Source organism: Bacillus sp. V5-8f (genome assembly GCF_002863565.1).
Taxonomy (GTDB): Bacteria; Bacillota; Bacilli; order Bacillales; family DSM-1321; genus Peribacillus.
Map to the genome: position 1 here is coordinate 461,372 of NZ_PGUW01000005.1, position 41,373 is coordinate 502,744.

The following is a 41,373-nucleotide window of genomic DNA, read 5'->3' on the forward strand; positions in this document are numbered from 1 at the left end:
AATTCCCTGGCAATCGCCACTCCTTCTGCCCTTGCCTTTACCGGATCACTCCCTGCAGCAGCCATCGCCTTCCTAATGTCATCCGGCAGCTTGATCCCGGGAACCTCATTATGGATGAACTCCGCATTGCGGGAGCTTGTAAGCGGCATTATCCCAATAAATATAGGAGTGTCAAGATGCTTGGTAGATTCATATAAATCTTCAATTTGGCTGACAGAATAAACCGGCTGGGTCAAAAATGAGTGTGCTCCGCATGCAATTTTCTTTTCCATCCGCTCCACCGCTTTGTGGAGATAGCGGACATTAGGATTGAAGGCAGCGGCAATTTTGAAATTTGTTCGTTGCCCAAGACTTTGTCCGGAATAAGACAATCCTTCATTAAATTGTTTAATGAGGCTGATTAAATCTAACGATGAAAGATCATAAACACTTGTCGCCCCCGGGAAATCGCCAATTTTGGAAGGATCTCCGGTCACTACTAATATCTCATTTAGGCCAAGCGTTTGCAGGCCCATAAGGTGCGATTGCAAACCGATCAGATTCCGGTCACGGCAGGTAATATGAATCAGCGGTTCCGTACCGATTTCGTTTTTCAACATTGTTCCGAGGGCCAGATTGCTGATCCGAGGTGTTGCCAGGGAATTATCAGCAAGTGTAATAGAATCAATGCCAGCATCATGTAATGCTTTCGCTCCTGCCATGAACTCCTTTATCCCCAATTTCTTTGGGGGATCCAATTCGACAAGAATCGTTCTTTCCTTTTTTGCTTTTTGATGAAGGGCGACATTGTTTTCATTGTACGTAACTTCGATAAGTTCCATTTTTCGTGGTTTGATCTGTTTTTCGTTAATTGGCGGCAAATTGCCTACTGCTTGCTTTATAGCTTGAATATGCTTTGGCGTTGTACCACAGCAGCCGCCGATAATGCGGGCTCCTTGTTCACGGAGTTTTAATGCACTTGATCCAAAATATTCCGGAACCGCTTCATATACGAGCCGCCCATCAATATAATCCGGAAGGCTAGCATTAGGATAAACGGAAAGATATGCGTGTTTAGGCAGCGGCACTTCTTCAAACGAGCGTAACATATGATGAGGCCCTAACCTGCAATTGACGCCTACAGCATCGGCCCCTAACTCTTCTAATCTAAGGAAGGCTTCATTTAAGTGAATCCCGCTTTGCAAATAACCGATTTCATGTAAAGAGACATTGGCGATGATTGGCAACTGAGTTTCTTGACGAGCAATCTTTAGTACTGTCTCAAGTTCCTCTAAATCATAATACGTTTCAAAAAGCAAACCATCCGGGTCTTCCATCAGCTGGCTATACAGCTGTTCTCGAAAGCTTCGTTTAATTTCTTCCAATTCCAAATTTGATTTTCGGAAGCTCCTGGTTGCACCGATGGTCCCGAAGACGAAAGCTTTGCCCATGGCTGCTTTTTTAGCAAGGGAAATGCCTTTCCTGTTAATGCTACTGACCTCTTCTTCGCGGCCGTACAGTTTTAATTTATAATAGTTGGCACCGTAAGTATTCGACTGTAGGATATCCGCTCCCGCCTCCAAATACGCTGTATGTATGGTTGCAATCCGATCAGGATGGGAGATATTCAGCTCTTCGTAGCAATTATCAATTCCGTTAGAGTATAAAAGGGTCCCCATCGCCCCGTCGCCAATCAAAATCCGCGTCCTCAATTCATCCCGAAAATCCAATGATTTCCCCTCCCCTTAAACAGCCAATCTTTAATAGTTGTATCCTAACATGATTAAAGGGCTATAGTATAACGGATAAAAGTAATCAGCTGATATAACTAAAAGATATACCAACTGATTTCATATCTTTCTTCGATACTACAGTGTCTTTAAGATAAAGATGAACCTTCAAGAGAGAAACAACGATAATGTTGGCGAGAAATTTTTTATACTAATGGCTTCTCTAATATGGGGGAAATATCTCAAGAAAATAATCATTAAGATGTTTATGATAGATGGTTGGTTTAAAAGTTTAGAGAAATCAAGGTATATATTTTTTGTTGAATAAGAAAGGACATTACATATTTTCATTGTAGTGTCCTTTTCTCGTTAACAATTGATGAGGCTTTGCTATTATTATTTTTTGTAGGTTGTATTGGTGCTTTGCGGAAATATGGTTGTTCATTATGATTGACCTGGTATCATTTAATCCCACCATTCCCCTTATTTTTCACCGAAATTGTAAAATAAAAAATGAAATATTCAAACTTATACACGTATAAAAAATCAAGATCTTAGTCGATAAATAGATAAGAGGACATAAATCATCAGCATGTCAAAATCTCTATATCACATGTTAAGGAGACCGAAGTAATGGCATATGAAAGTTTAAGTTCAATAGAGCTCCAACAAAAGCTGGAAGAAGTTCGTCATTATGAATCAAACTGGAACAATCTATTTCTTCAAGGAGATTTAGACGGAGAGTCACCAGAACGCATAAAATATTTTAAAGAAAAAGAACAGTTTTACGCACTTGAAGCGTCGACAATAGAAAGAGAGCTGACACTAAGAAGCCATAATAATAAACTCGCATCAGCTTAATGACTACTGCTTCAAACTGAAACATGCAATCTGGTTAAGGAAGGCCCATACACTGTAGCTATAGGTCTTCCCAAACCGCAAACAAGAGCGTTTTCGAGAATTGTATCACATGTTTTGAAACAGCATTCATTTTATTCGAAATGCGTTACATGCCTTGGATTCACTACGAATCTCCCCAACCTTTCCTGTTAATGCTGGTACTGGTAGTTAGCAGGATAATTCATTTGACTAACCAGCTTTTCAAATTCCCCTCTCGGAAGAGGTTTGCTTATATAAAAACCCTGTGCCTCATCGCACCCTAATTCCATTAACAAATTCATGACTTCTCTTCCTTCAACTCCTTCTGCCACCACCTTTAAATTTAATTCATGGGCAAGGTATATAATTGTTTTCACTATGGTGATATCTCCTAAGTTTTGGGCCGCCTCCTGAATAAAGGTGCGGTCTATTTTCAGATAGTTAATGGGAAATATCCTCAAATAATTGAGTGATGAATAGCCTTTCCCGAAATCGTCTATGGATATTGATACATTCATTTCCCTTAGGATTTTTAAACATGAAATGCAATCCTCTATATTATCAATGAAGCTGTTCTCAGTGATTTCAATTTCAAGCAAGCTAGGATCGAAGCCTGTTTTCTTTAAAATTCGATCGACAACATTCAGGAAATGGGGTAGACGAAAATGAAGCGGCGAAATATTTACAGCTACCTTCAAGGGGTAGGAAAAATTCCATTCCTTCGTTTCCCTGCATGCCGTTTCCAGCACCCACTCATCAATTTTAATGATCAGCCCCGTTTCTTCTGCAATAGGAATAAACTTGTCTGGTGGTACATTCCCTATTCCATCGTAATAAAGCTTCCATTCCTTTTATCTGTCCTGTAAGCAAATCCATCTTGGGCTGGTAATACAGCTCCAGTTCATTATTCTCGATCCCCCTATGCAGAAATTGCTCGATCATAAGGGTCTCGTCCTGGTGCTTATTCATTTCTGGAACATAGATGCTGAAGGTATTTCTGCTGAATGACTTGGCTGCGTACATAGCTGTGTCCGCATTTTTTAACAACGTATCGTAATCTTCGCCATGCTCTGGAAAAATACTGATTCCGATGCTTGCTGTTGTGAAAATCTTATGGGAGTTAGGGAGCAAAAAAGGGTCCACAAACATCGATATAATCTGCTTTGCATACATCGAAACAGTTCCCTCGTCTTCAATGCCTGGCATGATGATAATAAACTCATCTCCCGCTAACCTATAAATATGTCCTTTTGAATCCAAAGCATTTAGTAACCTGGCGGACACAGCACGGATCAGATGGTCTCCCATTGTATGGCCTAAAGAATCATTAATTTGTTTGAAACGATCCAAATCGATAAAGAATACAGCAAATCTACTTTGATCTTTCTGTGATTGGGCAACAATTTCTGTGATATCGTCGTTGAATTTCCTTCTGTTAGGCAAATTGGTTAGTAAATCGTGAAATGCAATATAATGGACTTCTTCCTGGGCATCATGCAAGTCAGTAATATCATTTATGCAGCCAATTACCTCGACCACTTTCCCTTCCTGAAAAACGGGAGATAAATAGGTTAACAGGTGCCTGCCATTATAGGAATATGTATAATTGACACTTTTCCCGGAGAATGCTGTTTCGTACTGGGTCTCAAACATATCCGCCAAGTCGGATGGAAACACTTCGTGAGGCGTTTTGTCCTGCATTTTTTCATTTTCAAGACCTAATTCATAAGCTAATTTTCCTCTGTTCAAACTATAAACAAATTGGTTGTGTTCAACTTTTATAATTTTAAAAATTAAGTTGTTCATGGAGTTTGTAACAAGCCGGAAGTCATTTTGTAACGCTTCTACTAGGCTTTCCTGCGCGAGCTTGCCTTCAGTTATGTCTGTCCTGAACGAAATAAACATCTCAGGGAGTCTTTTGGGGCCATGGATCGGGACTATTGTCGTTTTAATCCAATAGTATGAACCATCCTTTGCCTTATTTTTAATTTCTCCTTCCCATACCTTCCCTTGTTTAATAGTTTTCCACATATTTTTAAAAAATGATTGATCATGAAATCCGGAATTAAGGATTCTATGATCCTTTCCTATTAACTCTTCACGGCTATACTTGGAAATCTCACAAAATTTATCATTTGCATATAATATTTTTCCTTTGGTATTAGTCGCTGCTACTATTACAGAAACATCAAGTGCAGACTTTAACATAGAAAAATGATCTAGGGAATTTGCTATTCGGTGCAGGTATTGTTCAATTTCAATATTGCTGCCAACAGTGCCTTTAGCCAATTCTGCTTGAAAGTCCTTAATAAATCGTTCTGAATTATACGTATCGAAAAGTTCGTCCATTGTTATCACCTGTTATGCCCCTCCCCACTTTTGCTAAATGGAACTTGTTATCTGACTTGTGTTAGGTCGTATAGCCATATAAAAATACGAATATTTGTTTCTAGTTCTTTTTTACCACAGCATCGAAGCATTTACAATATTATGGAAATTTTATTCTTATTATATGGTTGTAATAGTGAAAACGTCGAGAATCGGTTGTTAATCAGATATAAAAAAACAGTGGGATTCAAGTGAATCCCACTGTTTACTAGTTTAATTCTTATTAATGTATGAATTTTTTTGTAATCCACACCATTCCGGCTGAATTATCTTTAGCCTCACCGAGCACATGGAATTTTAAGCCATAGTTGGGTACCTTGCGTCCGGCGTCCGGAATGAGATGATTCATGTACGTTTTAGAATCATCGAACGTAATTACACCTGGTAATCCATCATAATCGTAGATTCCGCGAGTTGGTGAATCTACATACCACTCAGAAGCTTTGTCAAATGAGAAGGCCGCATCCGCCACCTGGTAACGAGTACTTTGGTTGATGGAATCTTTGCCTTGAAATGTACCTACGATTGCTTCGGGATGGGAGTCGACTACACCAATGAACCCTTCACCCGGGTGCACTCCAGTCCAGTTATCAGTATAAGAATCATCACCATACCAAACTACTAAACCAGTGTTATACTTTACACCGCGTGAAAACTGAAGTGCTTTATCCGCTCCTGCATAGTTTCTCCACTCAAGATAGTAATAATGAGATTTTAGGAATATGCCGTTTGAAGCCTCAAAACCGTTAAGTGTTACTTTTGCTGTTCCTTCCGCATTATCGGAGAATATGGTGTCGCCGTCCGCTGACACCACAATGTTATCGATCGCATATCCGTCAGGTGCCAGGCCGCCGTCCGTTACATATTCAAATACAATTTTTACTTTCTTGCCTGCAAACTGGCTTAAATCAAGAATCTTATTTTCCCACAAGCCTCTACTTGTTTCGAAACCGCCTTCTGTGTTTTGATCGCCGATTGTATCAAGACGGACAGGTTCTTTTTCTCCTTCTACAAAAGCATTTACATAAACATAGTCATAATCAAACTCTACTTGATACCACTGTTTATAGTTGATGGATGCAGTATTCACATTAGTTAAATCCAATAAAGGTGTTTCCAACAATGTATGGAGATTATCTCCTTTTGTACTATAGTAGTACTTATCCCCATAAGCTGGTTTAATCCCCATCACTTCCTTTTTAGGAAGATTCACTTTGACGATTCCAGCGTTTTTCGATTTTGTTACGCTCTGGTCAATAACACTGGATAAACCTTCTTTGTCGATGTTCTCATAATTCAGTTCAGTAATATTTGCCCAGTTTCCGCCCATTGTCTTTTGAAAGAATTCCTTATTTTGTGGGGAAAAGCTAGTTGGCGTTGTCCCGGCAATTTCACCATTCCAGCTTCCGCCACTCATGATCGACCATGAAGCAACAGGCTCGCCATGCCCTGTGTACTGGGTATCATATTCATCGGGAAGACCCAGGTCATGTCCAAATTCATGCGCAAATACCCCAACCGCGCCGTCTTCCGGCTCAATTGTGTAATCAAATGCTGCCATTTGTCCGCCCCAGTAAGGAACCTTAGCCGCTGTGCCCGGGATTTCGTACGGTGAACTTCCGATAACCCATCGGTGGGACCAAATAGCATCATCCCCTAATTTTCCGCCGCCAGCTTCCTGGCCAACGCCTGCGTGGATCACCATTAAGTGATCGACAAGACCATCCGGTTCATTATGATTGCCGTCCCCATCCAAATCATATTGGTCGAACTGGTCAAATTCTGATAAATTGAGACCCGACTCCACTGCTGCATTTAAGGAATCCTTTACAAGGTCGCGGGGGCCTTTAGGAGCAAGATTATCAGTTCCTCCTTCAGGATTGTCATCTCCATATTCTTTTGCGTTGCCAGGAACAGTCAACCAATCCGTTACATGGCCGTCCACCGTATAGCTTCCACCCGATTGTTCTTCATAGTATTGCTTAAATGTCTCAACTTTCTCACCGTTAAATAACTCAAATGCCTGATCGCCGAAAAGCATTTTTTCATAATGTTCATGGCTGAAATCTTCAGAATACATATAGCCGGGCTCTTGCTCGATTTGATTGTGCTTGAAATCTGCATATTCTACTAACAGAACTAATACCTTATCTTCCCGTATTGAACCGTTATAACCTGCCTGTTGTGCCGGATCTACTTTCGCATACCCATTTGGCCTGCCATTCTGGGCTATGCCTTTAGAAATCTGCTTAGATAGCTTGGCCTTTTGGGCCTCTACAAAGTCTTTTGTCTTTTTATCAAACGCTTGCTCTTTGGAGGTAGTATTTTTTGTTGTACCAATTTTTTTATTCTTCTTTTGGATATAGGCATTTACTGCCTGCTTCACTTCTTCCGATGTTGCATTTTTTGAAATAACTCCCCGTTTCTGTAGTGCTTTTGCCAGGCGGTCCTGATCCACAACATTTAAATCAATTGGCGCTGATTCCACTGCTGCAGACACGTTTGTTGGTGACATTGCTGTACCGGAAAAAGAACCTGTGAACACGGACATAGCAACTAATGCACTGGCCGCAAAACTGGAAAAGATCTTTACTGTATTTTTCTTCTTCATGTTGTTCCCCCATTTTGCAGATTTTTTAATACCTTATTTTTTTCAGAATCTTCTTACATTCTAGTAAAATACTATAATAATTTGCATAATTTTTACATAGATAAGATGGCTCATTAAAAAATGCGAAATTGGTATAAAATTGGCAAAACATTTCTGTATTTATGTCAAAATGGGAAACTGGTGAAAGATTAGTAGGCCTATATCATTAAAAACGCTGAACTTTTCCCCTTATATTTATGTACCTTAACTTTTCGTGCCACTAAAAATAAGAACAAATGACTATTCTTTCATCCCCCTGAATGCCATAATAAAAAAAGGATTGACCTATTACTGGAATCGGCCAATCCTTTTTCTGATTCTATAAGCGACTTGTTCGTTTTTGATAAAAATGATCAAAGCCGATTTTATTTTTTATTTGAATCCGCGTAGAACGCCATGGCATCACGCATAAATACAGCCGGGATTTGGGGGTCAGTCCCCCGCTGCTTCACCGCGGTACCCCACCGGGGGACTGACCCCCAAAATGAATAAAGTCCTGCAGAGCAGATTCTGCAGGACTTTATTTTTGTATAGTAATTGGTTTCCCATTTTAAAGCTCTTGACATTTAACAATGAATTTTGTTTTAAAAAAGGGCGGGTCAATTGCCCTGAAACTAATATGCTTTTAAAAAGATATTACGGCTCCGGTAAAGCGAACATTTCTGCGGTCAGGTCCCTTTGTTCATAAACGTAAACATAATCATTATTCTTCGGATCATATCGATAATCTTGTTCCCACTCTTCAATGTTTTCCACGATCTGCTTTATGGAAGAAACAAAATTGTATACTTCTTCATTTGTCATTGTTGGATGCAAGGAAACCCGAACCCATCCTGGTTTTGAAGACATATCCCCATTTTCAATTTGTTCAGAAATGGAGTGAGAGGTTTCCTTATCAATATTAAGCAATAGGTGTCCATAGGTACCTGCACAGGAACATCCCCCCCTTACCTGGTAGCCGAATCGGTCATTTAAAAGCTTGACTAGTAAATTATAATGAATCCCCTCAACGATAAATGAAACGATTCCTAACCGATCCTGTCTTCCGCCTTCCAAAAGGTGGACGCCTGGTATTTTTTTTAGGCCTGGCATCAGTACATCAATTAATTCTTTTTCCCTTTTGAGCATGTTTTCCGTTCCCATTTGTTCCTTTAATTTAATCGCCAATGCTGTTTTGATGGTTTGTAAAATTCCTGGGGTACCGCCGTCCTCACGTATTTCGATATTGTCATGATACCTGCGTCCTCCCCATGGATTCGTCCATGTAACTGTCCCGCCTCCGGGATGATCAGGAACTTTACATTTATACAGTCTTGAATCAAAAATCAGTACACCATTGGCGCCGGGCCCTCCCAAAAATTTATGTGGCGAGAAGAAAATGCCATCAAGCTTTTCCATTGGATCCTCCGGGTGCATATCAATAGTAACGTATGGCGCTGACGCCGCGAAATCAATAAAGCATATACCGCCGTGTTCGTGCATCTTTCTGGCTAATTGATAATAAGGAGTCACGATGCCTGTTACATTGGAACAAGCAGTAAAAGAACCGATTTTGACATTCCTATGCGCATACCGGGTGAGGAGGTGCTCCAGGTGTTCGATATCCACATTTCCATTGGCAGCAGGCCTGACAATTTCAACATCTCCAATGGTCTCCAACCAAGAAGTGTGATTCGAATGGTGTTCCATATGAGTTATAAAAATAATAGGCCGGTCTTCGATTGCAATTTTGCTTTTCCCTTTAAATGCCTCCGGCAGCCTTAAGCCTAAAATCCTTTGTAATTTATTCACGACAGCGGTTGTACCGTAGCCATCTGTGATAAGAACGTCATGTTTATCCGCATTCACATGTTCTTTGATGACTCGCTGTGCATTCTTATAGGCGAGGGTCATGACGGAGCTAGTAGAATTTGACTCTGTATGTGTATTGGCCATATATGGACCGAACATTTCAGTTACCTGGTATTCAATCGGCCGATAAAGCCTTCCACTGGCGGTCCAATCGGCATAAATCATTTTTTTTGTCCCATAGGGTGTGGTGATTCGATAGCCGTTTCCAATAATATGCTTTCGAAACTTTTCAAAATAGGCTTCAGACTCTCCAGCGAAATAATACTCCTGATCTCCAACTCTTACCGTTATCATTCAGCTTCACCCCCGATGCATGCCATTCAATATATTAATCTATGCACCTAGATTCATTACGGTTCATTATGGCAAGTATCGATTAAAGCTTTAGCAAAATGATTTGTTGTCTGTCCTTTTGGAAATACTGTAGCTTGAAATGATCAGAAAAAGAGGTGTTATTTTGTGAATGATCCTAAATTCCGACCGGATCCTGAGGTTGAAAGATTCATGCTGGAAACAGGGGTTACAGAATTAGAAGCAGCGCGTCAGCTGGGCATAAATCTAGATGAAATATGGGTCGGGATTGAAGAAGACTAACGAAATAGAAATATGGAGAGCCTCATCCATGAGGAATGAGGCTCATACATTACCCTAAATCTGCAGGGTAAAAGTGTATTTCGTTTTTGAATGGTATTCTTTCCCTTTTTCTAAAGCAACAGACGGAAAATGCTGATGGTGAATGGCATCAGGAGGGTGTTGTGTTTCCAGGCATACTCCTAAATGCTTTTTGGCTTGGACTCCTCTTATGGAAAATTCATTCATAATGTTGTTTCCTGTATACAGGACGACACAGGGCTCATCCGTTTCAACGATCAGCCGTCGCCCACTCTCTTCGTCAGCTAAGATTATCTCCTTCTGATGATTGGTATTCAAAATAAAAGGATGATCATACCCATTACCTGCCAGAGCAATTTGTGGATGCCGGGATTGAACACCCTCCTTCAGCTTCCTTCCACTTCGAAAATCAAAGACGGTACCATCCACATTAATCAGATTTCCTGTAGGAAGCAGTTGATCATTCAATTCAAGAAATTGGTGACTTTTGAGGGTTATTTCATGCTCTAAAATATCCCGTTTTAAATCCCCGCTCAAATTGAAATAGCTATGGTTCGTCATATTCACTATTGTCTTCTTGTCAGATATTCCAAAATAAGAAATGGTGAATTCATCGCGATTATTGAATGTATAGGTAACCTTCATTGCTAAGTTCCCAGGGTATACTTCTTCCCCATCTGAACTTATATAAGAAAACTCAATTCCAATTTCATTTTCCTTTTGAAACAACTCATAATCCCATAAAGCATGACTAAACCCTTTGTTTCCGCCATGTATATGGTTCCTGTTTTCATTTTGGGCAAGATGGTATTTCTTCCCGTCCAAATCAAAACTTCCATTCTTGATTCTCCCGGCCACACGGCCAACGACTGCTCCGAAATATGGAGAATATCGGTCATATTCATCCATGCTGTCAAATCCCAGCACGACATTTTCCATCTGCCCTTTTTTGTCAGGTGTTAAAATTTCCGTTATGATACAGCCGTAATTGATACAGGATATTTGTAATCCATTTTCATTTTTCATCTTAATTAAGTGGACCGGCTGACCATCCTTTTCGCCGAAAATCTCTGTTTTTATGTCCATGATCCTTCACCCAATTCAACGATGTTATATTTCTTTCCTTTTACTAATTTCCCTGATTGAGTGGAATCATAACATGCTTCTCTTGAACAAAAATTTTTGATGTGACCTCCGGTGCATACGTTGAAAAAGGGATTGCTTTTAATGCATAAATTCCCTCTAATTTTTATCCGTTGAGTAAATTAACGGTATGGAAACACTTATTCCTAAAAAATGATGTTAGCTTGTACTTTTCCCACTTAGGGGAGAAATGTAAGGATGATTAACTCTTAAATAAACAAACGGAAAAATTGTTAAAAAAACCCACATCGGTTGATGATTAATGATGAGTAAGATGATAAAATAAAAGTAACGGGATGTAGCGTAGCTTGGTAGCGCGCATGCATGGGGTGCATGAGGTCGCAGGTTCAAATCCTGTCATCCCGATAAAATGAGGTAGCAAAAAGGTGTGGGAAATCCTACACCTTTTTATCATTTGCACCATTAATAAGAAGATCCATCCCATAGATATGTGTTGATCAAGTCCTCATTTAACTGTACACCAATCCCTTTTCCGTCTGGAATATTCACACTTCCCTTTGATGGTTTTATATCGAGCAGTTCAGAAAAAGGATTCTCCATCACATCCCATTCCACGGGTTCAATTTGGTTTCCATCCATTTTGCTCCAGGGAGCTAAGCTTGCTTGTGCGAATAACGTATACAATCTTGAAAGTGCTCCGTCATAGCTATGCGGAGAGACTCTAATTCCAAAATGTCGAGCAAGCTGTAAGGCATCCCGAAAATCTTCCATACCATTTCCATGCAAGATATCTGGCTGGATAATATCCAAAGCATTCTCACAAAGCAGGGGCAGGAATTTTTTTGCGCTTTTAATATTCTCTCCTCCTGCAATTGGAACCGAAAGGCTTGAACGCAATAGTTTGTATCCAGGCAAGTTGTCAATTGGCATCGGTTCTTCTAACCACAGAAGATTGTGCCAGCTTGAAAAATAACGTTCCCATTTGCGGGCCGTTGCCATATCATAGCTCTGGTTGCCATCAAGGATTAGGGTTACATTCTCCCCTGCCATTTTTTGCAGCCTTTGTATGTGGGTTAGATCCTCATCAAACGGCCTGCCTCCAATTTTCACCTTTATGGTACCAAACCCTCTTTGCATAGTTTGCTCTACCAGCTGCAGCGAGTGATCCATCCAAGCTTTATTGTTGCTATATGATTGAAATGAGGCATATACCGGGATACTGTCTCTATACTTCCCTCCCCAAAGGTCGCATATATTGAGATTGCTGTATTTGGCTGCGATTTCAGTTAAAGCCATACTAACTGCTGCCGCTGCCCGTTGATGCCATTTCTTAATGGTATTCACTAATTGCAGACGGTCAGTTGCTGGTTTTCCAATTAGGTATGGAATAATTCTTTCCTTAAATCCGACTTGTAATGTGGGAAGCCAGTCAATACACTCTCCCCAGCCATCTATACCGGATTTCGTAATGATCCGGATTAGGTAGCAGGTTCTATACTTTTTATAACCATTAGCATCACCATATGGTTCAGAGAGTTTATACAGTAAAGGAAAAGTTTCGATTTTTTCAATTTGCATGTTTTCTCCACCTGACAAGTTTTAGGTAGCCGCAGTCCCTACTTATTGTATGCGGGCTGTTTTTTACACTGCGTATTTTTTTGAGACTTTATACATTTCAATAGAATAAAAAAGCCTCAACCCCTAAAGAGGAATTGAGACTGATTACCAAATTTATTCATGATCATATTTTTTTGCTTTTCTTCTTCATTCAAAAAATTAATAAAATGATTGATTTTGGCAGCAGAAGGTTGTTCTTTGACAAGTGCTATATATTCATTTTTTAGGGATTCTGATGCTATGGCACTCTGTTTGATTCATTCTGTCATATAATCCATACTCAGTTGCTGGATTTCCTTATGCTTCAAACCTCACTTCTTTTACTACTTTTTTCATTAAAGGAGAAATGACGGTTTGTAACTGTTCCATCTCTTTTTTAATATAATGAGGGATATCATTCATAAGTACGTTCATTTGATCCTTCATTTCTTATCTTACGGAGTTAGTAAAAAAACAAAAAAGACCTTTACCGCTGAATGGGGTAAAGGTCTTGCTAACAACTGTAGTTGCCACCAAAGCCGAGGGCCGGAACCCTGTAATGACGACTTTAATGTAAAAGCTACTCCCCTTTAAGGAGATTATTGAATTAATTGATTTATACCTATATTTTATTCGCAGGTTCCTCTTCACTCTTTGTAATTGTGAATAAACTCGTTGTGTTAAGGTCGATTTCCGCCAGCAGGAGGATTGATCATAGGACCAACAGGCGGTCTGGCCGTTGCTGCATTTCTATCGGCACTATCATTAGGCCTTATATCTGTATTATCAAGTTGTGTTAGCGAATGGAAGGAACCGTTCCAACTAATCCCAACGTTACTGTTTGAATGTGTATTTGGTGTTTCTTGTGCCAAATCAATTCCCCTCCTTTATGTGATTCCTTTTTAGTATGATGCTTAACGGTTATTAAATTCCGCCATAAAATGTTAAACCAGATCCCTTTCGTAGTTTTCACCTTGACGTAGAAAAACCAGCAAATAGTTCGAAACAAACCAAGGAATAATATAGTTCATTGAAGATCAATTTTTAAATCGGCCCAATAACCCATTGCAATAACATAGCGAAAATTAAAACTATTTCGCTGAATGACAGTAACCCTGAACGTAAATGCTTTCTTGCCCACAATTGATGCGGATGCCCAGAGCAATTATCTTGTTTCCTTAGTTGTCAAGGCGTATCATTGTTTGGGTACAAAAAGGGAGGCATTATTTATGAAACAACTAACACGAACAAATACAGCCTTAATGCTGGCTTTTCTCGTGCTTGTGTGGGGAGTGAATTGGCCATTATCCAAGATGGCACTTAGCTATGCCCCACCTTTATTATTCGCTGGAATCCGGACGATCCTTGGTGGACTTATATTGCTTATTTTTGCAATACCCAGGTTTAAAAAACTTCGCTTTAAAGAAACTTGGCCTATTTATTTAATTTCTGCATGTCTTAATATCATTCTTTTTTACGGACTTCAGACGGTCGGTCTTGGGTATGCACCTGCAGGATTATTTTCAGCGATCGTGTTCATTGAGCCCATTTTACTTGGGATTTTTTCGTGGATTTGGCTTGGGGAAGCAATGTATGGATTAAAAATTATTGGATTAATCCTTGGTTTCTCCGGAGTTGCCATCATAAGCGCAAGCGGTTTTACAGGCGATATATCAGTTTTTGGTATTATGTTGGCCCTTGGATCTGCTGTGAGCTGGGGATTGGGCACCGTTTATGTTAAAAAAACAAGTGACCGAGTGGATTCCATATGGTTGGTTACAACGCAGCTAATGATGGGAGGCATCTTCTTATTAACGGTCGGTTCCGGACTTGAGAGCTGGTCAAATATACAATGGGAAATGCCTTTTATCCTTAACCTTCTATTCATCTCTACCTTTGTCATCGCTTTTGGGTGGCTGGTATTCTTTGTACTTGTCGGTTCCGGCGAAGCAAGTAAAGTCGGATCGTTCACATTCCTGATCCCACTGATCGCTATTATTTTTAGTTCTTTCCTTTTAAAAGAACACATTACGATCAATTTACTGGTTGGCCTAGTCTTTATCGTGATCAGCATTTTGTTTGTTAATATGAAAGTAAAATCACAGGCACGAGCGAGCTTGGGATGATAATTAATCCAGCAGATTGATAGATAAAGAATGTACCGTTAAAAAAAAGCTTGTAGATTTGTCGCTATAAAATGGGACATTCATCTACAAGTGAGGGGTGATTAAACCCCTTTTTTTATCCGTTAAAGTCATTCAGCTATTATACCACGGAATTTTCCTCATCATTTAAAGGTTGGAAGAATCATACATTGTTGCGCCCGCTCTCTTTTATTTTATACATAGCTGCATCCGCGTCCTTTATGAGAGTTTCACTGTCATTGCCATCCCCTGGATAGATTGATATCCCAATACTAGCCGTAACATAGACTTCATTTCCTCCAAAATGAAAAGGCTCTTTCAAGGCATTGATGATCCGCTGGGCTGTATGTTTTACTGTTGGGGATCCATTCAAGATATTATCGGGGTAATTACTAACATTTCCGAACAAACAAACAAATAAACATGTTAGCTTAAATGCAGCCATAGAGGCAGCAAGAGCGAGTGACTCCTGTAATATGTAGCGCAGAGAACAGAGCAACATTATCAACTGACAGAAATAACGTTTAACGTTTCTAATGAATGACACAACCTGAAAAACGAACTGGACCAATTAATTAAGAAATTACATGCATAATTTATCAAGTTACTTAGCTATTCCAATACGTGTCCGCTAGCTCCCTATGATACAGGGCTTTAAAATTTTTATTTAAAATTCCATAGAAGTAACCAAAAATGCTATTCACCTGTTTCCTTTTGATTTTGCTTATCAACATTTTAAATGAATGAATCCCTGTCTCTAAAATATCTCCTTCGTTCTTATTTTTAAGAGCGGATATTTTCACTAACTTCCAAAATTCTTCAATCTTTTTGGCATCGTCAAAGAAATACTTCACCAGGTTTGTAAATTCCTTTGGAATACGGTCATTTACAAAGGAAGCATCTAATGGTTTCTCCTGGTTTGCATTAGCAGATGGAAGATTATCTTGGCTCTGAATATCATTTGAATCGTTAGTACGTTTATTTTTTTTAATGTTGCTAGTTTTAAAAGGATCAATAGATTTAGGGTGGTTCAATTGTTGCTGGTTGGGTGGTTCAAAACGATGGAAGACGTAAACATTGGCGGACTGTGACCCATTCTTTCTTTCCGTTTCATGGACAGCAAGAAGTCCGAGCTGTTTTGCCTTCCCAACCATCCGTTTAAATGTAGATCTTGAAATACCCATTCCATCCTTTTCGTGTGTAGCGGATACTACTGTCCCAATTTTCGCATGGCAAACACCGGCAATCTTTGCAGAGAACCGGATTAAACGTTTCAGTGCGGCCAGTTCCGATTTTGTAAATTCCTTTTTCACTTCAATCATCCACTGCTCGATATGGTTGTTAAAATCCTTCAAATTCGTGAATTGGGATAACTCCTTAAAACTTTCAATTTTCCCTGATTGCATCTTTAAATCCCCCGTAAACCGCACACCTTTCTATCTTATTCGGGAAGAAAGGCTTGATTCGGTATCTCTATTATTTTGCATCCAATTCTTTTATATCTGCTAGAAGGGAAAAAGTAGCATCCGGGAAAAATTTTTTTAAGAAAAACAAAAAAACCCACTATTGATAGTGAGTGTAAATTGTACATATTTGCCCTATTGATTTTATGGTGCGTTTAGTTACCCGGCTGATGGAAGGTCTACTTGTTCCTGACGTGACCGTTTTTTTTGATATCGATGGTAAATTGCAATACAAGCTGTTAACCAGAAGGTGCTTACAAGGTATCCCGCCAGTATGTCACTCGGATAATGTACCCCCATATAAACCCGGCTGATGCCGATAAAAAGGATCATTCCCACACAGAAGATAACAACGAAAATGCGCCCGATTTGTGAGGATATATGCCTCAAAAAAATGAATAGTAAGAAGCCATATAAAGCCATCGCCATTGTGGCGTTTCCACTTGGAAAACTAAAGCCAGTTGCTTCTATTAAACGATGGATGTCCGGACGTTCCCGTTGAATAAACCGTTTGATCAACATAAAGAGCACGGTAGAACCGGCCAACACTGCAAAAAATAAAAGAAGTTCAGAACGATGCTTCCAAACTATAAAAAGAAACAAGCTGGCCAATAGAAAAATGACAATAATGGGTACGGTCCCGCCAATGAATGTGAAACCATTCATGATTACTGTCAGCATAGGTGATTCAAAACCCTGTATAAAAGAAATGATTGACTCATCAAAAGGAACGATTGCGTGCCTGCTCACAAGGAGAGCGATGGCACAAAAGCCCAGAAGCGACGCCAGGTTTATCATCAAGATGTAATTCGTTTTTTTGTTCATGTCATACCTCGTTTCTAAGGGAAGTAAAAGGGCACGGTTCCCGAATCCACCAGAGGGAAGCTTTGAAAATTTATCAAAGTAGGAACATCAGAGTGCCACAACTATTATATCGAACGAACCTCCCCTCAGCTAGCACCATTTTCCAAAAATTCCTCTACCTAGTATCTAAGTTCTGTTTTTTAAATGGATTCCAAACAGCTACATGTAAAGTTTGCATATTTTTATTCGGTTAAGAACCAAAACTATGTTTTACCTGCAACCTTCTTGCTGCGAAGAATCAAATCCTTTAAAAAGTGTTTATTTGCGTTCCTAACATAACTACAGCAGGCACATGAAAAGCAGTACAATGGCATGCATTGACTGCTTTCTTTTTGTTTATATTAAATGGTTTCAACCACGCTGAACGCTTCCCTTAGCGCTCTGGCTGCTTGGTCCATAGCTTTGTTCGCCTCTTGCAATACACCAGGCATCCTGAAGAATCCATGAATCATTGTATCATATCGGGTAGCATCCACCGAAACGCCCGCTGCCTTTAAACGATCGGCATATGCCTCGCCTTCGTCACACAACGGATCGAATCCTACCGCTATCACCAATGCTAGGGGCAATCCCGTCAGGTCGTTTGCCAACAAAGGTGAAGCGTACGTATTTTTTCCGTCCTGTGTACCACGAAGGTAGTGGTTCCAAAACCAGACCATCGTGTCCTTTGTTAAGAAATACCCCTCCGCGTTTTCCCTATAAGAATCAGTATCAAATGCATGATGTGTCACAGGGTATATCAATATTTGATAAGTTAGGGCTGGTCCTCCCTTATCTTTAGCCATCAATGAAACGACTGCTGCCAAGTTGCCTCCCGCACTGTCACCGCCAACTGCAATACGTGCAGGGTCTACTTCTATATAAGAGGCATTTTCTGCCGTCCACTTTGCAGCAGCATAGGCATCGTCGACCGCTGCAGGAAATTTGTGTTCCGGTGCAAGCCGGTAATCTACAGATACTACGACACAGCCTGCTTTTTTTGCTAAAAGACGGCAATGCACATCAACCGTATCCAGATTCCCGATTACCCAGCCTCCTCCATGGTAATACACCAGTGCTGGAAATGGACCTTCACCTGCAGGAGTATAAATACGAACCGGAATTTCTCCCCCGGGTCCGGGTATCGTTCTGTTTTCTACTTTTCCAACTTCTTCTGGAACTCCTGCCAAAGCACGAAAATCAGCTGATAACCTTGCATCTGCAGGCGAAAGAGCTTCTAAAGGCGGTGCCCCTTAATTTGATTTTAATTTTTATTGCTAGTAAGCAAGAGACCAAATCAGATTCTAAACCGGTTGACCGCATCCCGTAATTCATCCGCTAATTTGTTTAACTCATTGGTAGAATCGGTTATTTCCTGCATGGACACTAATTGGGATTCCGCTGAAACCGCGAGCTGATTTGTGTGTGCAGCTGATTGATTTGCGATACTGGACATTTCTTCCACTGAAGCGGAAATTTCCTCAGCACTCGCTGACAATTCTTGTGATATGGCAGCAACCGCCTGAATTTGGGTTGTCACTTCCTGGATGGATTCACGGATTTGCTGAAAAGATAGCCCCGCTACATCAGCTATTTGTATCCGTTCTTCACTTCTACTTCTCCTTTTTCCATAAGCGAGACGGCTTTCAGCTGAACTCTTTTAGTCCTCTGCCAATTTTCTAACTTCATCAGCCACCACTGCAAAGCCTTTACCATGTTCACCCGCACGCGCCGCTTCTATTGCTGCATTCAAAGCGAGCAGGTTGGTCTGGTCGGAAATTTGAGTGATCACTTCAATAAATTTTCCTATTTGCTCCGAATGGGTACCGAGCAGTCTCACGATGGAGACTCCTTCTTTCCCCGAAAGGCTAATTGCATCCATTTGCGACATAACCTGCTTAATTACTTCATCGCCGTTGGTAGCATTTTTGGCTGCTTCAAGAGAAGAATCAGAAACACTGCTAGAATTTTCAGCAATGCGCTGAATGCCTGTTGAAATTTCATCCATTGCCCTGGCAGTTTCATCAGCACTTGAAACTTGTGCATCTGATCCAGTTGCCACTTCCTGTAGAGCGATCGTCACTTCTTTTGTCGTTTTGGCAGTTTGATCAGCATTCGCCGATAATTCCTCTGCAGAAGATGCTAAAACTTCTGATGATTGGTTTATTTTTAATAAAAGAGTGCGAAATTCATCTGTAAATAACTTTATCTTTTCATGTTGCTTCCGGTTCTACACTATTAATTAATGTATCTATTGCTTCATAGCGCCAGCCGTAAGGCCGGAAACAAAGTACCTCTGCAGGAAAATATATGTCAACACGATAGGAAGTGATGAAAGGACTACACCTGTAAACAACATTGGGTAGTTCGTTACGTACTCCCCTTGAAAACCAAGGAGCATGACGGGAAGTGTTTTTTTGGAATCGTCGGTTATGTAGATTAATGGATTCAATAAGTCATTCCAGTACATCACCGAGAGGAAAATTCCTGCAGAAGCCAGCGGTGCAGCTAATAACGGCAAAAATATGCGGACATAGGTTTGCCAATGTCCGGCTCCATCCATTTTGGCTGCTTCCAACACTGTTTTAGGAAGGGTCCGTGTGAACCCCGTCAATATCAGTACTGCTATAGGAAGTGTGCCAGCAATATTCACAATGATGAGCCCCAGGAGTGAGTTTGTCAGGTTCAAGGAAGAAACCAATTCATATAAGGGAAGCATATTTACCTGAGCGGGGACCATCATTCCTATTACGAAAAAAGAAAAGAGAACCCTTCCGATCCATTTATTCATCTGGCTGATTCCAAAGGCGATCATACTGGAAAAGAATAAGGTGAAAAGTACAGAAAAAAGCGTCACGATCACACTATTGGTGAAATACAACATAAACGGCTGATCACTGAGTATGCTTTGGTAGGTAATAAAATTCAAGCTGTCTGGTAAGGAGAACGGACTTTTAAAAAGCTGCTGGGTCGTCTTAAAAGTAGAAAAAATGATTACGCTTACCGGTACCAAAATGGCCACAGCATAAAAAAATAATAGTCCCCTTTTTATAATGGCTGATAACATATCATTCCCCCCTTAGTAGTCCACTCTGTTAAGCTGAAGAAGTTTAAACTGAGCTAGAGTTATAAGTGCAACAATGAGCATAAACACCATAGAAATGGCCGAGGCATAACCGAATTGGTTGTTCATAAATGCTGAACTGTATAGGTAAGTGGACAAGATTTCTGTCGAGTAGTTCGGGCCTCCCCGGGTCATGGCAAAAATGAGATCAAAGGCTTTAAACGATTGAATGGTGGTGTAGGCTGCGACAATGACGGCAGCAGGTGCTACAAGCGGCCATGTTATGTTGCGGAATATCTGCCATTCACTTGCTCCTTCGATCCTTGCCACTTCATACAGGTCATCCGGAATGGATTGCAAGCCTGCGACAAAGATGACAATCATCTGTCCTGTATGGAACCAAGCCTGGACAAATGCGACGGAATAGATCGCCAGTTTTTTATCGCCCAGCCAATTTACTCCATCCACGTTAAACCTGTCCAGCATTGCATTTAAAACCCCAAAATTCGGGTCGTACATAAATAACCAAATAAATGATACAGACACAGATGATAAGATCGTTGGGAAGAAGTAAACGGCCCTTAAAAATACATTGGTCCTAGTATTTTTTTTCAGAAATAATGCCAATGCAAGGGAGCAGGCAAATTGTACAATCAAAACAACAAACATAAATTTGAGGTTATTTCCCAATGACATTTGGAAGACAGTATCGTTGAGCATGTGCTGATAGTTGGCCATTCCTACGAAACGGTAATCACCGCTCATCCCCGACCAATCCGTAAAGGAGAAAAACAGAGAAGATAAGGTAGGGAGAACAAAGAATACTAGATAGATAAGCAATCCAGGCAATATGAACAACAACAACGCTTTCGATTTATTCATACATTACATCCCTTCTCAGGCCATTCCTTACTAATAGTGTGGAAGGGGCATCCCCTTCCACACTCGTTGTGCAATACTATTTACTTAATATTTTGCTTCACGATATCCTGTGCTTTTTTCGCTGCCTCTTTTGGAGAAGCACCGCTTAAAACATCCTGAATGGATCCGGTCACCGCTTTCTCTACATTTGTATTGGTAATCGTATATCTAGGCTGGAAAATTGTTTTTTTTGTCACCCATGGTTCCAGTCTTTTTAATTCTTCTGATTCATATTTCACATTGTTGACTGTCACGTGCTGTGCGGTCCCGTTTGCATATTCAGAAGCAATTTCAGGACGGCTAAGGAATTCCAAGAACTTTTTAGCTGCTTCTTTCTTTTCAGATTTCTGGTTGATTGCCAGCATAAAGGTGGACGTATGGACACCTTCATATTTAGCCTTATCTGCTGCTACAGTAATTGGTGCAAGGGTATCCAATTGAATGTCAGGATTTTGTTTCTTGATGCTGGCAATGGAGAACGATCCCATGGCGAACATCGCCGCTTTTTCCTGGGAAATCAACGCGATGGCCCCATCCTGTTTCGTTCCCAAAACATCCTTTTGGAAATAGCCTTTATCTTTCAGCTCTTCAATCTGGCTTAACGTTTTCACCCACCATTTATCTGTAAGCTTCGTCTTTCCTGCTTGTAGATTCTTTAAGGCATCTTCGTTTGGCATATTATTCATAACCATACTGTTCATGAATTGTGCAGGTCCCAAATCGCCAGGAAAAGCAATCGGTATGTATCCATTTTTCTTCAGTGTTTCACATACATTTAAAAATCCTTCCCAATCGGTTGGAGGCTCAAGGCCCAATTTTTTAAAGATTTCTGAATTATATACAGGCTGGTTAAATACAAGCTGATACGGGATAGCCAATTGTTTCCCATTCTTCTGCCCGTTACGGATCAGTTTTTCATTATAGTTTGAAATATACTTTTCATTTGTCAGGTCGGTAAAAAATCCCGCTTTTGCAAGGGCGTCAAACTGCGCTCCTGGAAGAGACGTGAAAACGTCCCCTGCTTTCCCATCCCTTATCTTGCTTTGAAGAATGGTCTGGTACTGGTCAGAAGGAAAAACATTCATGGTTACTTTGATGTTCGGATTCTCTTTTTCAAACTTCTTAATGATCCCATTCAATACTTCTACGTCTTCGCCACGCCAGTGAATAAAATGAATTGTGGTTTTACCGCTTGCAGACGTTTCTTGAGAATTTTGGCACCCCAATAAAGGCCATATCAATCCAATGATAGTAACCATTAAAAGCAACAATTTTTTCATTCAAACACACCTCTTTGTTCATATCTATTTGAATGCTTAAACCGTTCATTACCTGCACATTGGCACTTACTCCAGCCTAGCTCCTATAGTTTAAGACAGGTAATGCCCGAGTAAGCATTTTAGCGCCATTGGTTTTCTGGATTCTCCCCCCTTAAATAAGAGAATGTGGCCTCCTGGTTTCTGCGAGTAGATTTCGAAACTCAAATTTTTTTTCAAAGGATCAGATTTTGAAAGCAAAAACGATTAGGTATTATGTTTTTAATAATGGCGGTAGTATGTAGTTATATCATGATGTGTTCTAAATAATCTTCCATTTTCATCGCATAGGCTAAACTAACAAGATTCGGAGGCATATTGAACCATTGTTTACTTTACCCCTTGTTTGTATGTGAAAAACTTAAAATTTATTGGATTCTTCTTCACCCATATGACTAAAGAAAAATGGGCTCAACATGAGGTTTTTGAATAGTTTTATGAATGTAGTAAAGAGAGTCAAGTTTGAGTTGCTCATTCTATAGGAATTCTGAGGGAAAGACTTGTAGGTCTAAAAATCCAATGTTATGGGGCCATATTTACGGGCATCCTCTTTTCTACTATTTACAAGTAGAAATGACCGAAAAAAAGAAGCTGGCGAAAATCATTTTTCACCAGCTTCTATTATAGTTTACAAGCTTTTAAATCTTAGAAATTTTTAAAACTTCCACCGTCTACTCTGGGGGAACAATTACTTCCCTTCCCCATTACTCTCCACTCACCCTCACAATCATTCTACCTCTAGCCTGGCCCTGTAATATAGTCTGCAAGGCATCAGGCAGCTCCTCGAGAGTAATTTCCTTCCGAATTTCGTCCAGCAGGTTGGCTGGCTTCAAGTCCGTGGCCATCCGCTCCCAAAGTGGTTTGCGCACTTCCATCGGACAGTAAACGGAATCAATTCCTAGTAAGTTAACTCCACGGAGGATGAACGGGAACACAGAGGTCGGAACGGAGGTTCCACCTGTTAAACCGCTTACAGCAACGGATCCACCATAGTGCATCTTGCTTAACACGGCTGCAAGTGATTCACCGCCAACTGGGTCTACGGCGCCTGCCCAAAGCTGCTTATCAAGCGCCCGAACCTTCCCGCCAAATACATCTTCGCGGGTAAGAACTTCTTTTGCTCCGATTTTATGTAGATAATCATGCTCGGATTCTTTGCCAGTGCTCGCTGCGACATTGTATCCTCGTTTTGCAAGCATGGCTACAGCTACGCTTCCTACGCCACCGGTAGCCCCTGTTACAAGCACTGTTCCTTTATCAGGGGTAAGGCCCACATTTTCCAATTGCTGTACGGATAGTGCAGCTGTAAAGCCGGCTGTTCCGTAAGCCATTGCTTCCTTTAAGGTCAATTCGTCCGGAAGGGGAACAATCCATTCCGCAGGGATGCGGGCATATTCACTATACCCTCCAAAATGGGACACCCCGATTTCATAGCTAGTAGCGATTACTTTATCGCCCTCTTTGTAACGTGAATCTGTGGAGGAAACAACAATTCCTGCTAGATCGATTCCCGGCACAAATGGATAAGACTTAACTATATTCCCGTTAGGAATGGATGCTAGCCCATCTTTATAGTTGACGCTGGAATAGGCCACCCTTATCACAACGTCACCCTCGGGCAGTTCATTTAGTGTAAGGTCTTGGATGTTTACGGAAAAATCGTCTTCTGTTTTATTGACAACCAACGCTTTGAAATGTTCCACTTACCTATCACCCTTCCACTTAGTCTCATTTTTACGATAACAAAGTTATACCGAACGGTCAAAAAAGAAAAGCAGCCAGCAGGATTTTTTTCCTTCTGGCTGCTTAAGATTAATGATGATGGCCGCTGACTTCCTTGAATGGATTGGTGATTTCAAAGCCTTCCTGGGGTACGTAAAAGTATTTGATCCAGACTCCGTCGAGGAAATCCTCACGTTTATCGACAATCACATCAATTCCTTTATCGGTAGAGACGACTTCATCATGCTCTGTTGGTGTATCGAATTTCCAGTCATAATGGGCATGGTCCCCGTGGTTCAAGGTAACATAAACACGGACCATCTTCCCTTCTGCTTCTTCTGTGGCCAACTTTTCTTTTAAAACTTTTGCTGCATTGCGGTTAATTTTCACTCTCATAATGGTACCTCCATGGCATAAAAAACTTAGTTAACAAAACCCATCAATTCCGCAGGACAATCCTTGAGGGAAGTCGTCTAGGAGCTGTGGTTTTTTCATTTCTTCCTCGATGACCTTCTCCAATCTCTCTTTGGAGACGATTCCAGCTATTTTCGTATCCCCGATCATAAAGGTAGGGACAGCTTGGATATTTGCTTCATTATAGGCATGATCCAAGGCTTTTTGATGGGCTTCTTTATATTTTCTTGTTTCCAGGCTGGTACGGAACTCTTCTTTATCCAGTCCTATCTCACCCGCCAAATCAGTAAGGACGCTGATTTCACCGATATTTTTTTCCTCCTGGAAAAAAGCCCTTAACATCCGGTCATTGTATTCATTCCCCTTGCCCTTCTCTTTAGCATATTGAAAGCCTTCAAATGCAAGGTGAGTGTATGGCTGCGGTGAAACGTTCGGCAACACGATAGGGACGCCCATTCGTTCTGCCATTGGATAGACTGATTGCTTCCACGTTGTTTGCAGATAATCTTCTTCGGGACGCAAGGTTCGGTTTGGCTCGGGACGAAGCTCGAATGGCATCCATTCAATTTCAACATCTTTCCCTTTTACCGCTTCTTCCAGAGGCTTTTCCGCGAGAAAACAGAAGGGACATACATAATCTGAATATACCTTTATTTTTAACGCCAAGGTGCAACCCTTCCATCCTTATAGATTTTAAACGATACTTATATCTTATACTCCTATAAGGATAGGATGTCTAATAACTTGCCTGATATGAGAAAAAAGAGAAACCTCTATTGAAGCTTCCCTCCCTCTTACCAAATAACTAAGTTGAAGTGTAATAACTATATCAGCGAAATTCAGATTTTATCAGTGAATCGGAAATAGCCCACCTCAGTATACCTATCAATCCAGGTCCCTTAGTTTAATACGTTCATTACATTAGATTCGTACTACCCGCCCATTAAACACTTTGCCCCAATAGCCGCCTTTCATATTGGCAATGGCCACACCTGTTGAGCTCTGGGAGCCGATAAATTGTCCACCGCCGACATAAATGCCAACATGGCCGTCTTTTTTATACGTGTCAAAAAAGACAAGATCCCCTGGCTGCATTTGGCTGGCAGGAACCTGGCGCCCGGCATTTTTCAACGATTCGGTACTCACCCAGCCACGTTGACCCAACTCCACGCCTGCTTGTGAGTAAGCCCAATGTACAAATGCTGAGCAGTCAAATCTCCCATTATCGATATCGGACTGTGTCCGTCCTCCACCAAATACGTATACCGAATTACCGATATATTTATTCCCTGCTGTAATGGCAATGCTCCTATTCACGCCTGTCCGAACAGGCTTTTCGGCAGGTTTTTGCTGAGAAGGCTTAGACTGGGTCGTCTCAACCTTATTTGAAGCTTGTTTAGTTGATTTCTGCTCTGCAACCTCAGTTTTTCGTTCAGGCTTTGATTCTGTCTTCGCGATAGCTTGTTGTTCTTTAGCCTTTGAACTTGCTGCAAGTTGTGCTTTTTTCTTTGCTTCTTCGGCTGCACGCTGTTTGGCTTCGGCAATTTTAGCCAAGCGCTCTTGTTCTTTTTTCATCTCTAATTGGACTAGAGTTACTTTCTCCGCAAGCTTTGCATCCTTTTTCTTCAATTGGGCAATGAAGGAAGCCGTTTCTATCTCCTTCTTTTGAAGCTGTTCATTCAAAGCCAGACTTTGTGATTGCTGTTCCTTGATTCCCGCCAGCATACCTTCGAGTTCTGTTTTCATGGCGGTCAGTTTAGAGAGTTTGTTCTCTACTGAAGACTGCTTTTGTTCCAGCTCTTTTTTGTCGGCTTCCTGCTGTTTCAAAATTTCCTGGTCTGCCTTTACCAGGGTGGCAACCGCTCCTACCCGTTCAATGAAATTGCTGAAATCCGTGGAAGAGAGCAATACCTCAAGGTAATTGACTTCGCCCCCGCTTTCCTGGAAAGACACAGCACGCTGTTTCAGCACCTGGTTTCTTTTTTCCATTCTTTCCTGCAATTCTGCTATTTCTTTTTTAAGCTTTTCAATTTCTTGATTTGTATCTGCGATTTGTACTTTGGCTTCATCTATTTTTGAAACATTATCTTTGATTGCCTGTTCGATTCGTTTGATTTGTTCAGCAAGTTTTTTCTGCTCAGCCTGCAAGCTTTCAACCTTATCGACTTCAGCTGCGATATCTGATTGCACCTGGGAGCGTTGTCCCTGGAGAGTTTTCTCTTGCTGTTTCAAGGACTCTGCTTGTACCCCTGTAGCAAATAAGCTTCCCGCTCCAAGCATGATGGCTGTATTCAACGCAAGTAGTTTCTTTCTCAAAGTCTTTCCCCCTGCTTTTCTCCTAGCGATGGTGCAAAATACTCTCTTTTTTCTATGAATATTTTGTTACTATACTAGAAAATTATAATATGCTTCTAAAATATTAGTATTCTTCCAATTCTTCTATCAGACGACATTATTAACCATATGAAGTATAACATTGATTTTTTTCATCAAGGTGAAGAGAATGTTACAAATAGATTTCAGGTATAACATCAAACGTACTTTTTTAGAAAAATTGAAAAATCCATGCAAAAATAGTTTGCATGGATTTTACTTTTTTCTTTTATACTTCACGATCAGCAGGGAACACAACACCAATTTGTTTTCGGACCTCATCCAGTATTTCCATTGTGAGTAACGAGTTTTCAAAAGTATTTATAGTAGATTCGGTTTTTCCATCCTGGATCAAATCCACAAATTCCTTTGCTTCATAATACATTGCGTTGCTGACCTGTTCCCTGCTTATATCCTCTACCGATCCATCGCGGCGGTAGATTTCAACATTTTCTTGGGTAGATATCCGGTCGATCCTGATATTTCCGGCCTCTCCCTGTATTTCGGAAGGCAGGGTTGATTCCGTAATTTTCGAGTACATAACCACCGCTTCCATATCCTCATATGTAAAAATTACGCTTCCTTCCCCGTCGACGCCGGATTCCAGCATCACTCCGGTTGCACGGACTTGCTTCGGTTTACCAAACAAGACAACCATGGGATAGATACAGTAAATCCCGATATCCATCAATGCGCCGTTGGAAAATTCGGGTTTAAATGCATTTAGAATATTTCCTGCTTTATAAGCGTCATAGCGGGAGGAATACTGGCAGTAATTTGCAAAATATCTGCGCACTGGTCCGATCTTGCTTAAATTTCCCTGGATACTCTGGAAGTTTGGAAGCAGGGTTGATTTCATCGCTTCCATCAGGAGAACGCCATGTTCTTTTGCTGTTTGCACCATTTGCTTAAGCTCATGGCTATTGGAAGCAATCGGCTTTTCGCACAACACATGCTTTTTATTTCTCAAAAATAATTGGGCCTGCTCGGCATGCAGCGAATTAGGGCTGGCAAGATAAACAGCATCAATCAGCTCACTCTTCGCCATACTCTCTAAATCGGTAAACGTATGTGTAACCCCATATTTTGCTGCAAATTCCTCTGCTTTCTTTCTTGTCCGAGAATAAACCGCATTCAGTGAAAAATCGTCCACTAGGCTCGCAGCCTCTAAAAAAGCCTCTGTTATCCAATTGGTACCAACGATTCCGAATCGCACCATGATGATCACTCCTCTTTTGTCACGCAATAATCCTATTTTATTAGAAAACACGCCGATTTGCGAGTCTTGAAAAGGCGCAGCCACTGGGATAGTTTTACTTTTTTATTCTTTCCTATTAGCGCAAGAAAAAAACACCAGTCAAACCGGAGCGGTTACCAATAGGTGTCTCTGTTTGGCATGAATAAGAGCCAAAAGTAAGTTATATCCTTAACGGGCTCTATTTAGGTATCTGTCTAGCTCAATTGGATTATAATCTATGTTTAAAAGATTTTTGGCTGCAGCTGATTGTTATATCCTTTGTATGATCATTCATGGTTCAACACAGAATCGTCCCGTTCCCTTCGGTTGTTTTAGGGACGATTCTAAAATGAGTTATTTTCAAGCTGTTGGAAAGTTACCCCTGCTTCTAGGAAAGTATGAATGCGTTCGGCAGCTTCTGCCAGCCGTTCTGCAGGCTGAACTAATGCCATCCGGACATAGCCTTCGCCTTGTTTGCCAAAGGCATCACCAGGAGTGACCGCAACCCCATGCTGAATCAATTGAAATGCAAATTCTCGGGACGTCCACCCATCTGGCAGCTTAGCCCAAAGGAACATCGTCGCAGGTGATTTCGATACATCCCATCCAGCTTTCTGAAGCCCGGACACAAGTACATCACGGCGGTCCTGGTAGACCTCCACTTGATCCTGAAGGAAGGAATGGTCTGACATCAGCGCAATTTCAGCAGCCTTTTGAATCGGGTAAAAAATGCCGTAATCGATATGTGATTTTAAAGTGCCCAATATGTTAACAGCATCCGGATTTCCAACTACATAGCCAATTCGGCAGCCTGCAATATTGAACGTTTTCGAAAGGGAATTGAATTCAATCCCAACCTCTTTCGCACCCGGAACCGACATAAAACTAATCTTTGGATTTCCATCAAATATCAATTCAGAATAAGCAAAATCATGCACGACAAGAATATTGTACAGCCTTGCAAACTCGACCACCTGTTCAAAAAAAGTTCGATCCGCTAAAGCGGTGACCGGATTGCCTGGGTAGCTGATGATCATCATTTTCGTTTTATTTAAAATATCGTCCGGAATATCTGAAAGCCTTGGCAGGAACTTGTTGTCTGCGGTCAATGGCATTGGGTAGATGTTTCCCCCTGCAAGCGCAACACTTGCTTCATAAATGGGATACCCAGGATCAGGCACTAATACATAGTCGCCAGGATTGATCATCGCCATCGCTAAGTGGGCAAGTCCGTCCTGGGAGCCCATCAATTGCAGCACTTCATGTTCGGCATCTAGATCGACTCCATAACGACTTTTATAAAAATATGAAACGGCTTGATTAAATTCAGGTGTTCCCTTCAGCGTATAACCATATTTTGTAGTGTCTTTTGCATGGTTCACGAGTGCGTTGACAATAAAAGCAGGAGGTGGAAGATCAGGGCTTCCTACGCTTAAATCAATTACATCTTTCCCTTGTTTAATAGCCGCTTGTTTCCTGTTGGCCAGCTCCGTAAAAATTCCGGTTGTGAAATTCCTCATTTTTTCTGATGGAATGATATTCATGTAGTAGTATCCCCCTTACCTATTGATTGACTGAAGAATAAAACGTATGCTCTATCTATTTGCCAATACATATCCTGATTATAGCAGGAAAAATACTTAACTTGCGAAATAGCAAAATTATTTCGAATATTGGTAGGTGGATTTTTTCAAAAAGATAAATAAAAACCCCTCGGAGTCAATCAATCCAAGGGCTGATCTTTATTACTTATTTTTCACCATCAATTTATCAAGTGCATTTTTTGCATTCTGGCGTGCTGTTTCCGTACTGTCAGATGTAGAGAGGGCAACCGCGACCCGGCGTCCGACTTTTGTTACCGGCTTTCCAAAAATACGTACCTGAGTATTAGGGACTGCTAGTGCCTCTTCAAGTCCCTCAATCGTGTAATCATTAAGCTCCTTATCCGCCTTAAGCGGCCGGCTCGCGCCTGGAGTAATCAGTGTAATTTCAGGAATCGGGAATCCCAAAATCGCGCGAACATGAAGGGCAAATTCTGATAGATTTTGGGTTACGAGCGTAACTAATCCTGTGTCGTGAGGGCGGGGAGAAACCTCACTGAAATAGACCTTATCGCCGGAGAGGAAAAGCTCTACGCCGAAAATTCCAAAACCTCCGAGCTCATCAGTAATGGACTTGGCAATGTTTTGCGCCTCCTTGATTTGTTGGTCCGTCATTTGATGAGGCTGCCAGGATTCAATATAATCGCCACTTTTTTGGATATGGCCGATTGGCGCACAAAACGTTGTCCCGCTTACAGAACGAACCGTTAACAGCGTGATTTCCGAATCAAATGTAATAAACTCTTCAATTATGACTCTTCCATTTTGAACGCGTCCGCCTTCCTGGGCCACCTTCCAGCAATCTTGCAAGTCCGCTTCTGAATGGCAGATACTTTGCCCTTTGCCCGAAGAACTCATTAGAGGCTTTATGACACAAGGAAAACCAATTTCCTTTGAGCGTTGCACAAATTCATCATATGTATCTGCAAAATGATAGTTAGCCGTTGGAAGATTAAGCGTTTCAGCAGCTAACCTGCGGATCCCTTCACGGTCCATCGTCAATTTGGCAGCGCGAGCAGTAGGGATGACGCGGTAGCCTTCTTCTTCTAATTTGAGCAACTCAGATGTAGCAATAGCTTCGATTTCCGGCACGATCAAATCAGGGTTTTCATTTTCAATGATCTGCCTGATCTGCTGTGGATCTAGCATATCTATCACATAGCTGCGATCGGCCACTTGCATAGCCGGAGCAAGATCATACCGATCTACGGCAACCGTATCGACACCAAGCCTTTGTGCTTCAATAATCACTTCTTTACCTAGTTCACCAGATCCTAATAACAGGATTTTTTTAGATTGATACATACGGCAACATTCCCCCTCTACATAATCAAAATTATTATAAACGAATTATTTATCAAATAAAACACTTATTTATTCGTATTTAAGTTATTTTCTTCATTATTTTTAATATCATCGGACAATAAAATTAATAATTACCGTACATTAATAAAAAACAAAACCAAGTTTATATGTACCCTCAATTAAGCCTGAAACAAAAAAAGCGCCTCGTTTAAAACAAGGAAACAATCATTCCGAAAATAATCTTTTTCGGGATATGTTTCGCAGTTCCACGGGGCTCTTTCTGAAATGTCTATTGCTATAGAATTACAATATTAAAACCAGAATGGGTGTCGATGTCTGTGATGGTGCCGATGTCTGTGGTGGCGATCTCTATCTTCATATCTGTCACCGTATCTGTCTCGGTCTTCGTATCTATCTCCATACCTGTCTCGGTCTTCGTATCCGTCTCCATATCGATCTCTGTCGTCGTATCCGTCTCCATACCTGTCTCGATCTTCGTTTCTTTCTCCATACCGGTCTCGGTCTTCGTTTCTGTCTCCATACCTATCTCGGTCTCGGTCTCCATATCTGTCTCGGTCTCGGTCTCCATATCTGTCTCGGTCTTCGTTTCTGTCTTCATATCTATCTCTGTCGTCGTATCTGTCTCTGCGGTCTTCCCGTTCTCGCCTGCGTTCTCTACGTTCTTCTTCCCGCTCACGCCTACGATCTCTATGGTCTTCCTCCCGTTCACGTCTACGCTGTCTGCGGTCTTCTTCCCTATCGCGATAACGGTCCTCACGGTCTCGATTGCGAGTATTGTTAGCCATATATCTACCTCCTAAATTTTATATAGCATTTTATTCGAAAACCGTATTCAGGATTGGACATGTATAATATGTCGAAAGCACATTTTAAAAGCACAATGTTTTTCATCCGGGCTATGAAAGACAAAATCTAGGAATCTGGAACGTAAAATGTCCTTCGATATGATTACAAGGAATAAAATCCAGGAAGCGGAAAATAAAGATTTTAAATGTAGATAATGATCAAACTGTTTTATTCATAAAGATGATTGAGCAATAAAAAAACCCCAATGCATTTATTGGGGAAATAGAAGCGAATCATATAGCTACAGCGAAACTCCATAGCACACGCTCAAGCTAGCTTCGTGCAAATGCTCTTGTCTTCTTATGCACAAAGTCGTTTTTAGAGAGGGGCAAGGAACATGTTCTTTTCTCTAAAATAGGCCCATTTCTGGTAGCCGATTTCTCTTAACCGTTGCCTTACCTTATCAAAGTCATCACCAACGCGCTCCGGATCATGTGCATCTGAACCAAAAGTAACCTTAACCCCATAAAACAGTGCTCTTTCAAGTATTTCATCGGCAGGGTACCAGCCTCCGGAGTCTTTTGTTTTCCCCGAGGTGTTCACTTCGATAGCAATATCATGTTCAGCGATGACTTTTAACGTATGTTCTACCGCTTCTGTTTGAATAGAGGAAAAAGCAGGATAAAAACCCTTCATGGCGTCAATATGGCCAAGTATTTGATACATCCCGCTGCGGGCGGATTGTTCTATGAGTTTGTAGTAGGTTTCCTTCGTTTTCTGCTTTTCTTTGTTTGATAGTCCTTCCCATCGGCCTTTTTTAAATATACTGATGCCATCCACATGGTGTACTGAACCGATGATGTAATCAAACGGATATCGGTCGAAATATTGGCGGTAAATATCAAGCTGTTCCGGAAAGAAGTCAGACTCAATGCCAAGGAGCACTTCAATCCTTTGTTCATACTCTTTCTTGAGCTGCAAAACCTCCGAAACATACTGGGCAAAGTGACTTTTCCCCATGGCAATGCGCGGATAAGGCTGATCTTCTTCACTAGAGAAATATGGAGTATGATCAGCAATTCCTATCATATCCAACCCATTGGCGATCGCCGTTTCAATATAATCCCGGATTTTTCCCCTCGCATGGCCGCAGCGCTCATGATGGGTATGAAAATCAAATTTCAAGTCAGAATTCAACTTCACTTACCACCTTTTTCAAAATGATTTTTTCTTTTATTAACGTATTCTCTATGAAAAAGAATTAAACATTCCAGAAACATCCATCTTGCCTGATTCCTGGATTTTATCCTTCATATGCCCGATGAAGGACTTTTCGGATATTAAGTAAAAGTTTAAAATGGTAATTCATGTTGACAAAACGGTTACCTAATCCAATTGCTCAAACAGGTATGTAATCAGGGCGAGTGAACATAGAAGAAAACTCTGCTAAATTGCCTAGAGCGTGCTTGTAAGACATTTTGATCTATTATAAAAATGGTAAACCAAGGTGAACTCAATATAATCAGTATTCAGACGTTTCTCTATCAATACATTAAGAAAGTAGCTACCCTTACTTTGGGCAACTACTTTCTTGCATTTAAATGTTATATTGTTTTAGCAAATTCCACTAAAGATTGTGACATTTCATTTATTTCATCTACCGAAGCATTTACTTCTTCCGTTAAGGCGGCTTGTGTCTGAGCGAGGCTGCTTATTTTATTCATGTGGGTAAGAATCGTTTCAATAAGTTCCTTCATTTCATTCAGACTAATTTCAATATTTTCTGTGGCTTCTGAACTGTTGACTGCTAGTTTCCGTACCTCATCAGCTACAACCCCGAACCCGCGTCCTTGTTCTCCAGCACGCGAAGCCTCTATGGCGGCATTTAATCCCAGAAGGTTCGTTTGGTCTGCAATCCCTTTAATGAAGTTAGAAATGTTTTTTGTTTCATCTGCACTGTTCTTTGCTCGATTGGCTGCGGCAGTCGATTGTTCCTGAGCCATGGCGAGTTCCTGTGCATGGTTGGTGATCGAACCAATGCCCCTAACCATCTCACTAATTGAATCCGAAAGCTGTGTCATACCGTTTGTCACTTTTTCCACGATTTCTGCTTTATTTTTTTCGTGTGTGATGTCCCGTATGGTACCGGCCACACGCAATGGTGCCCCATGCTGGTTGCGTATTGTTTCTCCGCCTGCATGGTACCATCGATATTCACCATTTTTTAATTGAAGGCGGTAATCGACGTCAAATGGAGTCCGCCCGCTATAATCATTTAAGTGTGCTGCAAATGCCTCTAGTGTACGTTCTTTATCGTCCGGATGAAGCCGGTTGCTCCAGCTGCTCATCACGTTTGGAAAATCTGTTTCATCCTGAAATCCTAAAGTGTTCCGGAATTGCGGCGACCACCAAAATTCGTTGTCCGTATTGACCTCATCGCCCTGGACCACTTTCATATCCCACGGAGCTTCTACCAACGCACGATTAATCAGGTCGTAACGTGTAACCAGTTCCTCCAATTCCTGATCTTGTATCTTCTTTTCATGAACATCAAATAATGCACCAGCTATTCTTAACGGATTCCCATTTGAATCACGGACTGTGGCTCCAGTACCGTGAACCCATCGATATTCACCACTTTTAAACCTGACACGGTATACCACATCAAACGGCATTTTTCCCGTACGGTCTATAAGGTGACTAGCAAACGCATCAAGAACCCAGTCTTTGTCGTCCGGATGCATAATTCTTATCAAACTATCAAGGCTATCGGGGAATTCCGTCTGATTATACCCGAGTATCCTGCGAACTTCATCACTCCATAAAAATGGGTTCTCAGGATGATTGGGATCTCCATCTATTACATCCATTTCCCAAAGACCCACTTCAATTGCTTCGGTCACAAGATTCAGGCGAGTGGATAGTCTTTCAGTGTTAACTCTCATCATTTGCATGACTGCATTGATATTTCCCGAGATTTCTTTTAATTGGGGATTTTCATCAAAAACTTCAAACAACCCGGAAAAATCGTTCGCTTCCGCTTTTATTCTTAACTTTCTACTTTCCTCTAATAACCCACTTAATAGATTTTCTTTTACCTTAAAGAACATTATAAACTTCCTCCATCATGATGCCGTTTCCTATACCTTGCATTAAAGTCTTTCTATGATCTCTGATGTGAAAGGGTTTTAACTCCCTAATACTTAAATTTCGCAATGATTCCCTTTAAATCTTCTGCCATAGAGGAAAGCATTTTAGCAGAAGCAGATATCTCTTCCATGGATGCCAGCTGTTCCTCAGTGGAGGCGGCGACTTCTTCCGACGTTTCAGCATTTCCTTTTGCAAGTATAGCCACTTCATTTGCTGTAGCACTTACCTCTTGTACACCTGCGGACATTTGCTGGGCTGTAGCGGATACTTCCTGCATTTGCGGCGTGATTTGCTTTACGCTATTTAGGATTTCATTAAATTTCTCTATCGCACCGTTTGAAACTTTCACACCGCCTTGCACATCATGAGACACCCTGGCCATATTCTGAACCGCGCTTTCGGTATCCTTCTGAATACCTTGAATAAGCTCAAATATTTGCTGGGCCGAGTGTTGGGATTGTTCTGCCAATTTGCGTACTTCGTCGGCGACAACGGCAAAACCCTTCCCCTGCTCTCCTGCCCTTGCAGCTTCGATTGCAGCATTCAATGCAAGAAGATTTGTCTGTTCAGCAATGCCCGTAATGACATCCAGTATCGTTCCGATTTCCTTTCCACGTTCATTTAACGCTTGAATCATGGTGTTGGATTCTACAACTGACTCACTGATGGAATTCATTTGATCCCTGGTATGGGCAACTGCCTGCCCGCCTTCTTCCGCTTGAACTGACGTATGTTGGGATAGCGCTAAAACACTCAACGAGCTTTCCGCTATTTTCGTTACACCTGCGGATATTTCACCTAATGCCTGTGCATTTCGGCCGATCCCACTCGTCTGTTTTTCGGCACTGCCGGCTACTTCCTGTATGGATACCGCTACTTGTTCAGTAGCAGCGCTCGTTTGTTCAGCATTAGCTGTCAGTTGTTCCGCTGAGGATGCAACTTGTTCAGCGCTCATTTCAACTTGTTTAATCAGAGAACGGAGATTTTCCTGCATGTCATTAAACGCCTGCCCAAGCTGTCCAATTTCATCATTGGTTTTCACATCAATATGTTCTGTCAAATTGCCTTTGCTTACAGTAACGGCCTTTTGTTTTAATAATCTAATCGGATTGATGATTGATTTTATAATTAAATAAACAACTATGGATCCTACTAAAATCGATACAATAATCACTAATAATGTTCGATTGAATATCGGAGAGGCTGAATCAGAAATCTCTGACGTATACATCGTTCCGCCGATTTTCCATCCTGTTAATTCGTTGGTTGTAAAATTCATATATTTGTCTTCGCCTTGGAAATGGTATTCAAACTGTCCTGTCTTTTTTTCATATAATTTATCTGAAAAAGGCTGTTCATCTTTCGTTCCAGCTTTCATAGTCGGGTGTGCAATGTACGTTTTCTCCTGATCCAGAAGGAGGGCATATCCATCATGGCCTATCTTTATGTTATGAACGAGACTTTGAAGATGGTTTAAATTGATGCTAACTGCTATAACACCTGAACCATCTGTGATTGCCTTAGAAACAGTAACGACCATATCTTTGGTCCCAGCCGCCTGATAAGGAGGAGAAATCACCACTTCTCCCTTTGCCTTCATAGCATCTTGATACCAAGGCCTCTCTCGGGGATCATAATCAGGGTCCATAGTCACGGCTGGTTCCTGGATGAATAAGCCGTCTTTATCCGTACCGACAAAGATACTGGTAGCTTCCGGATGAAGCATGGCATATTGTGCCAGCTTTTCCCGTAATTCAGGACTGCTGTTTCCTGTATATAGACTAGAATTTATTCTTTTAGAAAAGTACTCAATGTCGTTTATCTTGGGTTTTATGGTGCCATCAATACTTGAATTCAACAATGCCAATTTCCCATCCGAACTATCCAGCATCTCTCTTCCAACAGCTGTTTCAGCTGATGAGTACGCTAGTAAGCCAATGCAAATGGAAGGAATGATCAGAATGGCTGCAAAAGAAATGATTAATTTCGAACGTAAGTTTTTCATGATGTTCTTCATGGAAAATAGCCTCTTTTCTATACAATTTGTTTTTAAAATTGAGGGAGTCGTTCGTGTTCTAATCGAATTGCTGTTTAACAAAAATATCTTCCCTTTATGTCTCCCATAAAGGTTGTCATCCATCGAGCATATTACCTATTTCGCATGAATATATGTAGTAAGGACACCTCTTTCTCAATCTACAGCTCTATTGACAGTACAAAAGTCCCAAAGATATGATAGGGAATATTATACCAAAAGTGTTAGACAAATTCCGACATTCTTTTTAAAACGTTTGAAAAATCGTCACATAAAGCGCTTTCATTTGTATCTCAATGAAAACTTTTTACATGAAAGGAGAAGAATGGTGATTAATCCTATTATTTTCGGGTAATATAATAAGGACTTTAGTAACAGTATAAAGAGGGATATTTTATGGTTAATTGTGAAGAAATTACTATTTTGATGCATGAGTTAGGTAAACTAATAGATGAATATGAAAGATGTACAGATAGAATGGTTCGTGAAAATATCAAGGAAGATATTTTATTAATCGGTACCGTTATTCACCCCGATTATAAGCTTAGTGGAAATAAAATAAGTAATTTTTAATCTACAGGAATCATTTGGTTCAGTATAAACAATTACAAAACCCTAGATTGTTGGCTTTTATACATCTAGGGTTTTGAGTCATGCAAGGGAAATGTCCTTCATCAAGGCATCGTAAACCTTACCGAAATGAACGCAAGTCCCGTTCATGTGCTACGACTTGGTTTTACCTTTGATGATTAATTAGCCCAAAAATATATTGTTGATGATTCAAAACTTTTTTAATTACCCCTTGACGCTATTAACGATTGACGGTACAGTAAATAAAAAGTGAATAACATTCTTATCCAGAGAGGTGGAGGGACTGGCCCTGCGATACCTCAGCAACAGACTTCATAGAGAGTACTGTGCTAATTCCAGAAGCTTAAGGCCGAAGATAAGAAGAGACAAGGACCACTACGCCAAAAACCTCTTCTGCTTCCAGAAGAGGTTTTTCTTTTTTGGCCTTATTAAAAACTAATTGGAAAGAAGGTAGTATTTATGTCGACTACGTTAACAAAAGCACCGTACAGGGCAGATCACGTTGGAAGTTTACTAAGGCCTACGCACTTGCTGGAAGCGCGATCCCGCTTTAGCAACGGAGAGATAAGCGCCGACCAGCTAAGAGAGGTAGAACTGGCGGAGGTAAGAAGAATTGTAGATAAGCAAATTGAAATTGGCCTTACAGCGGTGACGGATGGAGAATTCAGACGGCATTGGTGGCACACGGATTTTATGGAAAACCTGCTGGGCATGGAAGGCTACACACCTGAAAAAGGCTACCAATTCAGCAAGATGGAAACGGAAAAGCATGATGTTCGCGCTATCGGAAAAGTAGCATTCAATCCAGATCATCCTTTCATCGAACACGCCAAGGAGCTGGTTGAAATAGTTGGTGCCAGGGCGGTAGCCAAAGTGACCATTCCTAGCCCTAATCAGTTCTTCAATGCCGGCATTATCAACCCGACAATCTATTCTGATTGGGAAGAGTTTGCAAAGGATATCATTGAAGCATACAAACAAACACTGAAAGCATTTTATGATGTAGGGGTACGCTATGTCCAGTTGGATGATGTATATATTGCTGGCCTATCCGCACCTGCACTTCCTTTTAGTGACGCTAAATATACCCGTGAATACTTGATTGATTTAGCTTTACGTGTGATCAACGGTGTTCTGGAGGACAAACCAGAAGACCTGTTTGTAACTACCCATCTATGCAGAGGAAACTATAAATCTGACTACGCATTTTCCGGAAGCTACGATATTATTGCACCTACCCTACTAAATAAGGAAAAAGTAAATGGTTTTTTCCTGGAGTACGATGATGAGCGCTCAGGATCATTCGAAGCGCTAAAGTATATCCCGAATGGAGAAGATGCACCACGCGTTGTCCTAGGGCTATTTACTTCCAAGTTTCCTGAGCTGGAGGACAAGGAAACGATTAAACAAAGAATTAAAGAAGCATCCCAATACGTTCCTTTGGAACAGCTGTGCATCAGTCCGCAATGTGGATTCGCTTCTACCCACCATGGAAATAATTTGACAGAAGAAGAGCAATGGAACAAATTGAAGTTCGTTGTCGATGTCGCAAAAGAAGTTTGGGGTTAATTTAAAGAATTTTCTAACTATAATCCCGCCATGTGTAATCAGCAGCCCGCAAAGAGTCGCTTATAGAAAAAAAAACCTGGTGAGTGAATGCTCATCAGGTTTATTAGACAATATTTTCAATTCTTTCGCCCTGCATCTTCACCTGTATTATTGGAATTTCTATCTTCATCTGCGTCTACTGGTGTATTTTTAACTCCCGGCTTATCTGTATCATCTGATGAACATCCTGTTGCAGCCCCTAACAAGATCGTGGATAAAATTAGGTAGAGGAAACCCCTCTTACGTAACATATAGATACCTCCATCAAGTTAGTATTCTGATTTCACCCATTGATGTATACCCCTGCCTAATGCTCCTTGTTCCACATGAATGGTCCGCACTCCATCTAGGAAAATAAACTTTTATCTCCACCCTCCCTCTATTGCCATTTCCTCTTTGAATTCCCTTAGTATTTCCTATTAAAACTATTCTTAGCCAAAAGGGAACTCTTCCCTTTGCAATAGTTCGGTAGAGTCTACTATTAGATATTGATCGTAACGCTCATTTCCTTGCCATTGCGGTATATTTTCACTCTGATTTTATTTGCTTCCTTTGCGTTTAAATATAAGTATTGGCGGAATTGGCCGACCGTGTCTACTTCCTTTCCATCGACCGATACAATGACATCTCCACTCTTCATTCCTGCTTTTGCAGCAGATGATGATGGCTCTACAGACGATACGACCACACCTTCTTCCAGACCAATAGGCAAGTTCAACTGTTGCTGGGTGACATACCTGGACAAGTCGGTAACATTTTCAAGGGTGATTCCGAGGTAGGGACGTTTTACTTTGCCGCTTTGCAACAATTCATTTATGATTGGGACCACATCCTGGCTGGGGATAGCAAATCCTAACCCTTCCACCCCATCTTCAGCAATCTTAAGGCTGTTAATGCCCACAACCTGACCGGAGCTATTGATTAAAGCTCCTCCGCTATTGCCGGGATTAATCGCTGCATCCGTCTGGATGACACTGGCATCCCACTCCCCTTCTGAAGTGGTAACTGGAATTGTCCGTTCTTTTCCGCTGATGATGCCTTGCGTGACACTACCCGCAAAATCCAATCCAAGCGGATTACCGATAGCTGCTACCTGTTCGCCAAGGCGGAGTTTTGAAGAGTCGCCAAATTGTGCAATCCCATTCACATTGGCACCATCAATTTTTAAAACAGCCAGATCTGTTAATGGGTCCGCCCCGACGATTTCTGCTTGTACCCGTTTTCCTGACGAGAGGGAAATCTCCACTTTATCCGCTCCATCAATGACGTGGTTATTGGTTACGATGTAGGCATTATTACCAACTTTTTTAAAAACAACTCCTGAGCCTGTCCCGCTTTGGGCCTCGCTGTTTTCTTGCGTTTGGGAATACGCAGAGAAAGGATGGTTTTGCTGCTGGATATTAATAACGCCAACGACCGCTTCTGAGACCTTTTCAATCGCTTCCACTAAGTTGTCACTATGGGTCGAAGTTTGTTGTACGGCAATCTCCGCTTTCGTATTGTCTTTTTTTTCGACAGCAGATGCCCTAAAGTTTTCCGTCAACTTTTCAACAGAAGGAATATTTTCAAAGTCAAAATTATTGGTAACATAAAGGGTCATAACAGATCCTAAAACAACTCCTGATAAGGGAAGCATCAATCTGGATACACGCTTTTTCTTTTTGGCCAGCTTTTGGTTCAATTCATTTTCATATAAATTCATGATCTTACTCTCCTTGTTCTACATGTCATTTTCGAAGATTATGCAATCATTATAGAAACGTTTGGTGAAAACAAAGTGAAAAGTGAGGGAATTTGATCATTTTTTGAAGATGGAAAAAGCGTGAGCAACATTTGAGCCCACGCTTTTATAGAACATAAATTTAAGTACATCGGTTAACAGTTGTTTTTATTAGTTATGTTTCTTAGATGGATGCTCCACACCTAATGCTTCTAATTGTTTGTCCACATTTTCCATGATCGCTTCGGCCTTCGCTTTGGTTGCTTCATC

General features: G+C 41.0%; 34 protein-coding genes, 1 tRNA gene, 2 pseudogenes and 1 riboswitch (1 of these 38 running past the window's edge). Of the genes and pseudogenes, 6 read left to right on the forward strand and 31 right to left on the reverse strand.

What is annotated here, in order from left to right; genetic code table 11:
• Window positions 1-1,709, reverse strand: partial view of a bifunctional homocysteine S-methyltransferase/methylenetetrahydrofolate reductase gene (locus CUU64_RS09840; RefSeq protein WP_101633430.1) — the 5' portion only. The gene continues 142 nt to the left of window position 1, outside the view; 1,709 of the gene's 1,851 nt are visible here — the first part of the coding sequence; its start codon is at window positions 1,707-1,709; its stop codon lies off the left edge, out of view.
• Between the two features lie 633 nt (window positions 1,710-2,342).
• On the opposite strand from CUU64_RS09840, the gene CUU64_RS09845 reads away from it, so the two are divergent.
• Entirely contained in the window at window positions 2,343-2,570 is a 228-nt protein-coding gene (locus CUU64_RS09845) for a hypothetical protein (protein ID WP_101633431.1), read from the forward strand.
• Between the two features lie 188 nt (window positions 2,571-2,758).
• Here the strand turns inward: CUU64_RS09845 and CUU64_RS09855 are convergent.
• From CUU64_RS09855 to CUU64_RS09865, 3 genes and pseudogenes are all read right to left on the reverse strand, one after another.
• Window positions 2,759-4,937 (reverse strand): annotated as a pseudogene (locus tag CUU64_RS09855) (sensor domain-containing protein).
• A gap of 262 nt (window positions 4,938-5,199) precedes the next feature.
• On the reverse strand, window positions 5,200-7,587 hold the full coding sequence (locus CUU64_RS09860; RefSeq protein WP_101633434.1) for an immune inhibitor A domain-containing protein: 2,388 nt from the start codon (window positions 7,585-7,587) through the stop codon (window positions 5,200-5,202).
• Window positions 7,588-8,262: 675 nt separating this feature from the next.
• Window positions 8,263-9,771, reverse strand: a complete 1,509-nt coding sequence (locus CUU64_RS09865; protein WP_101633435.1) for an aminotransferase class V-fold PLP-dependent enzyme — start codon at window positions 9,769-9,771, stop codon at window positions 8,263-8,265.
• Window positions 9,772-9,936: 165 nt separating this feature from the next.
• On the opposite strand from CUU64_RS09865, the gene CUU64_RS22535 reads away from it, so the two are divergent.
• Entirely contained in the window at window positions 9,937-10,071 is a 135-nt protein-coding gene (locus CUU64_RS22535; RefSeq protein WP_257985472.1) for a hypothetical protein, read from the forward strand.
• 54 nt (window positions 10,072-10,125) lie between these two features.
• Here CUU64_RS22535 and CUU64_RS09870 read toward each other — a convergent pair whose 3' ends face one another.
• Window positions 10,126-11,175 carry an aldose epimerase family protein gene (locus CUU64_RS09870; protein ID WP_101633436.1) on the reverse strand — a complete coding sequence of 350 codons (1,050 nt, stop codon included), beginning with the start codon at window positions 11,173-11,175 and terminating at the stop codon, window positions 10,126-10,128.
• Window positions 11,176-11,524: 349 nt separating this feature from the next.
• Here CUU64_RS09870 and CUU64_RS09875 point away from each other — a divergent pair.
• Window positions 11,525-11,598: transfer RNA gene (locus CUU64_RS09875), tRNA-Pro, on the forward strand.
• A gap of 57 nt (window positions 11,599-11,655) precedes the next feature.
• Here the strand turns inward: CUU64_RS09875 and CUU64_RS09880 are convergent.
• The 4 genes from CUU64_RS09880 to CUU64_RS09885 form a co-directional block, all read right to left on the reverse strand.
• A complete protein-coding gene (locus CUU64_RS09880) occupies window positions 11,656-12,771 on the reverse strand; it encodes a mandelate racemase/muconate lactonizing enzyme family protein (RefSeq protein WP_101633437.1) in 1,116 nt (371 codons plus the stop codon).
• A gap of 116 nt (window positions 12,772-12,887) precedes the next feature.
• Entirely contained in the window at window positions 12,888-13,067 is a 180-nt protein-coding gene (locus CUU64_RS23110; RefSeq protein ID WP_180954543.1) for a DUF5392 family protein, read from the reverse strand.
• Window positions 13,068-13,107: 40 nt separating this feature from the next.
• Window positions 13,108-13,224, reverse strand: coding sequence for a DUF5392 family protein (locus CUU64_RS21955; protein ID WP_180954534.1), 117 nt, complete (start codon window positions 13,222-13,224; stop codon window positions 13,108-13,110).
• 245 nt (window positions 13,225-13,469) lie between these two features.
• Window positions 13,470-13,661, reverse strand: a complete 192-nt coding sequence (locus CUU64_RS09885) for a hypothetical protein (RefSeq protein ID WP_101633438.1) — start codon at window positions 13,659-13,661, stop codon at window positions 13,470-13,472.
• 357 nt (window positions 13,662-14,018) lie between these two features.
• Between CUU64_RS09885 and CUU64_RS09890 the strand changes: the two genes are divergently transcribed.
• Window positions 14,019-14,915 (forward strand): DMT family transporter, encoded by an 897-nt coding sequence (locus CUU64_RS09890; RefSeq protein ID WP_101633439.1) that lies wholly within the window; start codon window positions 14,019-14,021, stop codon window positions 14,913-14,915.
• A 181-nt stretch (window positions 14,916-15,096) separates the two neighbouring features.
• On the opposite strand, the gene CUU64_RS09895 is transcribed toward CUU64_RS09890, so the two are convergent.
• The 20 genes and pseudogenes from CUU64_RS09895 to CUU64_RS09990 all read right to left on the reverse strand — a co-directional run bounded on the left by CUU64_RS09895 (window position 15,097) and on the right by CUU64_RS09990 (window position 37,166).
• The gene (locus tag CUU64_RS09895; RefSeq protein WP_101633440.1) at window positions 15,097-15,435 is read right to left on the reverse strand and encodes a diguanylate cyclase domain-containing protein; all 339 of its coding nucleotides are present in this window, start codon (window positions 15,433-15,435) and stop codon (window positions 15,097-15,099) included.
• Between the two features lie 106 nt (window positions 15,436-15,541).
• The gene (locus tag CUU64_RS09900) at window positions 15,542-16,339 is read right to left on the reverse strand and encodes a hypothetical protein (RefSeq protein ID WP_101633441.1); all 798 of its coding nucleotides are present in this window, start codon (window positions 16,337-16,339) and stop codon (window positions 15,542-15,544) included.
• A gap of 216 nt (window positions 16,340-16,555) precedes the next feature.
• Window positions 16,556-17,221, reverse strand: coding sequence for a phosphatase PAP2 family protein (locus CUU64_RS09905; protein ID WP_101633442.1), 666 nt, complete (start codon window positions 17,219-17,221; stop codon window positions 16,556-16,558).
• Window positions 17,222-17,601: 380 nt separating this feature from the next.
• Complete coding sequence (locus CUU64_RS09910) at window positions 17,602-18,429, reverse strand: alpha/beta hydrolase (RefSeq protein ID WP_101633443.1); 828 nt, start codon at window positions 18,427-18,429, stop codon at window positions 17,602-17,604.
• A gap of 107 nt (window positions 18,430-18,536) precedes the next feature.
• Window positions 18,537-18,779 carry a methyl-accepting chemotaxis protein gene (locus tag CUU64_RS09915; RefSeq protein ID WP_180954535.1) on the reverse strand — a complete coding sequence of 81 codons (243 nt, stop codon included), beginning with the start codon at window positions 18,777-18,779 and terminating at the stop codon, window positions 18,537-18,539.
• A 123-nt stretch (window positions 18,780-18,902) separates the two neighbouring features.
• Window positions 18,903-19,247, reverse strand: a pseudogene (locus tag CUU64_RS09920) (methyl-accepting chemotaxis protein); the annotation flags it as partial.
• Window positions 19,248-19,490: 243 nt separating this feature from the next.
• Window positions 19,491-20,306, reverse strand: a complete 816-nt coding sequence (locus tag CUU64_RS09925; RefSeq protein ID WP_101633446.1) for a carbohydrate ABC transporter permease — start codon at window positions 20,304-20,306, stop codon at window positions 19,491-19,493.
• A gap of 12 nt (window positions 20,307-20,318) precedes the next feature.
• On the reverse strand, window positions 20,319-21,185 hold the full coding sequence (locus CUU64_RS09930; RefSeq protein ID WP_180954537.1) for a carbohydrate ABC transporter permease: 867 nt from the start codon (window positions 21,183-21,185) through the stop codon (window positions 20,319-20,321).
• Window positions 21,186-21,265: 80 nt separating this feature from the next.
• The gene (locus CUU64_RS09935) at window positions 21,266-22,504 is read right to left on the reverse strand and encodes an ABC transporter substrate-binding protein (protein ID WP_101633447.1); all 1,239 of its coding nucleotides are present in this window, start codon (window positions 22,502-22,504) and stop codon (window positions 21,266-21,268) included.
• A gap of 740 nt (window positions 22,505-23,244) precedes the next feature.
• A complete protein-coding gene (locus CUU64_RS09940) occupies window positions 23,245-24,243 on the reverse strand; it encodes an NADPH:quinone oxidoreductase family protein (protein WP_101633448.1) in 999 nt (332 codons plus the stop codon).
• A gap of 109 nt (window positions 24,244-24,352) precedes the next feature.
• Window positions 24,353-24,658 (reverse strand): iron-sulfur cluster assembly accessory protein, encoded by a 306-nt coding sequence (locus CUU64_RS09945; protein WP_101633449.1) that lies wholly within the window; start codon window positions 24,656-24,658, stop codon window positions 24,353-24,355.
• 30 nt (window positions 24,659-24,688) lie between these two features.
• On the reverse strand, window positions 24,689-25,342 hold the full coding sequence (locus CUU64_RS09950; protein WP_101633450.1) for a DsbA family oxidoreductase: 654 nt from the start codon (window positions 25,340-25,342) through the stop codon (window positions 24,689-24,691).
• 255 nt (window positions 25,343-25,597) lie between these two features.
• Window positions 25,598-26,992, reverse strand: coding sequence for a C40 family peptidase (locus CUU64_RS22930; RefSeq protein ID WP_101633451.1), 1,395 nt, complete (start codon window positions 26,990-26,992; stop codon window positions 25,598-25,600).
• A gap of 286 nt (window positions 26,993-27,278) precedes the next feature.
• Complete coding sequence (locus CUU64_RS09960) at window positions 27,279-28,268, reverse strand: Gfo/Idh/MocA family protein (RefSeq protein ID WP_101633452.1); 990 nt, start codon at window positions 28,266-28,268, stop codon at window positions 27,279-27,281.
• A gap of 362 nt (window positions 28,269-28,630) precedes the next feature.
• Window positions 28,631-29,830, reverse strand: a complete 1,200-nt coding sequence (locus CUU64_RS09965) for an LL-diaminopimelate aminotransferase (RefSeq protein WP_101633453.1) — start codon at window positions 29,828-29,830, stop codon at window positions 28,631-28,633.
• Window positions 29,831-30,031: 201 nt separating this feature from the next.
• Window positions 30,032-31,192, reverse strand: a complete 1,161-nt coding sequence (purT, locus tag CUU64_RS09970; RefSeq protein WP_101633454.1) for a phosphoribosylglycinamide formyltransferase 2 — start codon at window positions 31,190-31,192, stop codon at window positions 30,032-30,034.
• Between the two features lie 311 nt (window positions 31,193-31,503).
• Window positions 31,504-31,998, reverse strand: coding sequence for a hypothetical protein (locus tag CUU64_RS21960; RefSeq protein ID WP_180954538.1), 495 nt, complete (start codon window positions 31,996-31,998; stop codon window positions 31,504-31,506).
• A gap of 379 nt (window positions 31,999-32,377) precedes the next feature.
• A complete protein-coding gene (locus CUU64_RS09980) occupies window positions 32,378-33,196 on the reverse strand; it encodes a histidinol-phosphatase (RefSeq protein WP_257985473.1) in 819 nt (272 codons plus the stop codon).
• Between the two features lie 407 nt (window positions 33,197-33,603).
• On the reverse strand, window positions 33,604-35,109 hold the full coding sequence (locus CUU64_RS22935) for a methyl-accepting chemotaxis protein (RefSeq protein WP_101633456.1): 1,506 nt from the start codon (window positions 35,107-35,109) through the stop codon (window positions 33,604-33,606).
• 86 nt (window positions 35,110-35,195) lie between these two features.
• Window positions 35,196-37,166 carry a methyl-accepting chemotaxis protein gene (locus tag CUU64_RS09990; RefSeq protein ID WP_101633457.1) on the reverse strand — a complete coding sequence of 657 codons (1,971 nt, stop codon included), beginning with the start codon at window positions 37,164-37,166 and terminating at the stop codon, window positions 35,196-35,198.
• A gap of 414 nt (window positions 37,167-37,580) precedes the next feature.
• Between CUU64_RS09990 and CUU64_RS21965 the strand changes: the two genes are divergently transcribed.
• The gene (locus tag CUU64_RS21965) at window positions 37,581-37,757 is read left to right on the forward strand and encodes a hypothetical protein (RefSeq protein WP_180954539.1); all 177 of its coding nucleotides are present in this window, start codon (window positions 37,581-37,583) and stop codon (window positions 37,755-37,757) included.
• Window positions 37,758-38,034: 277 nt separating this feature from the next.
• Window positions 38,035-38,137, forward strand: a riboswitch (SAM riboswitch).
• A gap of 97 nt (window positions 38,138-38,234) precedes the next feature.
• On the forward strand, window positions 38,235-39,344 hold the full coding sequence (locus tag CUU64_RS09995) for a 5-methyltetrahydropteroyltriglutamate--homocysteine S-methyltransferase (RefSeq protein WP_101633458.1): 1,110 nt from the start codon (window positions 38,235-38,237) through the stop codon (window positions 39,342-39,344).
• A 116-nt stretch (window positions 39,345-39,460) separates the two neighbouring features.
• Here the strand turns inward: CUU64_RS09995 and CUU64_RS21970 are convergent, their stop codons facing one another.
• Both CUU64_RS21970 and CUU64_RS10000 read right to left on the reverse strand, forming a co-directional pair.
• On the reverse strand, window positions 39,461-39,634 hold the full coding sequence (locus CUU64_RS21970) for a hypothetical protein (protein ID WP_180954540.1): 174 nt from the start codon (window positions 39,632-39,634) through the stop codon (window positions 39,461-39,463).
• 230 nt (window positions 39,635-39,864) lie between these two features.
• On the reverse strand, window positions 39,865-41,085 hold the full coding sequence (locus CUU64_RS10000; RefSeq protein WP_101633459.1) for a S1C family serine protease: 1,221 nt from the start codon (window positions 41,083-41,085) through the stop codon (window positions 39,865-39,867).
• Window positions 41,086-41,373 lie beyond the last annotated feature (288 nt).

Excerpts from the sequence above, each read along its gene's own strand:
- CUU64_RS21965 (WP_180954539.1), top strand. The coding sequence starts at position 37,581 with ATGGTTAATTGTGAAGAAATTACTATTTTGATGCATGAGTTAGGTAAA.
- CUU64_RS09930 (WP_180954537.1), bottom strand. The coding sequence starts at position 21,185 with ATGAATAAATCGAAAGCGTTGTTGTTGTTCATATTGCCTGGATTGCTT.
- CUU64_RS09870 (WP_101633436.1), bottom strand. The coding sequence starts at position 11,175 with ATGGACATAAAAACAGAGATTTTCGGCGAAAAGGATGGTCAGCCGGTC.
- CUU64_RS09900 (WP_101633441.1), bottom strand. The coding sequence starts at position 16,339 with ATGCAATCAGGGAAAATTGAAAGTTTTAAGGAGTTATCCCAATTCACG.
- CUU64_RS21955 (WP_180954534.1), bottom strand. The coding sequence starts at position 13,224 with ATGAACGTACTTATGAATGATATCCCTCATTATATTAAAAAAGAGATG.
- CUU64_RS09945 (WP_101633449.1), bottom strand. The coding sequence starts at position 24,658 with ATGAGAGTGAAAATTAACCGCAATGCAGCAAAAGTTTTAAAAGAAAAG.
- CUU64_RS09990 (WP_101633457.1), bottom strand. The coding sequence starts at position 37,166 with ATGAAGAACATCATGAAAAACTTACGTTCGAAATTAATCATTTCTTTT.
- CUU64_RS09995 (WP_101633458.1), top strand. The coding sequence starts at position 38,235 with ATGTCGACTACGTTAACAAAAGCACCGTACAGGGCAGATCACGTTGGA.
- CUU64_RS09860 (WP_101633434.1), bottom strand. The coding sequence starts at position 7,587 with ATGAAGAAGAAAAATACAGTAAAGATCTTTTCCAGTTTTGCGGCCAGT.
- CUU64_RS09895 (WP_101633440.1), bottom strand. The coding sequence starts at position 15,435 with ATGTTGCTCTGTTCTCTGCGCTACATATTACAGGAGTCACTCGCTCTT.
- CUU64_RS09965 (WP_101633453.1), bottom strand. The coding sequence starts at position 29,830 with ATGAATATCATTCCATCAGAAAAAATGAGGAATTTCACAACCGGAATT.
- CUU64_RS09960 (WP_101633452.1), bottom strand. The coding sequence starts at position 28,268 with ATGGTGCGATTCGGAATCGTTGGTACCAATTGGATAACAGAGGCTTTT.
- CUU64_RS09905 (WP_101633442.1), bottom strand. The coding sequence starts at position 17,221 with ATGAACAAAAAAACGAATTACATCTTGATGATAAACCTGGCGTCGCTT.
- CUU64_RS22935 (WP_101633456.1), bottom strand. The coding sequence starts at position 35,109 with ATGTTCTTTAAGGTAAAAGAAAATCTATTAAGTGGGTTATTAGAGGAA.
- CUU64_RS10000 (WP_101633459.1), bottom strand. The coding sequence starts at position 41,085 with ATGAATTTATATGAAAATGAATTGAACCAAAAGCTGGCCAAAAAGAAA.
- purT (WP_101633454.1), bottom strand. The coding sequence starts at position 31,192 with ATGTATCAATCTAAAAAAATCCTGTTATTAGGATCTGGTGAACTAGGT.
- CUU64_RS09880 (WP_101633437.1), bottom strand. The coding sequence starts at position 12,771 with ATGCAAATTGAAAAAATCGAAACTTTTCCTTTACTGTATAAACTCTCT.
- CUU64_RS09925 (WP_101633446.1), bottom strand. The coding sequence starts at position 20,306 with ATGTTATCAGCCATTATAAAAAGGGGACTATTATTTTTTTATGCTGTG.
- CUU64_RS09865 (WP_101633435.1), bottom strand. The coding sequence starts at position 9,771 with ATGATAACGGTAAGAGTTGGAGATCAGGAGTATTATTTCGCTGGAGAG.
- CUU64_RS09935 (WP_101633447.1), bottom strand. The coding sequence starts at position 22,504 with ATGAAAAAATTGTTGCTTTTAATGGTTACTATCATTGGATTGATATGG.
- CUU64_RS21960 (WP_180954538.1), bottom strand. The coding sequence starts at position 31,998 with ATGGCTAACAATACTCGCAATCGAGACCGTGAGGACCGTTATCGCGAT.
- CUU64_RS09890 (WP_101633439.1), top strand. The coding sequence starts at position 14,019 with ATGAAACAACTAACACGAACAAATACAGCCTTAATGCTGGCTTTTCTC.
- CUU64_RS21970 (WP_180954540.1), bottom strand. The coding sequence starts at position 39,634 with ATGTTACGTAAGAGGGGTTTCCTCTACCTAATTTTATCCACGATCTTG.
- CUU64_RS09845 (WP_101633431.1), top strand. The coding sequence starts at position 2,343 with ATGGCATATGAAAGTTTAAGTTCAATAGAGCTCCAACAAAAGCTGGAA.